General features: G+C 72.3%; 51 protein-coding genes and 3 tRNA genes (1 of these 54 only partly in view). 21 read left to right on the top strand and 33 right to left on the bottom strand.

Annotation, left to right across the window (positions count from 1 at the left end):
• Window positions 1-1,955 precede the first annotated feature (1,955 nt).
• Entirely contained in the window at window positions 1,956-3,017 is a 1,062-nt protein-coding gene (locus ADK86_RS04660) for a hypothetical protein (RefSeq protein ID WP_159393775.1), read from the bottom strand.
• 487 nt (window positions 3,018-3,504) lie between these two features.
• Complete coding sequence (locus ADK86_RS04665) at window positions 3,505-4,863, bottom strand: IS1380 family transposase (protein ID WP_053695485.1); 1,359 nt, start codon at window positions 4,861-4,863, stop codon at window positions 3,505-3,507.
• A 22-nt stretch (window positions 4,864-4,885) separates the two neighbouring features.
• Here ADK86_RS04665 and ADK86_RS04670 point away from each other — a divergent pair, with 22 nt between their 5' ends.
• Entirely contained in the window at window positions 4,886-6,220 is a 1,335-nt protein-coding gene (locus tag ADK86_RS04670; RefSeq protein WP_159393776.1) for a tyrosine-type recombinase/integrase, read from the top strand.
• 152 nt (window positions 6,221-6,372) lie between these two features.
• Here ADK86_RS04670 and ADK86_RS04675 read toward each other — a convergent pair.
• The 3 genes from ADK86_RS04675 to ADK86_RS04685 form a co-directional block, all read right to left on the bottom strand.
• Window positions 6,373-6,446 (bottom strand) — tRNA-Ile (locus ADK86_RS04675).
• A 180-nt stretch (window positions 6,447-6,626) separates the two neighbouring features.
• Window positions 6,627-6,699: transfer RNA gene (locus tag ADK86_RS04680), tRNA-Asn, on the bottom strand.
• Between the two features lie 5 nt (window positions 6,700-6,704).
• Window positions 6,705-6,777: transfer RNA gene (locus ADK86_RS04685), tRNA-Asn, on the bottom strand.
• 288 nt (window positions 6,778-7,065) lie between these two features.
• On the opposite strand from ADK86_RS04685, the gene ADK86_RS04690 reads away from it, so the two are divergent.
• Complete coding sequence (locus tag ADK86_RS04690) at window positions 7,066-7,365, top strand: hypothetical protein (RefSeq protein WP_003985195.1); 300 nt, start codon at window positions 7,066-7,068, stop codon at window positions 7,363-7,365.
• Between the two features lie 135 nt (window positions 7,366-7,500).
• Window positions 7,501-8,940: an FGGY family carbohydrate kinase gene (locus ADK86_RS04695; RefSeq protein WP_030183108.1), complete on the top strand. Its 1,440-nt coding sequence runs from the start codon at window positions 7,501-7,503 to the stop codon at window positions 8,938-8,940.
• Window positions 8,941-9,220: 280 nt separating this feature from the next.
• Here ADK86_RS04695 and ADK86_RS04700 read toward each other — a convergent pair whose 3' ends face one another.
• The 6 genes from ADK86_RS04700 to ADK86_RS04725 form a co-directional block, all read right to left on the bottom strand.
• The gene (locus ADK86_RS04700) at window positions 9,221-10,417 is read right to left on the bottom strand and encodes an RNA polymerase sigma factor (RefSeq protein ID WP_053695426.1); all 1,197 of its coding nucleotides are present in this window, start codon (window positions 10,415-10,417) and stop codon (window positions 9,221-9,223) included.
• A gap of 207 nt (window positions 10,418-10,624) precedes the next feature.
• Entirely contained in the window at window positions 10,625-12,538 is a 1,914-nt protein-coding gene (dnaG, locus tag ADK86_RS04705) for a DNA primase (protein WP_053695427.1), read from the bottom strand.
• 131 nt (window positions 12,539-12,669) lie between these two features.
• Window positions 12,670-13,632 (bottom strand): pyridoxal-phosphate dependent enzyme, encoded by a 963-nt coding sequence (locus ADK86_RS04710; protein ID WP_053695428.1) that lies wholly within the window; start codon window positions 13,630-13,632, stop codon window positions 12,670-12,672.
• A gap of 102 nt (window positions 13,633-13,734) precedes the next feature.
• A complete protein-coding gene (locus ADK86_RS04715; protein WP_053695429.1) occupies window positions 13,735-15,012 on the bottom strand; it encodes an NAD(P)/FAD-dependent oxidoreductase in 1,278 nt (425 codons plus the stop codon).
• Between the two features lie 328 nt (window positions 15,013-15,340).
• A complete protein-coding gene (locus ADK86_RS04720) occupies window positions 15,341-16,672 on the bottom strand; it encodes a deoxyguanosinetriphosphate triphosphohydrolase (protein ID WP_053695430.1) in 1,332 nt (443 codons plus the stop codon).
• Window positions 16,669-17,616, bottom strand: a complete 948-nt coding sequence (locus tag ADK86_RS04725; RefSeq protein WP_053695431.1) for a sirohydrochlorin chelatase — start codon at window positions 17,614-17,616, stop codon at window positions 16,669-16,671. Before ADK86_RS04725 ends, ADK86_RS04720 begins: the two co-directional genes overlap by 4 nt.
• Window positions 17,617-17,818: 202 nt before the next feature.
• Between ADK86_RS04725 and ADK86_RS04730 the strand changes: the two genes are divergently transcribed.
• Window positions 17,819-19,987, top strand: coding sequence for a molybdopterin oxidoreductase family protein (locus ADK86_RS04730; RefSeq protein ID WP_078951812.1), 2,169 nt, complete (start codon window positions 17,819-17,821; stop codon window positions 19,985-19,987).
• A gap of 7 nt (window positions 19,988-19,994) precedes the next feature.
• Here the strand turns inward: ADK86_RS04730 and ADK86_RS04735 are convergent, their stop codons facing one another.
• From ADK86_RS04735 to ADK86_RS04750, 4 genes are all read right to left on the bottom strand, one after another.
• Window positions 19,995-20,441, bottom strand: coding sequence for a nuclear transport factor 2 family protein (locus tag ADK86_RS04735; RefSeq protein ID WP_053695432.1), 447 nt, complete (start codon window positions 20,439-20,441; stop codon window positions 19,995-19,997).
• A gap of 117 nt (window positions 20,442-20,558) precedes the next feature.
• Window positions 20,559-21,014 (bottom strand): MarR family winged helix-turn-helix transcriptional regulator, encoded by a 456-nt coding sequence (locus tag ADK86_RS04740; RefSeq protein WP_053695433.1) that lies wholly within the window; start codon window positions 21,012-21,014, stop codon window positions 20,559-20,561.
• Between the two features lie 102 nt (window positions 21,015-21,116).
• The gene (locus tag ADK86_RS04745; protein ID WP_053695434.1) at window positions 21,117-22,127 is read right to left on the bottom strand and encodes an adenosine deaminase; all 1,011 of its coding nucleotides are present in this window, start codon (window positions 22,125-22,127) and stop codon (window positions 21,117-21,119) included.
• 103 nt (window positions 22,128-22,230) lie between these two features.
• Window positions 22,231-22,662 (bottom strand): gamma-glutamylcyclotransferase family protein, encoded by a 432-nt coding sequence (locus ADK86_RS04750; protein ID WP_053695435.1) that lies wholly within the window; start codon window positions 22,660-22,662, stop codon window positions 22,231-22,233.
• Window positions 22,663-22,793: 131 nt separating this feature from the next.
• Here ADK86_RS04750 and ADK86_RS04755 point away from each other — a divergent pair, with 131 nt between their 5' ends.
• Entirely contained in the window at window positions 22,794-23,498 is a 705-nt protein-coding gene (locus ADK86_RS04755; protein ID WP_053695436.1) for a SanA/YdcF family protein, read from the top strand.
• Between the two features lie 24 nt (window positions 23,499-23,522).
• Here the strand turns inward: ADK86_RS04755 and ADK86_RS04760 are convergent, their stop codons facing one another.
• Window positions 23,523-24,569 (bottom strand): trypsin-like serine peptidase, encoded by a 1,047-nt coding sequence (locus ADK86_RS04760; RefSeq protein WP_078951814.1) that lies wholly within the window; start codon window positions 24,567-24,569, stop codon window positions 23,523-23,525.
• Window position 24,570: 1 nt separating this feature from the next.
• The gene (gene cutA, locus ADK86_RS04765; RefSeq protein ID WP_030595887.1) at window positions 24,571-24,867 is read right to left on the bottom strand and encodes a divalent-cation tolerance protein CutA; all 297 of its coding nucleotides are present in this window, start codon (window positions 24,865-24,867) and stop codon (window positions 24,571-24,573) included.
• Between the two features lie 321 nt (window positions 24,868-25,188).
• On the opposite strand from cutA, the gene ADK86_RS04770 reads away from it, so the two are divergent.
• The gene (locus ADK86_RS04770) at window positions 25,189-25,521 is read left to right on the top strand and encodes a hypothetical protein (protein ID WP_003986557.1); all 333 of its coding nucleotides are present in this window, start codon (window positions 25,189-25,191) and stop codon (window positions 25,519-25,521) included.
• Between the two features lie 33 nt (window positions 25,522-25,554).
• On the opposite strand, the gene ADK86_RS04775 is transcribed toward ADK86_RS04770, so the two are convergent.
• From ADK86_RS04775 to fes, 3 genes are all read right to left on the bottom strand, one after another.
• Window positions 25,555-26,340 (bottom strand): sulfite exporter TauE/SafE family protein, encoded by a 786-nt coding sequence (locus tag ADK86_RS04775; protein ID WP_030374167.1) that lies wholly within the window; start codon window positions 26,338-26,340, stop codon window positions 25,555-25,557.
• A gap of 152 nt (window positions 26,341-26,492) precedes the next feature.
• Complete coding sequence (locus ADK86_RS04780; RefSeq protein ID WP_053695437.1) at window positions 26,493-26,798, bottom strand: hypothetical protein; 306 nt, start codon at window positions 26,796-26,798, stop codon at window positions 26,493-26,495.
• Window positions 26,798-28,297: an enterochelin esterase gene (gene fes / locus ADK86_RS04785; protein ID WP_234345710.1), complete on the bottom strand. Its 1,500-nt coding sequence runs from the start codon at window positions 28,295-28,297 to the stop codon at window positions 26,798-26,800. Before fes ends, ADK86_RS04780 begins: the two co-directional genes overlap by 1 nt.
• Before the next feature lie 234 nt (window positions 28,298-28,531).
• Between fes and ADK86_RS04790 the strand changes: the two genes are divergently transcribed.
• Entirely contained in the window at window positions 28,532-30,523 is a 1,992-nt protein-coding gene (locus tag ADK86_RS04790; RefSeq protein WP_053695439.1) for a glycoside hydrolase, read from the top strand.
• A gap of 184 nt (window positions 30,524-30,707) precedes the next feature.
• On the opposite strand, the gene ADK86_RS45600 is transcribed toward ADK86_RS04790, so the two are convergent.
• The 3 genes from ADK86_RS45600 to ADK86_RS04805 all read right to left on the bottom strand — a co-directional run bounded on the left by ADK86_RS45600 (window position 30,708) and on the right by ADK86_RS04805 (window position 32,985).
• On the bottom strand, window positions 30,708-31,004 hold the full coding sequence (locus tag ADK86_RS45600) for a general stress protein (protein ID WP_420718823.1): 297 nt from the start codon (window positions 31,002-31,004) through the stop codon (window positions 30,708-30,710).
• A 152-nt stretch (window positions 31,005-31,156) separates the two neighbouring features.
• Complete coding sequence (locus tag ADK86_RS04800; RefSeq protein WP_199834351.1) at window positions 31,157-31,783, bottom strand: hemerythrin domain-containing protein; 627 nt, start codon at window positions 31,781-31,783, stop codon at window positions 31,157-31,159.
• Window positions 31,780-32,985 carry a hypothetical protein gene (locus ADK86_RS04805; protein WP_053695490.1) on the bottom strand — a complete coding sequence of 402 codons (1,206 nt, stop codon included), beginning with the start codon at window positions 32,983-32,985 and terminating at the stop codon, window positions 31,780-31,782. Before ADK86_RS04805 ends, ADK86_RS04800 begins: the two co-directional genes overlap by 4 nt.
• A gap of 257 nt (window positions 32,986-33,242) precedes the next feature.
• Here ADK86_RS04805 and ADK86_RS04810 point away from each other — a divergent pair, with 257 nt between their 5' ends.
• Window positions 33,243-33,689 carry a DUF6098 family protein gene (locus ADK86_RS04810; protein WP_053695440.1) on the top strand — a complete coding sequence of 149 codons (447 nt, stop codon included), beginning with the start codon at window positions 33,243-33,245 and terminating at the stop codon, window positions 33,687-33,689.
• 27 nt (window positions 33,690-33,716) lie between these two features.
• On the opposite strand, the gene ADK86_RS04815 is transcribed toward ADK86_RS04810, so the two are convergent.
• Entirely contained in the window at window positions 33,717-34,658 is a 942-nt protein-coding gene (locus ADK86_RS04815) for a beta-ketoacyl-ACP synthase III (protein WP_053695441.1), read from the bottom strand.
• A 198-nt stretch (window positions 34,659-34,856) separates the two neighbouring features.
• Here ADK86_RS04815 and ADK86_RS04820 point away from each other — a divergent pair, with 198 nt between their 5' ends.
• Both ADK86_RS04820 and ADK86_RS04825 read left to right on the top strand, forming a co-directional pair.
• Window positions 34,857-35,522 (top strand): TetR/AcrR family transcriptional regulator, encoded by a 666-nt coding sequence (locus ADK86_RS04820; RefSeq protein WP_053695442.1) that lies wholly within the window; start codon window positions 34,857-34,859, stop codon window positions 35,520-35,522.
• Window positions 35,519-36,265, top strand: a complete 747-nt coding sequence (locus tag ADK86_RS04825; protein ID WP_053695443.1) for a GNAT family N-acetyltransferase — start codon at window positions 35,519-35,521, stop codon at window positions 36,263-36,265. The genes ADK86_RS04820 and ADK86_RS04825 overlap by 4 nt, the downstream gene beginning before the upstream one ends.
• A 32-nt stretch (window positions 36,266-36,297) precedes the next feature.
• On the opposite strand, the gene ADK86_RS04830 is transcribed toward ADK86_RS04825, so the two are convergent.
• A complete protein-coding gene (locus ADK86_RS04830) occupies window positions 36,298-36,948 on the bottom strand; it encodes a response regulator transcription factor (RefSeq protein WP_030374157.1) in 651 nt (216 codons plus the stop codon).
• 74 nt (window positions 36,949-37,022) lie between these two features.
• Complete coding sequence (locus ADK86_RS04835) at window positions 37,023-38,360, bottom strand: sensor histidine kinase (RefSeq protein ID WP_053695444.1); 1,338 nt, start codon at window positions 38,358-38,360, stop codon at window positions 37,023-37,025.
• 119 nt (window positions 38,361-38,479) lie between these two features.
• Here ADK86_RS04835 and ADK86_RS04840 point away from each other — a divergent pair, with 119 nt between their 5' ends.
• The 4 genes from ADK86_RS04840 to ADK86_RS04855 all read left to right on the top strand — a co-directional run bounded on the left by ADK86_RS04840 (window position 38,480) and on the right by ADK86_RS04855 (window position 43,801).
• Window positions 38,480-39,781, top strand: coding sequence for an NAD(P)/FAD-dependent oxidoreductase (locus tag ADK86_RS04840; RefSeq protein ID WP_199834352.1), 1,302 nt, complete (start codon window positions 38,480-38,482; stop codon window positions 39,779-39,781).
• A gap of 2 nt (window positions 39,782-39,783) precedes the next feature.
• On the top strand, window positions 39,784-42,411 hold the full coding sequence (nirB, locus tag ADK86_RS04845) for a nitrite reductase large subunit NirB (RefSeq protein WP_053695445.1): 2,628 nt from the start codon (window positions 39,784-39,786) through the stop codon (window positions 42,409-42,411).
• On the top strand, window positions 42,408-42,761 hold the full coding sequence (nirD, locus tag ADK86_RS04850; protein WP_053695446.1) for a nitrite reductase small subunit NirD: 354 nt from the start codon (window positions 42,408-42,410) through the stop codon (window positions 42,759-42,761). The genes nirB and nirD overlap by 4 nt, the downstream gene beginning before the upstream one ends.
• Before the next feature lie 95 nt (window positions 42,762-42,856).
• Window positions 42,857-43,801, top strand: coding sequence for an oxidoreductase (locus ADK86_RS04855; RefSeq protein ID WP_199834353.1), 945 nt, complete (start codon window positions 42,857-42,859; stop codon window positions 43,799-43,801).
• Between the two features lie 63 nt (window positions 43,802-43,864).
• Here ADK86_RS04855 and ADK86_RS04860 read toward each other — a convergent pair whose 3' ends face one another.
• Window positions 43,865-44,518 carry a hypothetical protein gene (locus ADK86_RS04860; protein ID WP_234345711.1) on the bottom strand — a complete coding sequence of 218 codons (654 nt, stop codon included), beginning with the start codon at window positions 44,516-44,518 and terminating at the stop codon, window positions 43,865-43,867.
• Window positions 44,519-44,934: 416 nt separating this feature from the next.
• On the opposite strand from ADK86_RS04860, the gene ADK86_RS04865 reads away from it, so the two are divergent.
• Entirely contained in the window at window positions 44,935-46,842 is a 1,908-nt protein-coding gene (locus tag ADK86_RS04865; protein WP_053695449.1) for an APC family permease, read from the top strand.
• Window positions 46,843-47,512: 670 nt separating this feature from the next.
• Here ADK86_RS04865 and ADK86_RS04870 read toward each other — a convergent pair.
• On the bottom strand, window positions 47,513-48,076 hold the full coding sequence (locus ADK86_RS04870) for an RICIN domain-containing protein (protein WP_053695450.1): 564 nt from the start codon (window positions 48,074-48,076) through the stop codon (window positions 47,513-47,515).
• Window positions 48,077-48,576: 500 nt separating this feature from the next.
• On the opposite strand from ADK86_RS04870, the gene ADK86_RS04875 reads away from it, so the two are divergent.
• Window positions 48,577-49,329, top strand: a complete 753-nt coding sequence (locus ADK86_RS04875) for a protocatechuate 3,4-dioxygenase subunit beta (protein WP_234345712.1) — start codon at window positions 48,577-48,579, stop codon at window positions 49,327-49,329.
• Here the strand turns inward: ADK86_RS04875 and ADK86_RS04880 are convergent.
• Window positions 49,271-49,738, bottom strand: coding sequence for an ATP-binding protein (locus ADK86_RS04880; protein WP_053695451.1), 468 nt, complete (start codon window positions 49,736-49,738; stop codon window positions 49,271-49,273). The two genes, ADK86_RS04875 and ADK86_RS04880, sit on opposite strands and share 59 nt — an antisense overlap.
• A gap of 196 nt (window positions 49,739-49,934) precedes the next feature.
• On the opposite strand from ADK86_RS04880, the gene ADK86_RS04885 reads away from it, so the two are divergent.
• Genes ADK86_RS04885 through ADK86_RS45375 form a run of 3 tightly spaced genes read left to right on the top strand, consistent with a single transcriptional unit; the run spans window position 49,935 to window position 51,277 of the window.
• The gene (locus ADK86_RS04885; RefSeq protein WP_053695452.1) at window positions 49,935-50,816 is read left to right on the top strand and encodes a helix-turn-helix domain-containing protein; all 882 of its coding nucleotides are present in this window, start codon (window positions 49,935-49,937) and stop codon (window positions 50,814-50,816) included.
• Window positions 50,813-50,998, top strand: coding sequence for a DUF397 domain-containing protein (locus ADK86_RS04890; protein WP_053695453.1), 186 nt, complete (start codon window positions 50,813-50,815; stop codon window positions 50,996-50,998). The genes ADK86_RS04885 and ADK86_RS04890 overlap by 4 nt, the downstream gene beginning before the upstream one ends.
• Window positions 50,999-51,001: 3 nt before the next feature.
• The gene (locus tag ADK86_RS45375) at window positions 51,002-51,277 is read left to right on the top strand and encodes a DUF397 domain-containing protein (protein WP_078951818.1); all 276 of its coding nucleotides are present in this window, start codon (window positions 51,002-51,004) and stop codon (window positions 51,275-51,277) included.
• Between the two features lie 79 nt (window positions 51,278-51,356).
• On the opposite strand, the gene ADK86_RS04895 is transcribed toward ADK86_RS45375, so the two are convergent.
• From ADK86_RS04895 to ADK86_RS04905, 3 genes are all read right to left on the bottom strand, one after another.
• Window positions 51,357-51,641: a putative quinol monooxygenase gene (locus tag ADK86_RS04895; protein ID WP_053695454.1), complete on the bottom strand. Its 285-nt coding sequence runs from the start codon at window positions 51,639-51,641 to the stop codon at window positions 51,357-51,359.
• Between the two features lie 230 nt (window positions 51,642-51,871).
• Window positions 51,872-52,990 (bottom strand): MFS transporter, encoded by a 1,119-nt coding sequence (locus ADK86_RS04900; protein ID WP_063788943.1) that lies wholly within the window; start codon window positions 52,988-52,990, stop codon window positions 51,872-51,874.
• 83 nt (window positions 52,991-53,073) lie between these two features.
• Entirely contained in the window at window positions 53,074-53,907 is an 834-nt protein-coding gene (locus ADK86_RS04905; protein WP_234345713.1) for an alpha/beta fold hydrolase, read from the bottom strand.
• 48 nt (window positions 53,908-53,955) lie between these two features.
• Here ADK86_RS04905 and ADK86_RS04910 point away from each other — a divergent pair, with 48 nt between their 5' ends.
• Window positions 53,956-54,363: a MerR family transcriptional regulator gene (locus tag ADK86_RS04910; RefSeq protein ID WP_053695457.1), complete on the top strand. Its 408-nt coding sequence runs from the start codon at window positions 53,956-53,958 to the stop codon at window positions 54,361-54,363.
• Between the two features lie 4 nt (window positions 54,364-54,367).
• Here ADK86_RS04910 and ADK86_RS04915 read toward each other — a convergent pair whose 3' ends face one another.
• On the bottom strand, window positions 54,368-55,126 hold the full coding sequence (locus ADK86_RS04915) for an SDR family NAD(P)-dependent oxidoreductase (RefSeq protein ID WP_053695458.1): 759 nt from the start codon (window positions 55,124-55,126) through the stop codon (window positions 54,368-54,370).
• A 312-nt stretch (window positions 55,127-55,438) separates the two neighbouring features.
• Between ADK86_RS04915 and ADK86_RS04920 the strand changes: the two genes are divergently transcribed.
• Window positions 55,439-56,130, top strand: partial view of an ABC transporter substrate-binding protein gene (locus tag ADK86_RS04920; protein WP_199834354.1) — the 5' portion only. 595 nt of this gene lie beyond the right edge of the window; 692 of the gene's 1,287 nt are visible here — the first part of the coding sequence; the start codon lies at window positions 55,439-55,441; the stop codon falls past the right edge of the window.

The raw sequence follows: 56,130 nt of genomic DNA on the forward strand, positions 1-56,130 counted from the left end.
TGGTTGCTCGATACGGCCAGGCAACCCGGCGACCACGAGGCCCTCGTCGCGATCGGCGGCTCACCCCCACGAACAGCGCAGGGCACGGCAAACGCCCCCGGCTCGCCCCTGCGGCTACGACGAGGAGCCGATGTGGGTGCTGTCGCTTCTCGTGAACATCGAACACGGCCCTGCCGGGGCGCTGCCCGAAGTCACGTACATGCGCTGTCGGAACTCGTGAACAGAGCCACCGACGAGCCGAGCACGACCACCGTGGGGCGAAACCGGCCCCAGACCGGCCAATTACGCAGCCCGCATGCGGAGCGGGGGCCGCACCACACCTCCAACTCGATCACCCAAGCCTCCTGCGCCCTTCAACTCCCTTTCACAAGAGACCGACGACATCGACGGCGCAGGTCCACCGCCTGCAGGTAGTAGCGTGATCAGGTCAGTAGGCTTCCACCTCAAACACCCCTTAGGTCGAAATGCCGGAGTTCTCGAAAGTGAGTAAGAACCCGCGCTCCGCCAGGTAAAACTGCTGGTCGCGAACTGTGGTCCCCGCGCGTGCGGGGGTGGTCCCGTCGCCCGCCGCGGCTCGAAGTTCATGCAGTCGTGGTCCCCGCGCGTGCGGGGGTGGTCCCTCGCCCTCCGCCGCCAGCTCCAGGAACACATCGTGGTCCCCGCGTGCAGGGCTGTTCCCGGCTTCTATTGCTCGATCCTGGCGGCTCCCGAGTGGGCTCCGCATGGGTGCGCGACTGGTCCCGGCCATCAGGTCGCCGGCAAGGGCACGCTGCAGTCCCCTCTTGTGCGGAGCTGACCCGGATGCCGCGGAGGGCGGGGCCTTCGGTACACCGCCGCCGGCGGCCGACTGATCGTCGCCGACGCGGTTGGTGGAAGCTGCCGCCACCTGCTCGCTGATCACTCGGCCTCACCCGCGCCGAAGCTACCCACCCACGTCGCACCGTCATCATGAACGGCGACTTCGACCTCTCCCGGCACTCCCAGACCGAACGCAAGCACCGCCCCGCCCCACTGTCCCGGCCCCGGAGCCGATCCCCCGATCAACGGGGCTGCGCCCCCACCGCCTGATGCCGACCTTCACCCTAGGAATCCGCGCCCAAGACCCTTCGCAACCGTCAGGCCCTTCCCTGAAGGGACAAAGAGACACAGAGGCACGTCGCATGGCCGACTCGAAGGCGTGACGGTCGCGACTGCATTCTGACCGCGAAACGGGCTCCGGGGCTGAGGCCGAGCGGAGATGGCAACGAGACGGCGCTCGGTGCGGGTGGGGGGTGCCTTCTCCAACGGCCGTGGGAGCATCAACCAGGACCCCCACTCCGGCACCGCCCCAAAACCCCAGGTCACCAGGGGTCAGGGGGCTCGACCGGGCCACACAAGCCCGCGTTTGCCTCACCACACCGAGGCAAACGCCTCACGTAAACGATCTCTCCAACCACGTTTCCGCAGCTCAGATCGATTCTTCTGGTGGGGCGGGTGGGACTCGAACCCACGGCCGACGGATTATGAGTCCTTTTCGGGTCTTCCGACCGCTGCTTGATCCTGCTTTGGATTTCCGAAACGCGCAGGCCAGAGCCCTATTTGTGTTCGTCGGCGTCCGCCCGCTTCCTTATCCTTCCGAGTCCTTCCGTCCACTACGAGTCCACTACGAGTCCATCAGTGCCCGTCTTCGGCCTACGACCGCAGGCACCGCTGAACTGTTCACGCAGATAGCCAACTTCATGGGACGGAGAATCGAACTCCGGCGCAGCGGAGTGCCTTACCGATGAGGCGAGTTCTCACCTCCTGTGCCCGGAGGTGGAGCAGCGCGGCTTTTCGCAGGTCAGCCGCCTACAAACAGGATACTCCGTCCATGCTTGAGAAGCCCCGGAAAAACGTCGCGAGCGCCGCGCGCCCGGTGGACACGGCCATTGCCCCTGAGACTCCGCGTCCCAGGGGCAGTGCCGGGCGGGGCTACTTCACTTCTCCTGGTACTTGAAGTAGGTGAGCGGGGTGCTGGACTTCGGGGACTGGACGTAGACCCGGGCGGGAATGGCGATCAGGCGCTCCTTGTCCTTTGCACTGGATGTCGGGTCCCCATGCCCGTAGGCGAGGATGTAGCCGACGTAGTACGCGCCATCACGCCGACCCTGCAGGCTGCCCTTCACGTCGCTCGGGAAGTCAGCCTCGGTCGTGTCGTCCGACTGCAGCGTGTTTCGCTTGGTCGAGGTGGAGGAGTAGCTGTAGGCGAAGTTGAACTCAGGGCCGGCCTCACCCCCTATTCCTCCCTTCTCGGGCGACGAGGTGATCTTGCCGGCGACCTTGCCGCCCACCGACCAGCCGGCAACCTCGCTCTTTTCGTCGGTGATCTGATGCGAGGTCTTGAAGGTCTTCTTGCCTCCGCCGGCGAGGGCGCCGCCGCCCCCGGTCTTGGGGTACTTGGACTCGGGTGCTGTGTCGAGCTTTCCTACGAACATGCACGGTGACACCCCGGCGGTATTCAGCGTCCCACCTCCGGGGGTCTTCCCTGCGCAGTAGTTCGGGGCAGGGTTCTTCCGGCCGTCCTTCCAGATGTCGTCGTCATGGGTGTTCTGGCGGACCTCGGGCTCGGTGATTGATGTCTTCACGAGCTGCATGGCGGCATCCTTGAGATACCCTTTGTCATTTTTCGTGTTCGGGTCATCCACGTACTTCTGCGCCGCCGCCTTGGCGTCCGCGACCGCTTCCTTGGAGTCGTACTTCGGCTGCACATCCCGCTGTTCAACGGACGTGGTGTTGCCCTTCCCGTCCTGGACGCCCTTCGGGTAGCCCATCACGCTCTCCTTGGGCTCAACGGGCGCCCACCTCTCCAGATCCGCGGTGATGTCGGCTTCCGAAGTGTAGATCTTTTTGTTGTCGATCGGCTTCTGGTCATCGGCAGCCACGGCCGGTGACGCGCTGCCCACCAAGGGCGCCGCGACCAGCAAGGCCGCGGCCAGCACTGCGGCCCTACCAGCCGTGCGGCCGGCCGCCCGGCGCGGAGCGGAAACTGAATTCATCATGGCGAGATCTCCCTTACGGCGTGCAAGGTGGAGCCATACGGCAACACCGGCAACGGACCGGCCAGAAGAGGCCCCAAAGGGGGCGATCGCTACCGCCCTGCCCGCTGGATGTTCGCCAGCAGAACCCAGCAGCGGGGAATTTTCAAGATATTCAGTAAAATTCTTCGGTCAGCCACGACTAAGCCGGGGTCTACCACGAGAACAAGAATCCGCACCGAAAGGAAAACAGTGACGCAACCACGAGATGCGACCAGGGCCAGACAAGAATCGATCTTAGTTCCTGCCTTCGAACTGGAGCCGTTGAAGTGCGTTGGCTCATTGTGTTAGCCTCGAACTTTCGTGTCGGCTCATCAGGCCAACTGGGGGGCCGTTTCGCTTTGTTGTGACGGGTGCGGGCAGGCTGACGGCCCGGCTGTCGCGTCGGGTGGGCGCCGGGTTCCACGGCTCCGGCGGGGCGGTGCTACTCGTCGGGACGGGAGTCTGCTGGTCAGCCGGGGTTCGGGAAGGCGTCGAGCCTGGCCAGGGCGCTGGTGATCACGTCGGTCCAGGGCCAGTGGCCGGCGAATCTGAGGTGTCGGCGGCGGGCGGTGGTGACGAGCTGGGCGGAGGCGGAGAAGAGGCGGAGTCGTAGTCGGCGTGGTTCCCAGAGCCGGGCCTTCCCGGTCAGCGCGAGCACGGGCATCCAGGCGAGCAAGTCGAGCGCGATCTGGATGACCTCCAGCCAGATCTGGTTCTGGGCGGCGTCGTGCAGGGGCAGGTTGCGCAGGCCGGTGGCGCGGGCGTTTCGGATGCGGTCCTCGGCGCGGGCGCGTCGGCGGTGCCGCAGCTCCAGGGCCTCGATCTTCTCGCCGGTGGTGTTGGTGGCGAAGCAGGTCAGCCGCAGCCCGTCGGCGTCGGTGAGTCGCAACTGGGCTCCCGGGTGGGGACGTTCCTTGCGGACGATCAGCCGCATGCCCTTGAGGCAGTCGCTGCCCGCGTCGAGTTCGGCGACCCAGGCGCCGTCACGGATGGCTCCGCCGGGCTCGACGGCCACCGTCCAGGCGGAGGCGGGAACCTTCAGAACAGCCTGGTGGATGGCGTCGGTGATGGTCATTCCGACCGAGTAGGACAGCCACCGGCCGCGCTTGGCGAGCCAGGCCACGAACTCATGGGTGCCACCACCGGAGTCGGTTCGGATCAGTGTCTGGCGTCCGCGCCGGTACTTCTTCGGCAGCTGAGCCAGGGCGAGGTCAGCGGTCGCAATGTGATCGGCGGCTGTGTTGGAGCCGGCGTTCCCGGGCCGCAGCAGAGCGGCGACCGGCTCACCGCTGCCGCCCGGTCCGTGATCGACGAAGCCCATCAGCGGGTGGTGTCCGAAGGTCTTCTTCCAGGTCGCGGTGGCATCCTGCTTCTCGGAGTGCGCCAGTACGAGCACCCCGTCGATGTCCACGATCACCTGCCCGCCGGCGTCCGGGCCCGCCCTTCCTGCCAACTCCCACACATGGTCGCGGACTTGTGCCCGTGCGGAGCGGATCGCCGTCAAAGCCTTCGGCCCGGCCGACGCGAGGGCACCGATCAGGCGGGAGACGGTGGGATCCGAGGCCACCGCACCGAACACGGCCGGCTCGGCCCGCAGCATGCCCACATCGGCCAGGCAGTCACCGCCGAGCGCGACCGCCAGGGCCACATCCAGCAGAATCTTCCCCGGATCGTGCACCGCCCGCGCCTTGCGCCATGGCGCCAGCGCCGCCGATATCGCTTGATCCAGCCCGGACTTACGGATCGTCTCGACCAGCAGGACACCGCCGGCCTGCGAGACTACGGCGCGGCCGCCGCCCCCGACGCGGACACGTGGGTAGGAACCGATACCCGAGGCGCACCGAGCTTGGGTGAAGGCGGCCGGGAAGAAAGAGGAGCGCCGCGCCACCCGCCGAGCGTTCCTCGACGCGAACGCGGCGCTCCGCGAGGGCAAGAAGGGGCTGCGAAAGGTCACCTCCGCTGCCACCATGCACCGCATCAACGACACCCTACGCTCGGCTCTCTCCTGGGGGATCAAGCGCGAGCAGGCGTTCGCCAGGAACTGGGCGCAGCTCGTGGAGCTTCCGGCCGCGACCCGGCCGAAGCCGCTCGTCTGGACGCCCGAGCGCATCGAGCACTGGAAGCGCACCGGTGAGAAGCCCGGCCCGGTTATGGTCTGGACACCGGAGCTGACCGGCCAGTTCCTCGACTTCGTCACGGATGACTGGCTTTACGAGCTGTGGCACACCTTTATCTTCCTCGGGCCCCGCCGTGGCGAGATGGCCGCGCTGCCGTGGACCGAGGTCAGCACCGACGCGCTCTGGATGCGCATCTCCCAGCAGATCGTGGAAGTCGCCTACAAGCTGTACGGCGAAGCCCCCAAGGCCGACAGCGTCCGCACCCTGTCTCTGAGTCTGGAGTCCGGAGACAACCTGGTCACCGTCCGCGCGAAGCAGGACCGGAAGCGCGAGGAATGGGGTGACACCTACGTAGAGACCGGCCGCGTGTGGACGCACGAGAACGGCGAGGAGCTGCACCCCGACTGGATCTCCCGGCGCTTCGCCCGCCTCGTGGAACTGTCCGGGCTACCGCCGGTCCGCCTCCACGACCTGCGCCACCTGGCCGCCACCCTGTCTCTGCTCGCCGGCCAGGACATCAAGGTGGTGCAAGAGAAGCTGGGACACTCCTCGCGCCAGATCACCTCCGACACCTACACCAGCGTGCTGCCCGAGATGATGCGGGCCGAGGCCGAGTCGGTCATGGCCGTCGTCCCCCGAGATGTCCCATTCGAGATACGCACCCCACTGGTGATCCCCGAGAGCGCCTGGCAGGGCGACATCGCGGTCTTCTTCGCCCACGGCGCCAGGCAGTCAGGGGACACCTGGGCCGTCGGAGCGCAGATCCAGCCCGACTCCGGTCTCCTCGGCATGATCACCCTGACCGGACGGGGCCAGGACGACGCCGCCAACGCGGCCGTGAAGTGGATACGCGATCACTGCACTGCGACCGACTGGGAGCTGGTCCGGGTCGAGAACTTCAACGACCGCTATCCGGAGGAGCAGCGGTCGGACTTCTCGCTCACGCGCTTCACGGTCGCCCGCTCGGAGTCTCCGGGGGTGAACGGCTGGGCTCTACCGACGGGTCTGCCACCCACACCGTCGCGGACCGCCCGCCGGGCCTCCGGAGGGCGCCCGAAGGCGGCGTAAGGGGGTCCACTGTCCACTGAACCTGTCCCGTGTCCACTACGTGTCCACTGGATCTTGGTTTGGGCGGGTGAACGGTGGTTGCCACACCGGTGCGGCAACCACCGTTCTTACGTTTCCGCAGGTCACATCGTTTCTGCACAGACGTGCAGCGGTGGGGCGGGTGGGACTCGAACCCACGGCCGACGGATTATGAGTCCGCTGCTCTAACCGGCTGAGCTACCGCCCCGAAACGGCGCGCCGCGCACATTTGTGCGCGCCGTCTGCCGCAGCATAGCCGCTCATACGATCTGCTGCGCGGGTGGGTCCTCGTTGGGCCGCCATGCTCGTCCAAGAGGACTTGGATCACCGGGCGTTCGGTTCCCTCCGCACAGGAAAAAGGCCCCCGAGGGGGCCTTCTTCCGTCCTGCTCCCCCGACTGGACTCGAACCAGTAACCCTCCGGTTAACAGCCGAATGCTCTGCCAATTGAGCTACAGGGGACCGAGCTCCCCCGACTGGACTCGAACCAGTAACCTGCCGGTTAACAGCCGGCTGCTCTGCCAATTGAGCTACAGGGGATTGCTCTGTGTGCCTCGAATGCACTCCGATCCGGGGCTCCGGACGGCGTGCGCTCGCTGCTGCACATACATTAGCGCAAGCAGGGGGGTGCTCCGCCAATCGGTATGCCTGCGGGCGGTCCCGGATGATCTTCCGGTCCGCGGGTAGGCGGGCAGCACCGACCGGCGGACCGGCGGGGAGACGTGCTGTACGGCCCGGCCGATCCACGGGCGGGCGCGCAGTACAGACCGGCGGACCGACCGCACAGCGCGCGCGAGCGAGACCGACGAGAGGGAAGGTGGAGCGACGATGCGCTACCGGCTCACGTTCATGACGGGACTGGCCATCGGGTACGTGCTCGGCACCAAAGCCGGCCGGGAGCGCTACGAGCAGCTCCGTAAGAGCGCCCGGCGGATCACGCAGAACCCGGCCGTACGGAACACCGCCGAGTCCGCGGCGCTCGGCGGCCGCGAGGTGGCCACGAAGGCGTTCGACAAGGTGTCGGAGAAGGTCGGGGACCGGATGCCGGGGCCGGTGGCCGCGCGCATCCGTTCGCTGCGCGAGCAGCGCGGCGGCGATGCGGACGACTGGGGCACCAGCAATACGTGATCGCAGGGGCCGGGCGGCCGCCGGGTTCCCACCCCGTACAGCCCGTGAATCGGCCGTCCGCGCCCGCCTCCCCCGGCCACGGGGGTGTGAACCTGACGGCCGTCGCGTCCCGCGCATGGGGCATCATCTGGGGGCATGGGGATAGTCGCCGGGCTGGACAGTTCGTCCGAAAGCACACGGATCGTGGTCTGCGACGCGGACACGGGTGCCGTCATCAGGCAGGGGTACGCGCCGCACCCCGCCGAAAAGGGACACGAGATCGACCCGCAGGCGTGGCTGATGTCACTCGGCGAGGCCGCGGGCAACGGGCTTCTGGAGGGCGTGCAGGCGATCGGGGTCTCCGCGCAGCAGCACGGGATGCTGCCGCTGGACGCCGACGGCGCGCTCGTACGGGCCGCGCTGGTCGGCAACGACAAGCGGGCGCAGAGCGCGGCGGCCGACCTGACCGACGCGCTCGGCGGGCGGGCCGCCTGGACGCAGGCCGTGGGCGCCGTCCCGCACGCCGCCCAGCCGCTGACGAAGCTGCGCTGGCTGGCCCGTAACGAACCGGCGAACGCGGCGCGCGTCGCGGAGGTCCTGCAGCCGCACGACTGGCTGGTGTGGCAGCTGCTGGGGCGGCCGGCACGGCGTACGACCGACCGGGGCGGGGCCTCCGGGACCGGCTACTGGTCGGCGGCCGCCGGCGCGTACCGGCCCGATCTGGTGGAGCTGGCGCTCGGGCACCAGGTGCGGCTGCCGGAGGTGCTGGGTCCGTCCGGCACCGCCGGGTTCACGCCGGAGGGGCTGCTGATCTCCGCCGGTACGGGCGAGACGATGGCCGCCGCCTTCGGGCTGGGCGTCGGGGCGGGCGACGCGGTGGTGTCGCTGGGCGCCTCCGGCTCGGTCTTCGGCATCCACCACGAGGCGCTGGCGGACTCCAACGGCACGATCACCTCGTTCGCCGACGCGACGGGTATGCACCTGCCGGTGGTGCACACGAGCAACGCCGTACGGGTGCTGCGCGGCACGGCGGAGATGCTGGGCACCGATCTGACGGGGCTGTCCGAGTTGGCGCTGAAGTCGACGCCCGGCTCGTACGGGCTGGTGCTGCTGCCGTATCTGGAGGGCGAGCGGACGCCGCACCTGCCGCACACGGCGGGATCGCTGCACGGGCTGCGCCGCGAGAGCATGAAGCCGGAGCATCTGGCGCGGGCGGCCTTCGAGGGCATGCTGTGCGGTCTCGCGGACGCGCTGGACGTGCTGCGCGGGCGCGGTGTCGAGGTGCGCCGGGTGTTCCTGCTGGGCGCGGCGGCCGAGCTGGGCGCCGTGCAGGCGGCGGCGCCGGGGCTGTTCGGCGCGCAGGTCGTGGTGCCGCAGCCGGCGGACTATGCGGCGCTGGGCGCGGCACGGCAGGCGGCGTGGGCGCTGGGCGCGGCGCACGGCACGCTGGCGCCGCACGAGCCGCCGCGCTGGCCCGCGGCGGCCAGCCAGGTCTTCGAGCCGGGCGAGGACCTGCCGGTCGGGCAGGCGGTGCGCCAGCAGTACATCGCGGTGCGGGAGGAGAGCTACGCCGGGGCGTTCTTGTCGAGCCAGTGACCGTCGGGGGGTCGGTTGCGTCGGGTCGGTGACCGTCGGGCCAATGACCGTCATGCCAGTGACCGTCGGGGCAGTGACCGTCGCGGCAGTGACCGTCGGGGCAGTGACCGTCGCGGCAGTGACCGTCGCGGCAGTGACCGTCGGGGCAGTGACCGTCGGGGCAGTGGCCCTCGGGCCGGTGAGCCGCACTCCAGCTGGTGGCCTGTCAGCCCGGCGGCCATCAACCGTCGGCCACCGTCCCGGCCGGGACGGCCTCGCCACCCCGCCGTCAAGCCACCGACTAGTCCAGATACCCCCTGAGCTGATCGGCGAACGCGTGATCACGCAGCTTGTTCAGCGTCTTGGACTCGATCTGGCGGATGCGTTCGCGGGTGACGCCGAAGATCCGGCCGATCTCCTCCAGCGTGCGCGGGCGGCCGTCGACGAGGCCGTACCGCAGCTGGACGACCTTGCGCTCGCGTTCGCCGAGGGTGGAGAGCACCGCTTCGAGGTGTTCGCGCAGGAGCAGGAAGGCGGCCGATTCGACGGGGGACGCGGCGTCGCCGTCCTCGATGAGGTCGCCGAGCGCGACGTCGTCCTCCTCACCCACGGGGGCGTGCAGGGAGACCGGCTCCTGGGCGAGCCGCAGCACCTCGCTGACGCGTTCCGGGGGCAGGTCGAGCTGGGCGGCGACCTCCTCGGGGGCGGGCTCGTAGCCGCGCTCCTGGAGCATCCGGCGCTGGACCCGCACCACGCGGTTGATCAGTTCGACGACGTGCACCGGGACGCGGATCGTACGGGCCTGGTCGGCCAGTGCGCGGGACATGGCCTGGCGGATCCACCACGTGGCGTACGTGGAGAACTTGTAGCCGCGGGCGTAGTCGAACTTCTCCACGGCGCGGATCAGCCCGAGGTTGCCCTCCTGGACGAGGTCGAGCATGGTCAGGCCGCGGCCGACGTAGCGCTTGGCGACGGAGACGACCAGGCGCAGGTTGGCCTCGATGAGGCGCCGCTTGGCCATCCGGCCGAGGACGACCAGCTTGTCCAGGTCGAGGGCCAGCTGGGAGTCCAGGTCGGGGGCGAGCCGCAGCTTCTCCTCGGCGAACAGGCCGGCCTCGACGCGGCGGGCCAGTTCGACCTCCTCCACGGCGGTCAGCAGCGGTATCCGGCCGATCTCCCGCAGGTACTGGCGGAACAGGTCGGAGGAGGGGCCGCCCGCCTCGGGACGCGGCGGCGGCTCCGGGGCGATCTCCTCCACGAGGATTTCGGGCGCGGGCGGCTCGGCCTGCTGCGGCACGGTGGCCGTCTGCGCGGCCGGCGCGTCGGCGAGGGTCCGGGTCTGCACGGGGGCGACCTCCAGTGTGAACGCTGCTGAGGCGGCGGAAAGGCCGGGAGCGTCTGCGGCCGAGCCGCTGTCCGTCCCGTACATCAAGAGCGGTTCCGCGGGGGATTCCGGTTCGGTACACCAGGACCCGCCGCGCTCCGAGGACTCAGGCACCGCTCCTCAGTGTGGAGTACGACACACGCCCGCCACGAGGGGCGTGCGGGCACTTTTTGGGTCCGCACGGTGACCGAGCGGCTACGGCGGGGTAAGGACGGCCGGGTGCGGGCGGCCGGGACGGGGCCGGACAGCCGGTACGGGCGCGGTCACGGCGATGCGGACGCTGTCACGCCCGGCGGGGGCGCGGAGCGCCGCCACAGCCCCCTACAGGGCCGCGTATCCCCGCTCGCGCAGCGACTGTCCGTACTGCTGGAGGACCCACAGCTCGTTCTGGACGGCGGCCAGGTGCTGGGGGTCGGCGTTCGGGCCGAGGCGCTGGAGGGCGCCGCGGATCTCCGTCACGCGGTGGTTGACGGCGGCCAGCCGGACGGCGACCAACTGGACGCCGGCATACGCCTCGTCGGGCTCGCGGCGGGTGTGCAGCGGCTCCACGGCCAGCTCGGTGACCAGGGAGCGGACGGTGTCGTCGGGGGCGGCCTCGCGGACCCGGGCGAGGTAGGTGTTGTCACCGGCGGCCGACTGGGCGCCGCCGGCGTCCTCGATGCAGCGGCGGACGGTGGCGTACGGGGGCGCGGTGAATTCGTCGGCGCCGTACGCGTCGAAGGCGGGCGAGACCAGGTCGGGGCGCTGGAGGGCGAGCTTGAGGAGTTCGCGCTCGACGCGGTGGGCGGGGCTGCGCAGGTTCAGCGCGGGGCCGCGCGGGCCGGGCGGCGGCTGGGTGGCCTCCGGAGCCTGCTGGGCGGCGCGGCGGCCCGTACGGGATGGGTCCTGGCCGTCCCGGCCGCGCTCGCGCGCCCAGCGGGCGAGCTGGCCGACCCGGCGGACCACGAACTGGGTGTCGAGGATGCCGAGCATGCCGGCCAGCTGCACGGCGGATTCGTGCTGGATGGAGCTGTTCTTGATGTTGGCGACGATGGGCGCGGCCTCGTCCAGGGCGGCGGCGCGGCCCACGGTCGTGTCCAGGTTGTGCCGGGCGACGACCTGGCGCAGCGCGAACTCGAACAGCGGTGTACGCGACTCCACCAGGTCCGCGACGGCCGCGTCGCCCTTGGCCAGGCGCAGGTCGCAGGGGTCCATGCCGCCGGGGGTGATGGCGATGGAGGTCTGGGCGGCGAACTTCTGGTCGTCCTCGAAGGCGCGCAGCGCGGCCTTCTGGCCGGCCGCGTCGCCGTCGAAGGTGAAGACGACCTCGGAGCCGGAGTTGTCCATCAGCAGCCGGCGCAGGATCTTGATGTGGCCCTCGCCGAAGCTGGTGCCGCAGGTGGCGATGGCGGTGGTGACGCCGGCGAGGTGGCAGGCCATGACGTCGGTGTAGCCCTCGACGACGACCGCGCGGTTGGTCTTGGCGATCTCCTTCTTGGCGAGGTCGATGCCGTACAGGACCTGGGACTTGCGGTAGAGCGGGGTCTCGGGGGTGTTCAGGTACTTGGGGCCGTTGTCGTCGTCGCGCAGCTTGCGGGCGCCGAAGCCGACGACATCGCCGGCGATGTCGCGGATCGGCCACATCAGGCGGCCGCGGAAGCGGTCGATGGGGCCGCGGCGGCCGTCCTGGGAGAGGCCGGAGAGGATCAGCTCCTTGTCGCTGAAGCCGCGGCCGCGCAGGAAGCGGGTGAGGTGGTCCCAGCCGGCCGGGCTGTAGCCGACGCCGAAGTGCTGGGCGGCGGCCTGGTCGAAGCCGCGGTCGGCGAGGAAGCGGCGGCCGATCTCGGCCTCGGGGCCATCGAGCTGCTCCACGTAGAACTGGGCGGCGGCCTTGTGGGCCTCGACGAGGCGGGTGCGCTCGCCCTGCTGGCGGCCGGGGGCGTAGCCGCCCTCCTCGTAGCGCAGGGTGATGCCGGCCTGGGAGGCGAGGCGCTCGATGGTCTCGGCGAAGGAGAGGTGGTCGAGCTTCATGATGAAGTCGACGACGTCGCCGCCCTCCTGGCAGCCGAAGCAGTGGTAGAGCCCCTTGGCCGGGCTGACGTGGAAGGAGGGGGACTTCTCGTCGTGGAAGGGGCACAGGCCCTTGAGGTTGCCGCCGCCCGCGCTCCGCAACTGGAGGTACTCGGACACGACGGCGTCGATCGGGACCGCGTCCCGAACCGCCTTCACGTCGTCATCGTTGATCCTGCCTGCCACGCCTGAATTCTACGGGTGGGGTACGACAGTCCCGCCCGGACCCGTGCGGCGGGCGGGGCCGCCGGTCGCCGCGGGGACGGACCGGCGTGGCGGGAGCCCCAGGTCGTCACCGGGGCGTACCGGCGCGCCGCTCACCCCATCAGCTCCAGGAACCGGTCCAGCCCGATGTTGCCGCCGGAGATCACCACGCCGACGCGGCGCGGCAGCGGCTCGACGGCCCCGGCCAGCAGGGCGGCCAGCGCGCTCGCCCCGCTCGGCTCGGTGACGATCTTCAGCCGTTCGAAGGCCAGCCGCATCGCGGCCTTGATCTCGTCGTCGCCGACCAGCACCACCGAGTCCAGCAGCCGCCGGTTGACCGCGAAGGTCAGCTCGCCGGGTTCGGTCAGCGCCTGCCCGTCGGCGATGGTGTGCGGTACGGGGATGCGGACCCGCTCGCCGGCCGCCAGCGAGCGCCGGGTGTCGTCCCCGGTCTCCGGCTCGACGCCGATCATGCGGATGCCGGGCGACAGCGCGGTGGCGGCGAGCGCCGAGCCCGCCATCAGCCCGCCCCCGCCGACCGGCGTGAGCAGGGCGTCCAGCGGACCGGTGTCCTCGATCAGCTCCAGCGCCGCGGTGCCCTGTCCGGCGATGACGTGCGGGTGGTCGTACGGCGGGATCAGGGCCAGGCCGCGGTCGGCGGCGAGCTGCGCGCCGAGCGCGGCCCGGTCGCCGGTGTAGCGGTCGTAGGTGACGATCTCGGCGCCGTACCCCTCGGTGGCGTCCCGTTTGGTGCGCGGCGCGTCCTCGGGCATGAGGATGACGGCGCTGCTGCCCAGTTCCCGGGCGGCCAGCGCGACCGCCTGGGCGTGGTTGCCGGAGGAGAACGCCGCGACGCCGCGCGCCAGCTGCTCCGGCGCCAGCCGGGAGATGGCGTGGTAGGCGCCGCGGAACTTGAACGCGCCGACGCGCTGGAAGTTCTCGCACTTGAGGTGCACCTCGGCGCCGACCAGGCGGTCGAGGGTGCGGGACCGCAGCACCGGGGTGCGGTGGACGACGCCCTTGAGGCGGGCGGCGGCTTCCTGGACGTCGTCCGGTGTGACGGTGGCTTCGGGCATGGCTGTGGCTCTCTCCCTGGCGTCGGCTGCGCTACGGGTACCCCGTGCGGCGGGCGGATACGGCCGCCCCGCCCGCCGCACGGGCGTACCGGACGCGCCGGCTCAGAGCAGCGAGTCCAGCGCCACCTCCGGGTCGGCCAGCGCGTTCGGGTCGAGGACCTGGCCCGAGCGGATGAGCTTCTGGATCGGGTCGGTGACGTCCCACACGTTGACGTTCATGCCCGCCAGCAGCCGCCCCTCGGACAGCCAGAAGGCGACGAACTCGCGCTTGCCGACGTCGCCGCGGCACACGACCTGGTCGTAGGAGCCCGGGGGCGCGTAGCCGGAGTACTCCAGCCCGACGTCGTACTGGTCGGAGAAGAAGTACGGGATGCGGTCGTAGGTGACTTCCTGGCCGAGCATGGCGCGGGCGGCGGCGGGGCCGCCGTTCAGGGCGTTGGCCCAGTGCTCGACGCGCAGGACGGCCGGCTCGCCGTCCTCGGGGGCCAGCAGGGAGTACGGGAAGGCGGCGACATCACCCGCCGCGTAGATGTTCGGGTCGGAGGTGCGCAGCGCGGCGTCCACCGCGACGCCGCCGCCGTGCGCCGGGTCGACCAGGGTCAGCCCGGCCTGTTCGGCCAGGGCGGTGCGCGGCGCGGCGCCGATCGCGGCGAGCACGTCGTGGGCCGGGTGCTCCTCGCCGTCGTCGGTGCGCGCGGCCAGCACCACGCCGTCCTGTCCGGCGATCTCGGTGAGCCGGGCGCCGAAGTGGAAGCGGACGCCGTGCTCGGAGTGCAGGTCGGTGAAGAGGCTGCCCAGTTCGGGGCCGACGACGCTGTGCAGCGGGGTCGGCTCGGGTTCGACGACGGTCACCTCGGCGCCGTACGAGCGCGCGGCGGCGGCGACCTCCAGGCCGATCCAGCCGGCGCCGGCGATGACGAGGTGGCCGTTGTCGCGGCCGAGGGAGTGCAGGACGCCGCGCAGCCGCTCGGCGTGCGCGATGCGGCGCAGGTGGTGGACGCCGACCAGGCCCGTGCCGGGGATCTCCAGGCGGCGCGGTTCGGCGCCGGTGGCGAGCAGCAGCTTGTCGTACACGATCAGGGTGCCGTCGCCGAGCCGTACGGTGCGGGCCGCGCGGTCGAGGTGGACGGCGGGCTGGCCGAGGTGCAGTTCGATGTCCGCGCCGGCGTACCAGGCGGGCTCGTGGACGAAGACGCTGTCGCGTTCCTCCTTGCCGAGCAGGTACCCCTTGGAGAGCGGGGGGCGCTCGTACGGGTGGTCGCGCTCGTCACAGATCAGTATCACCCGGCCGGTGAAGCCTTCCGCACGAAGGGTCTCGGCGGCTTTTGCCCCGGCCAGGCCACCCCCGACGATGACGAACGTCTGGTGTGCGTCGACCACTTGCTTCCTCCTCGCTGCGGCGCGGTGCGTCCGCGTCCGTGAACGCCCCCCGATCGGTGTCCCCGTTCTACCCCCCGCAGTGCCGGGCGGCGTGCTGCCGCCCGCGTGTCCCCGCCCGGTCGTCTCACGCCGGGCGGAACACCCCCCAAGGCCCTTCGGGCACTGGAGGACATACCGCGTTCCGCGGCCGTCCACCCCGTTGTGCCCCTGATTTGTTTCCCTGGTTCGAAACACTCAAGCCCGAGCGTCCCGCACCCGGCGTGCCGCGGGAAGGGGGCCGGTTACCCAGGAGTCGCACCGGCCCCGCAACGAGCGGCGCCGCCGCTGGTCAGAGCGTGCCACGCGGCCGGGTGAGCCGGGCGTGCAGGGAGCGTGCCGAGGCGTCGGTCAAGGCGGCGATCTGGTCGATCAGGGCCCGCATCCGCGCGGTGTCGTCACCGGCCGCCTCGGCCCGGTCGTACAGGGCGCGGAACTGCGGGTCGAGGCCGTCGGGGGCGCGGGCGATGAGCGCCTCGGCGAGTTCGGCGATGACCACGCGCTGGTCGGCGCGGAGCGCTTCCTGGTCGGGGCGGCGCATGACGTACCGTTCCGCCACGGCCTTCAACACGGCGCATTCCAGCCGGGTTCCGTGCGGTACGACGAGCCGGGCGCGGTGCCGGGTGAGCCGCCCGGTCCCGTACTCGGCGCGCGTGGCGCTCTCGGCTGCCAGGCAGAAGCGGCCGATGAGCTGGCTGGTGGCGTCCTTCAGGCGGGCCTGGGCGACGGCCGTGCCGTCGTAGCCGTGCGGCCACCACTCCTGGTCGAGCAGGCGGTCGAGGGCGGCGCCCAGTTCCGCGGGGCCGGCGCCGGGCGCGTAACGTTCCGCGGCGATCGCGAACACTTCGGCACGTTCGGGCTCGGCGAGCAGGCAGTTGGGGTCCAGGTAGCCGGCGTGCAGCCCGTCCTCGACGTCGTGCACCGAGTACGCCACGTCGTCGGCCCAGTCCATGACCTGCGCCTCGAAGCTGCGCGCCGCCTCGGGAGCGCCCTGCCGGAACCAGGCGAAGACCGGCAGGTCGTCCTCGTAGACCCCGAACTTGGGCGAACCGGGGTCGGTCGGGTGGCCGCCGCGCGGCCAGGGGTACTTGGTCGCGGCGTCCAGGGCGGCCCGGGTGAGGTTGAGGCCGACGCTGACGTCCGTGCCGTCCGCTTCGGGCACGAAACGTTTCGGTTCCAGGCGGGCGAGCAGCCGCAGCGACTGCGCGTTGCCCTCGAAGCCGCCGCAGGGCGCGGCGACCTCGTTCAGCGCCTGCTCGCCGTTGTGCCCGAACGGCGGGTGGCCCAGGTCGTGGGCGAGGCAGGCGGTCTCGACCAGGTCCGGGTCGCAGCCGAGGGCGGCGCCGAGTTCCCGGCCGACCTGGGCGCACTCCAGGGAGTGGGTCAGGCGGGTGCGGGGGCTGGCGTCCCACAGGTGCTCGGTGGTGCCGGGCGTGACCACCTGGGTCTTGCCGGCCAGCCGGCGCAGCGCGGCGGAGTGCAGCACCCGGGCCCGGTCGCGCTGGAAGGCGGTGCGCCCCGGGCGTTTGTCGGGCTCGGGGACCCAGCGTTCGGTGTCCGCGGGGCCGTAGCCCGTGCCGTTGTGGCCCGCTTCGCGGCCGGCCGTCGTTCGTGTGCCCGTCATACGGCGACGGTAGCCGCCCTGGTGGGGTCGTGGTCGTATGCGCTGCGCGCAGCGAGCGCCTGGTCGTAACGGTGCAGCACCAGCCGGGCCAGCGCGGGGTGGTCGCCGAGCGGCGCGGCGGCGGGCCCGGGGGCCGCGGCGGCGCACTGGGCGGCGAAGCGGCCGGGCGCGGTGAAGCAGGAGGCGACGGCCGGGCGGTGGTGGCCGCGGGCGGCGAGGGCGCGCAGCGCGGCGGGGACGGAGAGCGGGGTGCCGGGCGGGCCGCCTTCGGCAGGCGCGGAGGCGTAGGCGGGCAGGACGGGTACGCCGCCGAGCCGGTCGGACAGGAGGCGCGCCGTACGGGCCGTGTCGGCGGCCGATTCGGGGGCGCGCGATCCGGCGGCGGCGAGCACGACGGCGCTCGGCCGCCGGGCGCCGGCCTCTTCGAGGCGCGCGTGCAGGGCTTCGGCGAGCAGGGGGTGCGGGCCGAGGGGGCGGGCGAGGCAGGCCGTGAGGTGGGGCGCGTCGGCGAGCGCGGCGGGGATGTCGTGGCCGACGTGGTGGCCGCGGGCGAGCAGCAGCGGTACGGCGACGGCCGGGCCGTTCAGCCGGGCCAGCGTGTCGGGGAGCAGGGGCGCGTTCAGTTCGATGTGGCCGAGGCGGACGGTGAGGCCGGGGCGCAGGGCGCGTACCCGGTCCAGGAGGGCGGTCACGGTACGCAGGGCGCGGGGGTCGCGGCTGCCGTGCGCCACCGCGACGAGCGGGGGCGCCTCCCGGGCCGTTGCGGCGCCGGGAGCGGGGCGGGGTGCGGCCGGGCCGCGGCGGGGCAGGCCGTACAGCCTGACCCGGCCGAGCCGTTCGCCGAGCTGGGTGGTGATCTCCGTCATGATCTGCGCCGTACTGTCGAAGGGGACCGCGGGGCCGGAGGGGCCCGCGGGCGGTGGGGTCGGTGTCGACGCCGTCATGGAGGGAGCCTGGCAGCCGGTCGTTGCGGTGCCGTTGCGCGGACGTGACGGCGGGTTTCCGGTGGCTGTCGAGGTGCGCGGGCCGTACGTGAAGTACGGGCCGGGCTCCTCACCTCCTCGGCACGGCCACCGTGAGGCGCGCTTCCCCGGCCCGTAACGCCGCCCCGGACCAGCGGAAACACGCGCGCCGCAGGCTGGTCGCATGACTGCCGCCACCCCCCGCACCGCCCATGCCCCGGCGGCCCCGCCGCAGGAAGCGCACGCGAGCGCGCCCGTGGAGACGCACTGCCCGTACTGCTCCCTCCAGTGCGGCATGGGCCTGCGCCGCACCCCGGCGGACGCCGCCGGCCCCCCGGCCGAGGTCGTGGAACGCCCGGAGTTCCCGGTCAACCGGGGCGCCCTGTGCGGCAAGGGCCGCACCGCCGCCGAACTCCTCGCGCCGGGGGCCCGGCTGACCGAGCCGCTGGTACGGGACGCGGCGACCGGCCGCCTCGTACCGGCGGACTGGGAGACGGCGCTGCGCCGGGTGGCCGACGGTCTGTCCCGTACCGGCGGCGCGTACGGCAAGGACGCGGTGGGCGTCTTCGGCGGGGGCGGTCTGACCAACGAGAAGGCGTACGCGCTGGGCAAGTTCGCGCGGGTGGTGCTCGGCACCTCGCAGATCGACTACAACGGCCGGTTCTGCATGTCCTCGGCCGCCGCCGCGCACCAGCGGGCCTTCGGGCTGGACCGCGGGCTGCCGTTCCCGCTGGCGGACATCGCGCGTACCGGCTGTGTGCTCCTCGTCGGCTCGAACTTGGCCGAGACGATGCCGCCCGCGCTGCGCTATCTGACGGAGCTGAAGGAGAACGGCGGCCGGCTGATCGTCGTCGATCCGCGCCGTACCCGCACCGCCGAGCAGGCGGACCTGCATCTGGCGCCGCGCCCCGGCACCGATCTGGCGCTCGCGCTGGGGCTGCTGCATCTGGTGGTGGCGGAGGGGCGTACGGACGAGGAGTTCATCGCGGCCCGTACCAGCGGCTGGCCCGCGGCACGGGCCGCCGCGATGGCGCACTGGCCGGAACTGGTCGAGCGGATCACCGGCGTGCCGGTGCCCCAACTGCGGGCGGCGGTGCGCCTGTTCTGCGAAGCGGACGGCTCGATGGTGCTGACGGCGCGCGGCCCCGAACAGCAGGCGAAGGGGACGGACACGGTCGGCGCGTGGATCAACCTGTGCCTGGCGACCGGGCGGGCGGGCCGCGAGCGCTCCGGATACGGGTGCCTGACCGGCCAGGGCAACGGGCAGGGCGGGCGCGAACACGGCCAGAAGGCGGACCAGTTGCCCGGCTACCGCAAGCTGGCCGACCCGGCCGCGCGGGCGCATGTGGCGGGCGTGTGGGGCGTACCGCCGGACTCCCTCCCCGGACCCGGCCGCAGCGCGTACGAACTGCTGGACGCGCTGGGCCGGGACGTACGCGCCCTACTCCTCATGGGCTCCAACCCCGTCGTCTCCGCGCCCCGCGCCGCCCACGTGGAGCAGCGCATCCGGGCGCTGGACTTCCTCGCGGTGGCCGATGTCGTGCTGTCGGAGACGGCGGCGCTGGCGGACGTGGTGCTGCCGGTCGCCCAGTGGGCGGAGGAGACCGGGACCACGACGAACCTGGAGGGCCGGGTACTGCTGCGCCGCCGCGCCCTGCCCCCGCCTCCGGGCGTCCGCACCGACCTCGAAGTACTCAACGCCCTTGCTTCCCACCTCGGTTGGGAGAAGGGATTCCCCGCCGACCCGGAAGAGGTCTTCGACGAACTGCGCCGCGCCTCGGCCGGCGGCCCGGCCGACTACGCCGGCATCACCTACCGGCGCATCGCCACCGAGGACGGCGTCTTCTGGCCCTGCGCCGACGAGGACCACCCCGGCACCCCGCGCCTCTTCCTGGACCGCTTCGCGACCCCCGACGGCCGCGCCCGCTTCGTCCCGGTCACCCACCGCCCCGCCGCCGAGGAGCCGGACGAGGCGTACCCGGTGGTCCTCACCACCGGCCGGGTCCTGGCCCAGTACCAGTCGGGCGCCCAGACCCGCCGCGTCCCCGACCTGAACACCGCCGCCCCCGGCCCGTACGTGGAGATCCACCCGCGCCTCGCCCGGCAGCACGGCATCGAGGACGGCCACCCGGTGGCGGTGACCTCCCGCCGCGGCCGCTCGGTGGCCCCCGCCCGCTACAGCGAGGCGATCCGCGCCGACACGGTCTTCATGCCCTTCCACTGGCCGGGCGCCGGACGCGCCAACACGCTCACCAACCCGGCTCTCGATCCGACGTCGGGGATGCCGGAGTTCAAGGTGTGTGCGGTGCGGGTGGAGGCGGTGGCCCCCGAGGCCGCCGAGGAAGGGGCCTGACCGGACCTCACGGCCTGCACGCCTCCGCGATGGACAGGCTGTCCTCGTAGAGGTGGTGGCGGGTGATGCGGCCGTTCTCGACGGTGAGGCGGAGGGCGAAGGGGCCCTCGAAGGCCTTGCCCGTGGTGCGTACGGTTCCCGCGACGTGTCCGGTCACGACGGCGTCGGCGCCGTCGACGAGGACGGCGTCGAGTGAGGCGCGGGCGTCCTCGGGGACGGTGTGGGCGGCCAGTTCCTCCGCCTGGGCGGCGCATTCGGCGGCCGTGCGCCGGGGGCGGATCCACGGGACGGCGGGGTTCTCGGCGAGCTGCCAGTCGACCTCGTCGGCGAACAGCTCGGTGAGCCGCCCGGTGTCCCCGGCCAGCCGGGCGGCGAGGAACTGCTGCACGACGGCCCGGGTGGCCTCGGCGACCGGGGTCCGGTCCGTGGTCGTACCCGGGGTGTCGGCGGTCATGGCACTCTCCTCGCGGCTGCGGCCGGGCCCGGCGGGGGTTCCCGCCGGTGTGCCCGATGCTGCCGTGGGCGGGGAGGCCGGTCGATTACTCCAGGGGTAAGGGGGCCGACCGGCCGCTCAGTGGTGCCACATCTTGCCGTCCACGTTGTGGATCATCCGCTGGAGCACCTTGAGCGTCCGCACGTACTCCTCGTCGCTGATGCCGTCGTGGAGCGTCGCGCGCATCTCCTTCTGGAGCGCGGCGCACCGGGCGTGCAGGTCCGCACCCTCGGCGGTGATGTGCAGCCGGTCGCCGTCGGCGGCGGCGAGGCCGCGGCCGAGGAGGGCGTCGACGGCCGCGCCGATGCCGTCGGCGCCGACGTCCAGGTAGCCCTTGAGCATGTCGGTCACCTCCGCCCGGTCACGGCCGTCGGCGTGGCCCACGAGCTGGTTGAGCACCCACCACTGGGGCTGGCTCAGCCCGTGGCGGGCCAGCCCGGCGCGGATGTGCGTGACGGCTGCCGTGTGGGCGGCCCAGGCCCAGTAGCCGATGGGCTGGCCCGCGAGTTCGGCGTCGTCGTGCGAGTACTGCATGGTGTCCTCCTCCGGGAGCGCGGGCGCGGTGCCCGACGAGGAAGAACCTAGGAGCTCAACCGGACTTGAGGTCAAGGGCGGTCATGACCGGCCCCGGCCCGGTCACCGCCCGTGCGCCTCGACCTCCTTGAGGTAGGTCTCGCGGGTCGCCTCGTCCAGGAAGGACGCGCGGAAGGAGTTGCGGGCGAGGGTGCGCAGCGTCTCCTCGTCCAGGTCCAGGGCGTCGCGTACGGCGGTGAAGTTGTCGTCGGCGTAGCCGCCGAAATAGGCGGGGTCGTCCGAGTTGACGGTGACCAGCAGCCCGGCGTCCAGCATCGCGGGCAGCGGGTGGTCGGCCAGTTCGTCGATGACGCGCAGCCGGACGTTGGACAGCGGGCAGACGGTCAGCGGCACCTGGTCGGCGACCAGGCGGGCGACCAGCCGCGGGTCCTCCAGGCAGCGCACACCGTGGTCGATGCGGTCCACGCCGAGCACGTCCAGCGCCTCCCATACGTACGCGGGCGGGCCCTCCTCGCCCGCGTGCGCCACGCACTTGAGCCCGGCCTCCCGCGCCAGCGCGTAGACCTCCTTGAACTTCGACGGCGGGTGCCCGACCTCCGCCGAGTCCAGGCCGACGGCGGTGATCCGGTCCAGGTACGGGCGGGCCGCCTCGAAGGTGGCCAGCGCGGACTCGGCGCTCTCGTCGCGCAGGAAGCACATGATCAGGCGGGTGGTGATGCCGTAGCGCTCCTCGGCGGTGTCCAGCGCGCGCGTCAGGCCCCCGATGACGGTGCCGATCGGCACGCCGCGCGAGGTGTGCGCCTGCGGGTCGAAGAAGATCTCCGCGTGCCGGACGCCCTGGGCCTGCGCGCGGGCCAGGTAGGCGTGGGTGAGGTCGGCGAAGTCGTCCTCGGTGCGCAGCACGGCCATCAGCGCGTAGTAGAGGTTCAGGAACGACTGGAGGTCGCTGAAGGAATACGCGCGGCGCAGCTCGTCCTCGGTGGCGTACGGCAGGGTGACGCCGTTGCGCTCGGCCAGGGCGAAGGCCAGCCCGGGTTCCAGGGTGCCCTCGATGTGGAGGTGCAGTTCCGCCTTGGGGAACGGGGTCGCCGGGGCCGGGGTGGTGGGGGGCACGCTGGGATCACACCTGTCTGCTGCTCGGTACTGCCAGGGCTGCCGGGACCTTCAGGGCCGCCGGGGCTGCCGGGGCCTGTGTGGTTCGGGCAAGTGGTCCAGGTTAACGGGGCGGCTTCTTCCAGTCGCCGCCCGGGACCGGTGTGCCGGACGCGCGCAGCTGTCCGGCCAGCGGTTCGGCCGCCACGTACAGCCAGGCGCGGACGCTCCGGCCGTCCGCGCACTCGGCCTGCCGCGCCACCCGCTCGTAGAGGTTGCCGGGGGCGCCCGGGACGTGCCCCTCCAGCCGGTCCAGGGCCGCGCGCACGGCGTCGTACACGTCTTCCCGCGGCTGTACGAGATCACCGTGCACGACCGCCTCGGCGGGTCCGGTCACGGCGTACGGATAGCCCGGCCCCTCGTACAGTGACACGCCTCTGACCAGCGCGGATTCCTCGGCCGCCGTCCGGCCGCGCAGGCAGCGGGCGTGGTTGGCCCGGCCGGGGCGCAGCGTTCCGTAGACGAAGAACGGCAGGCGCTCGGGCTCGGTGGTCATCCGGGCGGGCTCCTTCCGGTGCGGCGCGGTGCGGAGTGCGGGGCGGGGGCCGACGGCCCGCGTTCCCGCAACCATGCCAGGCCGCGGCGCGTCGCTGCTTGCGGCAGCAACAAGAACAACGGGGGCAACGGATGACACAGCAGACACGGCGGGAAGGGCGGCTGCGGCGCATACGGAGCCGGGTGCGCCTGCCCCGGACGCGGCGCGGACAGCGGCGGGCCTTCCAGGTCACCGTGCTCGCCTGTGTGGCGGCGCTGCTGCCCGCGACCTGGCTGAACGCCACCACGGGGTCCCGGGTCCGTACGGTCGAGGACGTCCCGGCGGCGCCGGTCGCCGTGGTCTTCGGCGCGGGCCTGTGGGACGGCGAGCCCTCCCCGTACCTGGCGCACCGGCTGGACGCCGCCGCCCGCCTCTACGAGCGCGGCACGGTCCGCGCGCTCCTCGTCACCGGCGACAACAGCCGCGAGGACTACGACGAGCCGGACGCCATGCGCACCTACCTGGTCGCGCACGGCGTGCCCGGGAGCCGGATCGTCAGCGACTACGCGGGCTTCGACACCTGGGACAGCTGTACGCGCGCCCGCCGGATCTTCGGCGTGGACCGGGCCGTCCTGGTCAGCCAGGGCTTCCACATCCGGCGCGCGCTGGCGCTGTGCGGCGCGGCCGGACTGGACGCGTACGGGGTCGGCGTCGACGACCGGCACGACGTCACCTGGTACTACGGCGGGACCCGCGAGGTGTTCGCGGCGGCGAAGGCGGCGGTCGAGGCGACGGTACGGCCCGACCCGCACTTCCTCGGACCGCGGGAGGACGGGGTGACGGCGGCGCTGGGGTGACGCGCCGCCGCCGTCCCCGCGGCCTCAGCTCACGATGGCGCGGGCGTACAGCCGGAAGACCTCCGCGCCGAAGTACGGGCTGTAGGAGGTCCGGTGGCTGTCCGGACCGGAGGGACCGCCGCCGTTCAGGCCGCCGATGGTGCCGACCACGTAGCCCGTCTTCGTCCGCTCGTCGAAGCGGCTCAGCCACGGGCTGCCCGAGGTGCCGCCGTAGAACCCGCCGCACTCCATGCGCAGCTGCCGCTGACCGGTGAGCCGGGTGGTCCGCACCCCGCACCGTACGGCCTGGTCGGCGGGGTCGTTGCGGGCCGTCGGGTAGCCGATGACGGTGACGTCGGTGGTGTAACCGGGCGTGCGGGCCAGGAAGTTGCCGCCGGTCACCGACTCCAGCTTGCGGCCCTCACCGTCCGGCTTGACCGTCGCGAACGCGAAGTCGAGGTCCGATCCCGGGCCGGTGTCGGTGCGGTCCGGGTGGGTGAAGCCGCGGTCGATCGCCCAGATTCCGTACGGCTGGGTCGTGGCGCCGGAACGATACTGCGGGACAAAAGCCGCGCGCTCTCCCGGATTGCAGTGCCCGGCCGTGAGGATCAGGTTGCGCCGCGGGCTGCGGACGACGCTGGCGGTGCAGTGATGCGCTTTCGCGTCCTGGTCCACGGAGAAGAGCACGCCGACGGAGGGCACGCCCTCGAAGTGCCGCGCGGAGCCGGCGGCCCCCGGGGCGGCCGTCGTGGTCCGGGTGGTGGGCGCGGCGGCGGCCTTGCCGCCGTCCGGGCCCGAGGGGACGGCCGAGGCCATCCGCCCGGCCGTCCAGTACCGCGCCGCGGCCTCGCTCGTCCAGCCGCGGCCACCGTCGTCGCCGTCGGCGGACGCACCGTTCGCGGACGCCGTCCCGGCGGACGCGCCGTTCGCGGGCGCCATGAGGAAGCACAGCGCGAGCCCGACCCCCGCGGCGGCCGTCCCGCCCAGGACCAGTCGTCTGTGCCGGTGCTTGCGGCGGTGCCCCGGACCGCTGCCCGGCCCGCCTTCCGCCCCGCCGTCGCCGCCTCGCCGCATCACGGATCGCCGCCCCATCTCAGCTCGTCTCCTCGGCGACCCAGGCGAGGTACCCGGCCCCGCCGCGCGTGATCGGGGTCGCGATGATCTCCGGTGTGTCGTAGTCGTGCGCTTCGAGGAGGTACGCCTCCAGCGCCGCGTACCGGTCCGCCGCCGTCTTGAACAGCACCTGCCACTCCTGTGCCGTCTCGATCGCCTGCTCCCACCGGTACACGGACGTGACGGGCGCGCCGATCTGCGCGCACGCCGCCACCCGTGCCTCGATCGCGCCGCGGGCCAGCGCCTCCGCCTTCTCGGCGCTGTCGGTCGTCGTCATGACGGTCAGGAAGCCGGCCGGGCCGCCGCCGCCCGCCGCGGCTTCCTCGGGCCTTTCCCGCTCCGCCGGTTCGCCTCGCACCTGGACGTCCCCCTTCGGGCACTGGTCGTTGATCAGGTCCCTCCGCATCGTACGGACCGCCGTGATCATCCTGCCGCCGGCCACCGTTGCGCGCCGTGCGCACCGGCCATTCGGCAGCCGCGCGGCCACCCGTCAGGATGGACGCCGGCGGCGGTGCGGTTACCCGGGCCCGTACGGGTACCAGTACACCGGCACCGGTGCCGGCCGCGGCGCCGCGGACCCCGATCGAAAGGCCGCGTCATGGACGACCTCAGCTCGCTCACCCGCCGCCAGCTCGACGACGCCAGGGCCTCGGCGCACGGGCGCAGCGCCCATCTCTTCCTCCAGGACGGCCCGCTCCGGCAGACGGTGATCGCGCTCATCGAGGGCGCGGCGCTGGACGAGCACACCACGCCGCCGGCGGCCAGCCTCCAGGTGCTGCACGGCCGGGTACGGCTGACCGGGACGGGTGACGAGCGGGACCTGATCGCCGGTCAGGTCGTGCCGGTGCCGCACGAGCGGCACGGCCTGAAGGCGATGCAGGACTCCGCCGTCCTGCTGACCGCCGTCACCGCGACGAAGACCATGAACTGAAGGCGGCGGGCCGCGCCCCCGGCGGCCCGCCGCTCAGGCCACCCACTGGTCGAAGGCCAGCTTGCACAGCAGCGACACGACGACCACGACCAGCACCCCGCGCACGAACCCGGCGCCCCGCTTGAGGGCCATGCGCGCGCCGACCGTGCCGCCGACGAAGTTGAACGCCGCGAGCAGCGCGCCCAGTTGCCACAGGACCGTGCCCTGGTAGGCGAACATGGCCAGCGCGCCGACATTGGTGCACACATTGACGATCTTCGCGGTGGCCGAGGACGTGACCAGGTCCATGTGCAGGATCGCGGCCAGCGCCACGACGAGGAAGGCGCCGGTGCCGGGGCCGATCAGCCCGTCGTAGAAGCCGATGCCCAGGCCCGCGACGAGGACCGCGGCCAGGACGCGCCGCCGGGTGACGGGCCCGGAGGGCGGCGGCGCGGTGCCGAAGGCCGGGCGGAAGAGCACGAACGCCAGCACGCCCACCAGCACGGTCATGATGAGCGGGCGCAGCACCTCGCTGTTGATGCCCGCCGCGAAGAACGCCCCGCCCAGCGAGCCGCCGAGCGCGGCCAGTCCGATGCGCACGGCGGTGCGCAGGTCGACGGGGGCCTTGCGTACGTACGTGTACGCCGCGGCGGCGGTGCCGACGACGGCCGTGGACTTGTTGGTCCCCAGGACGTAGGCGGCGGGGGTGTGCGGGAGGCCGACGAGCAGCGCCGGCAGGAGTAGCAGCCCGCCGCCGCCCACGACGGCGTCGATCCAGCCGGCCGCGAGGGCGGCCACGCACAGCAGGAGGGTCGTCGTCAGCGTGATGTCTGCGGGCACCGGGCGATCTTATGGAGCCCGGCGGTGCGGGTGAGCCCCGCGTGGCGGGAGTCACAGGAGGGCCGGTGGCGGGCGGCCCGTGACCGCCACCCGCCACCGGTCCGTACAAGGGCGCCCCGCCCCGGCACTGGTGGGGCGGGGCGCCGCGTCCGTCACCCGGCGAGGGCCTTGGTACGCCGGTGAGGACGGTCGGTGGCGGACCGCTGGGGGCGGTCCGGTGCGGGGCGCTGGGGGCTGGGTCCTGACGGGGTGGGGCGGCGGTCCGCGGCGCGCCGTTGCGGACGGTCGGGAACGGGCCGACGGACCACGGAAGTCCGTTTCGGGCGTTCCGGCCGGCGCTCCTCCCCGACCGGCGCCACCGACTTGGCCGTACGGAAGCGGGGCGTCCGCAGAACGACCTGGTAGGCGCGGGACTTGAGATGGCAGTAGGTGCGGTGCAGCACAACCGGAAGCGACATCACACACCGCCCTCCCTTGTCCCGTCGTCCGCCCGCCCCAGCAGGTCCGCCAGCCCCTCCGCCAGTCCGCCCGCCCAGCAGGCGTAGTCATGACCGCCGTTGTACTCCGTGTACGCCACGGAGTGCCCGAGGCCGCGCAGCGTGTCGCGCAACTCGCCGCACCGTTTGCGCATGTCCCCTTCGTAGCGGCCGACGCGCAGGTGTGCCCGCAGCTCGCGGGGGCCGCCACCGGCGTACCGCTCCGCCAGCCAGGACGGCCCGTTCGCGGCATCGGTTCCGTCCACGGGCCCCGGCCCCCCGGGCCGCCACCACAGCGAGGGCGACTGGGCCAGCACCTTGCCGAACCGGCGCGGCGCCACGAGCCCGGCGTACAGCGCGGTGAGCCCGCCCAGACTCTCGCCCGCGACGACCGTGCGCGACGGGTCGAACGTCACCGGCAGCCGCGCCGCCGCCCAGGGCAGCAGTTCGGCGGCGAGGAAGTTCACATACGCCTGCCGGCCGCCGAACTCGCGGGCGCGGGTGGCGTTGTCCACGGCGTCCGGCGCGAGCACGACCAGGGGCGGCAGCACGCCGTCCCTGATCAGCCGGTCGAACAGCGCCTGCACCCCGAGCCGTCCGCACCACATGTCGCCGTCCAGCAGCACCAGCGTGTCCGCGCCGCCGTCCGGGAGCGGGCCCGGCGGTACGTACGTCCACACGTCGCGCCGGGCCGCGAGGGCGGCGCTGGTCAGCCGGTGCCGCTCCACCAGGCCCCGGCTCCCATCGCCGGCCCGCCGGACCGCGGGCGCCCACGGCCGCCACGGCTGCGGCGGCGCATCGGGCAGCTCGAAGACCGAACTCCCGGCGCCCTGCCAGCGGCCGGGAAGCGTACGGGGGTTGAGCGGGTCGGGACCGGCCTCGGCGAGCAGCGGCAGCAGCCGGGCCTGGAAGTCGTCCGCCGGGCCGTCTTCGGGAGCAGCCGCCGCACGGACACGCCCGCCTCCCGTGTCGGGCGCGATCGCGTACGACCCGCGGTGGTCGGACCGCAGCCGGTACGTGAGGTGCCAGACGTCGGTGCCGTGGATGCGGCGCATCAGGCTGCCCGCGAGGTGCGAGCGGTCCACGAGGCGGTTGACCAGGAGGAGCACCCGGCGGGTGTCCTCCGTGCCGCGCCACAGGAAGGTGACGGCCCGGTGCTCCGGGTCCCACGGGATCGGCTCGACGAGCGGGGTGCCCTGCGCCTCGGCCTCGGCCCAGAACTCCCGTACGGCGGCGTCCCGTCCGCCCGCCACGGAGGCGGCCAGCGCGACGATCCGCGGGCTGTCCACGGTTTCGGCCGGTGCCGGGCGCGACGTGCGCGGCGGGGCGGCGTGCACGGCGCCCGCCTCCCCCGTTCCCGCCGGCCCGCCGGAGGGAGCGCCCGGCACCGTCCCCCCTGCCGTACCCGTCGCCGTGCCCGCCGCGGCGCCCGGCGGGGTTCCCCCGACCGCGCCCGTCGACGTGCCCACCGATGTCTTCATCGACGCTCCCATCGACAACCCGCTTTCCCGCCCGGCGCGTCGCGCGGGCACAGACGACTTTCGGCCGGGCCGTACGCAACTGCACCCGACCTCGACTTAGGTAAGCCTAAGCTAACCACGCATGGCAGGGTCGGACAACATCCGACGGTCCGGACCCGCCCGGCCGTCCTCCCGTCCCCTCTTCTCCGGGCCCCTCTTAGAGAGTTCTTAAGCCCGCTCACTATTCACGTGTCCATGGATTTCAAGATCGCCTCCAGGGGCAGCCGCACCCGCACCCGGGTGCTCGCCGCCTCCCTCGCACTGACCGCCACGGCCTCCGTCGGCGCCTCCGGGTGCAGCAGCCAGGCCGTGGCCGGGCCCGCGACAGGGCGGCACGTCGACATCCCCGTCCGGGGCGGCACGGTGACCGTGGACACCGGCACGCTGGCGCTGCGCGCCCGTACCGCGGACGGCAAGGACCTGACCCTGTCGGCCCCGTCCGGCACCGCACTCGGCACACCGGGCCCGGTCGAGCGCACCGGCGAGGGTGCCCGCTGGAGCTACCCGGACAAGGGCCTGACGGTGACCGCCGCCGCGGACCACGGGCGGCTGCGGGTCAGCGTGAAGGCGGACCGGGACGGGTCGCTCACCTGGCCGGTGACCGGAACCGACCGGGCCACGTCCTCCGTGCAACTGCCGCGCGGCGAGGGCCTGGACATCCCCGTGCGCGACACGTTCTGGAATTCCGAGAAGGGCGGGCTCACGGGCGACGCGTTCGACGTGGGCGGGCTCGAACTGCCCCTGTGGGGCACCACGCTGGGCAAGGGCCACGGCGTCAGCTACCTCACCCCCACCGACCTCGGTACCTCGCTGAAGTTCCGCTCCGAGGGCGGACGGCTGAACTCGTCCACCACCCACGACTTCAACGCCGGTGACGGCACCCGCGACTACACCGTCACCTTCGCCCTCACCGACGGCAACCCCGTCGCGCCGGGCGCCGACTACCGTTCCTGGCTCGCCGAGCACGGGCAGCTCGGCAGCCTCCGCGAGAAGATCAAGCAGAACCCGGCCAACGGCAAGCTGCTCGGCGCCTTCCACGCCTACGTGTGGGGCGACGCGCGCAAGGCCGCGGGCGTCGAGGAGCTGCGCAAGCTGGGCGTGGACCGGATGTGGCTCGGTTACGACGCCGGGCCGAACCCGATGGACGCCGCCGCCGTCCGGGCCGCCAAGAAGGCGGGCTATCTGGTGGGCCCGTACGACACGTTCGCCAACGGGCAGGACCCGAAGACCGCCGACTCCCCCACCTCCAAGTGGCCCGGCACCGTCTACCCGGACTTCTGCGTGCGCGACGCCAAGGGCAAGCCGCAGTCCGGCTTCGGCAACCGCGGCTGTTACCTCAGCTCACAGGCTTTCGAGCAGTCCGCGGCGGGCCGCGGCCACCTCGCGGACCGCACCCGCGCGATGACCGCCAACGGCGCCGACAGCTACTTCCTCGACGTGGACGCGACCGGCGAGCTGTTCCGCGACCACGACGCCGCCCACCCGATGACCAAGGCCGGGGACCGGGACAACCGGCTCACCCGGATGCGGCGGCTCGCCCACGACAAGAAGCTGGTCCTCGGCTCGGAGAGCGCGCAGTCCTGGGCGAACGGGGTGCTCGCCTTCAACCACGGCGCCGCCACGCCGGTCGCCGGCGGCCTGTGGAAGCTTGAGCGCGACAGGAAGAACTGGGGCGGCTACTACCCGGAGAACGCCCCCACCACGTTCTTCAAGCCGGTACGGCTGCCGGCCGACCTGGCGAAGGCGATGTACGACCCGGCCTACCGGGTGCCGCTGTACGAGACCGCGCTGCACAGCTCGCTCGTCAACGCCGAACGCTGGGAACTGTCGTACGAGAAGCTGCCTGCGCAGAAAACCGACCGCGCGCTGCTCGCGATGCTCTACAACATCCCGCTGAACTATGTGCTGGACGGCGCGTCCCTGAAGAAGTCGGGACCCGAAATGGCCGCCCTTCAGAAGTACTTCGCGCCGCTGCACAAGGCCGCGGGCACCGAGAAGCTGACCTCGTTCCGGCGCCTGACCGACGACAACCTGGTCCAGCGCACGGAGTTCGGCAACGGCAAGCTCACCGTCACCGCCAACTTCGGCAAGACGCCCCACGCCGGCCTACCCGCCGGCTGCGTGGACGCCAAGCTGCGCGGCGACCAGCAGCCGAGGCGGCTGTGCCCGGCGAAGGCCGGGGGCTGAGCCCGGCCGGAAGCCGCGAGCCTGGTCGGGGACCGCTCCCGGCCGGGGCTGATGACGGAGTGAGGGCGGACGTCCGGTGGACGTCCGCCCTCTGCGTTCCCGGTGGGCCGGTGGACCCGCCCCCGGACGCCTGCGGCATGGCCCGGCATCCGGATCGGCGAGGGGTCACCGCCCCGTCCGGCAGCTACTCGCCCTGACGGCTTCGGCCACCCTTCTGACCGGCCTCGGAGGCACGCTGCGGGTCATTGGCGAAGTTACCGCCACTTTCGTGGCCGCCCTTCTGACCGGCCTCGGACGCACGCTCCGGGTCGTTGGCGAAGTTACCGCCGCTCTCCTGGCCGCCCTTCTGGCCGGCCTCGGACGCACGCTGCGGGTCGTTGGCGAAGTTGCCACCGCTCTCGTGCCCGCCCTGCTGGCCGGCGCGTGCGGCCTTCTCGCGGTCGTTGGCGAAGTTGCCGGGGTTGGTGGACTCAGCCATCATCACTCACCCTTACTTGGATCTTGACTGTGCCTTCCAGTCCACCGCGTAGCCGCTCTCCCGGGCACTAAACACCTCGTACGGGATGGAATCCGGCAGATCCGTTCCGGTTCCGGTTCCGGCCGGTCCCTGCCCGGGGCCGGCCGGACCGCCGCTCATCCGTTCTTGCCCAGCGCCTTGCGGACCGCGTCGCGGGTGCGGTCCACGACGGCCGCCATGGGGCCGAGCACGGCGTTCGCGGCGCCGGACTCGACACCGGGGTGCGGATGCGTGGGCGCGGTGGCCTCGGCCGCCTTGACGGCCTTGGCCATGGTGGCCAGCCGGCCGGGGTCGTCCAGCCGCCGCAGCTGCGAGAACTCGTAGCGCTCCTCCGCGCGGGCGTGCTCCATCACGTCCGTGCGCAAGGACAGCAGCCGCGGCAGGAACGCCGCGTCCTCGACATCCATGCCGTCCAGCGCGGACAGGGCCTGCTTGGCGGTCTTCTCCTCGGCCAGCCGGTCGGCGACGATGTCGTCACCGCCGTCCGCCGCCCGCTTGACGTACGGGTGGACGACCTCCTCCTCGGCCGTCTCGTGCACGGCCAGCATCCGCACCAGCCGGCGGAACGCGTCGCGCCGGGCGTCCCCCGTGCTCTGCTCGACCTCGTCGAAGAGATTGCGGATCTGCCCGTGCTGCGCCATCAGGAGGGCGACCACGTCCGTGTCCGGAGTGGGGGTGCGGTCGGCGGCCGGGTCGGTCGTCGGCGTTGCCGGGCCGTCGCCGGTCCGGGCGGGCGGCGTCATGACCGGCCTCCGCGCAGGTCGGCGACCGGGTGTTCACCCTCGGTCTGCAGCCGGTAGTCGCCGCCGATCAGCTTGTCGTGCTCGGCCAGCACCTCGTCGCTGGGCGCGGTGGCACCGCCGTTGAGGGCCTCCTGCATGGCCTCGAACCGCTCGTGGGCCTCGCGGACGTACCCCGCGCCCAGGGTGGTCAGGTCCAGCTGGTCGGCGATCAGCCGGCGCAGGTAGCCCTTGTTGGGCTCGAAGGTGAGCGCGTTGGGCAGCGCGGGCGCCAGGATCTCGGCCGGCTCACGGCCGTCGTGCCGGCGCATCAGGTCGCAGGCGAGGTGGAGGTGCTCCAGCTCCATGTTCAGGTGGAGCTCCCAGATGGCCTTCACCTTCGGGTCGCTCTCCTGCTCCATGAAGGAGTGGTAGAGGTAGCACTCGTTGTACTCGTGGTGGACCAGCTGCTCCCACCACGTCTCGCCCGGGTCCACCAGCGACTCGTAGTGGGTGACGTGCTCCTCCTCGATGAGCCCGATCTCCTGGTAGAGACGGCGGGCGATCGGCTCCATGTAGGTGGGGCCGGTGTTCATGTAGAAGTTCATCGTCTGCTGCTCGGCCGACATGATCGTCAGCGCGTGCAGCTTCGACAGCGGGTCGGTCTTCGTCCGGTCGTACGGCTCGCGCACGTTGTCCACCGGGTCGCGGTGGTGCAGCGGGGTGGGCCGGCCGGGCATGACCTCGGTGAGCCCGTCCACGACCGACTCCGCCTTGCGGTGCTCGATCATCTCGTACAGGTTCGCGTACCGGTACAGGTGGTCGAAGTCCTCCAGCACCCCGAACTGGTACGCCTGCTTCAGATACGGGTCCGGCTCCATCCGCGCCACCCACGCGGTCAGGTCGACGGCCACCTGCTCGTAGGCGATGGTCGTCTCCAGCACCGACGAGACGCCGGGCAGCAGCCAGTTGACCGCCTTCTGCTGCTGCGCCTCGATGTAGCGGGTCCGCGCGAGCTGCTGCTTGATCTCCATGTCCGGACAGTGCCGGGCCAGCTGGTGGCTGAACAGGATCGCCTCCACCTCGATCCCGTTCATCGTGATGATCCGGCACCGGGTGTAGGGGTCGCAGTGGTCCGGGTCGACCGGTGTCACGTTCAGCTCGCGCCAGTTGCGCACCTGCCGGTCCAGCGGAATGCCGCGCTGCTCCAATGGATTGAACGACATCAGGGCCTCCAGCCCGGTCGAAGACATAGGGCGCAGCACGGGTGCCCCCGCTCCGCATACCAAACAGGGACTCTCACGGGTCCGGCGCCGGACCGTCGGCGTTCGGGTGACGCGCGGGCCGCCGGCCACCCGGACGCCCCGCCGGCGGATGGTCCCGGCGTACCGGGGTACCCCTCGCCCGTACGTACCGGCGCCGCCCCCGTGGCGACGCCCGTACGCCCCGCGTACCGGAGCGTCGGCAAGGAGTGAGCACACGGTTGACCACCGCACCGGACCTGCCCGCACTGACCGCCCTGGACGAGGTGGCGGCCCTCGTCGGGCGGCACGACGATCTCTACATCCGCTGGTCGCGCGGGCCGGGCGTCGATCTGGAGGCCGCGTCCAGCCGGGACGACCTGACGGGCATCGCCCTGCCGGGCCTGTCCGCCAACGCACTGGCCGTGGCTCCGTGGTGGGACGGGCGGCCGGTCCGCCTGTGGGTGGCCCGGCGGCTGTACGACTACTCGCATCTGCCCCGGGAGAAGGGCTCCGCGGTCCGGCCCTGGCTCCTGCACGGCCGCGAGGCCGGCCGCGGCCCCGACAACGAGCCGCTGGTCACGCAGGTGGAACCGGTCGGCTGGATCGCCCCCGAGGTGATGCGGGAGGCGACCGAGGAGGTCGCCCGGCAGGCCGGTGTCTGGGGCCCCCTCCGGCGCGTCCGCTGAGCGGCGGACGCCCGGCCGCCTGCCGCCCTACGGGCAGTCCACCACCTGCCCCGCGAACGACAGCCCGCCGCCGAAGCTCAGCAGCAGGACGGGGCCGCCGGGCGGCAGGTCGCGGCGTTCGACCAGCTTGGACAGGGCGAGGGGGACGGACGCCGCGGACGTGTTCCCGGAGTCGATCACATCCCGGGCGACCACCACGTGCTCGGGCAGGTCGAGCTGCTGCACCACGGACTCGATGATGCGCAGGTTGGCCTGGTGGGTGACGACACCGGCGAGGTCGGCGAGGCCGGTGCCCGCCCGCTCGCACGCCTCGCGGGCCAGCGGGGCGAGTTCGGTGGTGACCCAGCGGAAGACCGTCTGCCCGTCCTGCGAGAAGTGCGGGTGCCAGTCGTCCAGCAGGCGGACGGCCTGGGAACGGGTCGGGTCGGAGCCCCAGACGACGGGTCCGATGTGCGCGGAATCGGCGGCGCTCACCACGGCGGCGCCCGCGCCGTCGCCGAGCAGCACGCACGTACTGCGGTCGGTCCAGTCCGTCACGTCCGACATCTTCTCCGCGCCGATGACCAGGGCGTGCCGGGCGGCGCCCGCGCGGACCGCGTGGTCGGCGGTGGCGAGCGCGGTGCAAAAGCCCGCGCAGCCGTTGTTCAGGTCGTACGCGACGGCCGACGGGATGCCCAGCACGGCCGCGACCTGGGCGGCGATCGACGGGCAGCGGTCGATGGCCGAGCAGGTCGCCACGGTGACCAGGCCGATGTCGGCGGGCTCCAGCCCGGCCGCGGCCAGGGCCTTGGCGGCGGCAGCGGCGGCCAGATCGGTGACGGACTCCTCGTCGGCGATCCGCCGGGTGACGATGCCGGTACGCCGCCGGATCCACTCGTCACTGGTGTCGACCATCCCCGCCAGGTCGTCGTTGGTCAGGACGCGCGACGGCTGGTGGTGCCCCAGCGCGGCGATACGGGTTCCCGGCACGGCTGCTCTCCTCGGGTCCTCGGCCGGGCACACGGGCGCCCGGCCGGTACGGGTGATGCGGACGGTACGAACGGTGCGGACGGCATCGGCGGCACCAGTGGCACCGCGGACGTCGGCGGCACCGGCCGGAAATATAGCAACCGATCGGTCGGAAGCTAATTCCGGGAGCCCTGGTGACGCGCTGGCTACGATGGCGGCATGAGCCCACGCAAGTCCGCCGCCGAGTCCCGCCGGACCCGGGACCGGATCATCGACCGCAGCATCGCGATCGCCTCGGTCGAAGGGCTGGACGGGCTGACCATCGGCCGCCTCGCCACCGACCTCGGCATGAGCAAGGCCGGCGTCCTCGGCCACTTCGGCACCAAGGAGGCACTTCAGCTCGCCTCCCTGGACGGCGCGTCCGCGATCTTCTCCAGGGCGGTGTGGGAACCGGCCGCCCGTACGGCCCCCGGTCTCGCCCGGCTCCGGGCCATCTGCGAGTACTGGATCACCTACCTGGAGCGCGAGCACGGCGCCTTCCCCGGCGGCTGCTTCTTCACCACGGCGGCGGTCGAGTTCGACGCGCGCGTGGGCCCTATCCGGGACGCGGTGGTGCGCCGTTCCACGCTCTGGCGCCGCCGTCTGGCCAACGAGATCCGGTACGCCGTCGAGGCCGGCGAGCTGCCCCCGGACACCGACCCCGACCAGCTCGTCTTCGAACTGATCGGCCTCTATACGGGCCTCAACCAGGCCATCCAGCTCTTCGCCGACCCGCTGGCCCAGGACCGCACCCGCCGCGCGCTCGACCGCCTGCTGGCGCCCGCGCCCCGATCGGAAGCCGCGCCGTCATCGGGGGCCGCGCCGGGACCGGGAGCCGCCCGATGAACGTCGCCGACCTGCTCAGGACCGAGATAGAGGTCATCTGGCCCACGGACGGCCGGGGCCGCTTCCGGGGCCCGCAGCACATGGTGATCTCCGTATCGGCCGACGGCCACCACCAGGTGCCGGCGGTCGCCGACCACCTCCCGGACGCGCTCGCCGCCGACCTGCTGGCGTCCGTGGCGAAGGAGCCCGCCCCCGAGAACCCGGGCTTACCGCCCCCGGCCCTCCCCCGCCTCCGGCACCTGCTGGAAGCCGTCGTCGGCCCCGTACACATCACCTCGGGCCCGAGCTACCTCATCCGCCCCGACCGCCTGCGCTTCACCCCGACCGCGCCCGTCGTCCCCTCCGACACCGAAGACTCCGCAGCCCTCGCGGCCCTGCGCCCCGCCAACCCCGGCAACTGGGACACCGACGAATGGCACGACCTGCTCGACGGCAAACTCGGCCCGTGGGCCATGGCCCTCGACCCCGCCGACCCGGCCCGGGTCGTCTCGATCTGCCACACCCCCTGCTGGACCGACCGCGGCGCGGAAGCCGGCACCTGGACCCGCCCCGGCCACCGCGGCCGGGGCCACGCCGCGACCGTCACCGCCGCCTGGTCCCGCCTCCAGGCCCCCACCGGCCGCCACCTCTTCTACAGCACCTCCGACACCAACCGCTCCTCCCGGAACGTCGCCGTCCGCCTGGGCCTGGCCCCCCTGGGCCACCTCTGGAAACTGTCACCACCGGCGAGCATCGCGCTCTAGCCGTCCCGCGCCCCGCACTGCCTGTCCCGCCCCTACCCCACCGCCTCCATGTACCGCAGCACCGCCAGCACCCGCCGGTGGTCCGTCTCCGACGGCGGCAGGTCCAGCTTGGTGAAGATATGGGCGATGTGCTTCTCGACGGCGCGTTCGGTGACGGTGCAGGCGGTGGCGATGGCCTGGTTGGTACGGCCCTGGGCCATCTGGGCGAGGACTTCGCGTTCGCGCGGCGTGAGGGTGTCCAGGGCGTCCGCGCGCCGCCCGGCGCCGAAGAACTGGGTGACGACCTCGGGGTCCAGTGCCGTACCGCCCGCCGCGACCCGCTCCAGCGCGTCCACGAACTCGCCGATGTCCACCACCCGTTCCTTGAGCAGATAGCCGACGCCGGCCGCCCCGCCGCCCAGCAACTGCGCCGCGTACTTGGTCTCCACGTACTGGGAGAAGATCAGTACGCCGGTGCCGGGGTGGTCCCGGCGGATGGCCACGGCCGCGCGCAGCCCCTCATCGGTGTGGCCGGGCGGCAGCCGGATGTCGACGACGGCGGCGTCCGGGCGGTGTTCGGCGACCGCGGCCCGCAGCGACTCGGCGTCGCCGACGGCCGCCGCCACCTCCACCCCGCGCAGGGCGAGGAGTTGGACGAGGCCGTCCCGCAGGATCGCGGAATCCTCGGCGATGACGACGCGCATGGGGTGGCCTGCTTTCGGTGCGGGAGGCGTTGTCGGGATGCGTGACCGGGACGCGTCATGCGGGATGACGGCGGTCACGCGCGGGGGACGCGGACGGTGACCACCGTAGGCCCGCCGGGCGGACTGTCGCAGGTCAGGGTGCCGTCCACGGTACGGACCCGGGCGCGCAGCCCGGTGAGCCCGCTGCCCGCGCCGATCACCGCGCCGCCGCGCCCGTCGTCCCGTACGAGCAGCCGCAGTTCGCCCCGGGGGCCCGCCGCCGCATCCGGGTCCCGGTCCGGTCCGCTGCTCAGCTCCATCGTGACGCCCGAAGCGCCGCTGTGTTTGACCGCGTTGGCGAGCAGTTCGGCGGCGCAGAAGTAGAGGAGGGATTCGACGGCCGGTGACGGGTGGCGGCGGGTCGCCGCGTCGACGGTGAGCGTGACCGGCAGGGCGCTGTCGGCGGCGAGCGTGGCGAGCGCCGCGTCCAGGCCCTGGTCCAGTACGGGCGGATGGATGCCCCGTACGAGGTGCCGCAGGTCGGCCACGGCCTGCTTCGCGTTGCCCTGCGCGGTCTCCACCACGGCCAGCAGTTGGTCCCGGTCCGCGCCCGCGCCGATCAGCTCGCGGATCATCGTCAGATGCATGCCCAGCCCGACCAGCCGGGCCTGCGTACCATCGTGCAGGTCCCGTTCGATGCGGCGGAGCGTCGCCGCGGCGTCCTCGACGGCGTGCGCACGGGTCTCCTCCAGGGTGCGGATGCGCTGCGCGGACGGGTCGGGGCCCAGCAGCGAGCGCACCAGGAAGCGGTGCGGCGCCTGCGCCCGCCGCAGCAGCCACGGCGCGGCGAGCAGCAGCACGGCCCCGGTGGCGACGACCAGCAGCCAGCGCGGCCAGGAGTCGAACTCCGCCCCGTTCACCTGGAGCGAGACATGGCGTTCGCTGCCGTCCGGGCCGCGTTGGGTGAGGTAGTTGACGTGCTTGAGGACGGGGTGGGCGAGGAAGAGCAGCCCGTACACGTACGCCACCAGGACGACCAGCAGCGGGGCGACAGCCGTGAACGGCGCGAGGAGGGCGCAGCCGACCGCCCGCCACCCGGCCTTGTCGCCGAGTACCGCGCGCCGCCACCCGAGCGGCCCGCCGCCCTCGCGTCGCGCGGGCGCTTCGACGTCCACCGCCAGCAGCCCGCGCGCCATGGCGCGCTGCGCGCCGCCGAGGGCCGCCGCTCCCCGTACGGTCAGCGCCATCAGCCACGGCCCCAGCGCGGTCCACGCGAGCACCGTGCTCACCAGCAGCCCTCCGACGACGAGCGCCATGCCGAGCAGCGCGAACGGCAGCCCGAGGACGGCGTGCAGCATCGCGGCCAGGTTCCGGGGAGTGAAGGGGGCGAGAAGGCGGGAGCGCAGGCGAGGTGCGGAGGCGGCTATGGGCATGGCCTTCAACTTACGGCCAGGCCCCTCACACCCCGTCCGCCCGCACGCTGAGGTCAGCGTTCCCCACGGGAAACAGCGCAGATGCGGACGGGTAACAGCCGGACCGCACGCTGGCGGACATGACCTCGCAACAGCGTGTGGTGGTGATCGGCGGCGGCATGGCCGCGGCCCGGCTGGCGCAGCGCCTCGGCCGGGCGTCCGCCGACGGCGGCCCGGTGCTCACCGTCATCGGTGAGGAGCCGCACGCGCCGTACAACCGTGTTCTGCTCGCCGACGTACTGGCCGGCCGGTACGCGCGGGAGGTCATCACCCTGCCCGCCCCGCACAGCGCGGTGCGGTGGCTGGGCGGGGTGCGGGCGGTACGGATCGACCGGGCGAGCCGCACGGTGCTGTGCGACGACGGGCAGGCCGTACCGTACGACCGGCTCGTCCTCGCGACCGGCTCCAACCCGGTGCTGCCGCCGCTGCGCGGCCTCTTCCCACCCGGCCGCCCCGGTCTGCCCAACGGTGACCTGCCGGACGGCGTCCACCCCTTCCGCACGCTCGACGACTGCACCGCGCTCGCCGCGGCTGCCGCCCTTCCCGGCGCACGCGCCGTGGTGATCGGCGGCGGGCTGCTCGGCGTCTCGGCGGCCCGCGCGCTGGCCGAGCGCGGCGTACCGGTTCTACTGGCGCAGCAGGGCGAGCACCTGATGGAACGCCAACTGGACGCCGGGGCCGCGGCCCTGCTGCGCGCGCACCTGGAGGCGCTGGGCGTGGAGGTCCATACGGAGTGCCGGGTGCGCGGGCTGCGCGTCGAAGGCGGCGCCGTACGCGGTGTGGAGCTTGCGGACGGTTACGCACCGGCCGCCGACCTGGTCGTCCTGGCCTGCGGAGTACGGCCGCGCGTCGGCCTCGCGCGCGCCGCCGGGCTGCCGGTCGACCGCGGCATCGTCGTGGACGACCAGCTGCGGACGGCCGATCCCCTCATTCACTCGATCGGCGACTGTGCGCAGCACGACGGCCTGGTGTACGGCCTGGCGGGCGCCGCCCTCGAACAGGCCGACCAGCTGGCGCGCATCCTCGGCGCGGAGGCCACCCGCTACCGCGGCACCCGCGCCCTCACCCGCCTCACCCTCACCGGCCCCGGCTCCGCTCCCCGATCAGCCGACACTCCCCTCGACCTGGCCGCCTTCGGCACCCCCTCCCCCCGCCCCGGCGACGACGTGATCCACCTGTCCGACGCCACCCGCAGCGCCTACCGCAAGGTCATCGTCCGCGGCGACCGGCTCGTCGGCGGCATCCTCCTCGGCGACCTGGGCGCCGTCGGCACCCTCGCGCGCACCTGGGAGGCCGACGACCCGCTCCCGCCGACGGCCCCGCTCCTGCACCTGCTCACCACCGAGACCGCCACCCCTTCCCGCACCGACGGAGGCTCCTGACCATGGCCGCAACCGCCGTTCCCACCCTCGTGCTCATCGGCCACGGCATGGTCGGCCAACGCTTCCTCGAAGCCCTCGCCGACCGCGGCGTGACCGGCCGGGCCCGGGTGGTCGTGCTGTGCGAGGAGCCGCGCCCCGCCTACGACCGGGTCCAGCTCACCTCGTACTTCTCCGGCCGCACCCCGGAGGACCTGGCGCTGGCCGACGCCGACTTCATGGCCCGGCACGGCATCGAACTGCACCTCGGCGACCCGGCCACCGCCATCGACCGCGCGGCGCGCACCGTCACCGCCCGCTCCGGCCTGACGGTCGCCTACGACACGCTCGTCCTGGCCACCGGCTCGTACCCGTTCGTGCCGCCGGTGCCGGGCGCGGACAGCGCGGGCTGCTTCGTCTACCGGACCGTCGAGGACCTGCTCGCCATCGAGGAGTACGCCAAGAACTGCCGCACCGGCACGGTCGTCGGCGGCGGCCTGCTCGGCCTGGAGGCGGCCGGTGCGCTCAAGGGGCTCGGGCTGCGGACCCACATCGTGGAGTTCCAGCCGCGGCTGATGGCCGTCCAGGTGGACGAGGGCGGCGGCAGCGCGCTGCGCCGTACCGTCGAGGAGATGGGCATCGACGTCCACACCGGCGTCGGCGGCAAGGAGATCGTCGCGGGCGCGGACGGGGCCGTACGGGCCATGGAGCTGTCCGACGGCTCGCGCGTCGACACCGACCTGGTGATCTTCTCGGCGGGGGTGCGCCCGCGCGACCAGCTCGCCCGCGACTGCGGGCTGGCGGTGGGCGAGCGCGGCGGCATCGTCGTGGACGAGCGGTGCCGTACCGGCGACCCCGCCGTGTACGCGATCGGCGAATGCGCGCTGGCCGCGGACGGCAAGGTCTACGGCCTGGTGGCGCCCGGTTACGAGATGGCGGAGACGGCGGCGGCCGCGATCGCCGGCGACCGCGAGGTCTCCGGCTTCACCGGCGCCGACACCTCCACCAAGCTCAAGCTCCTCGGCGTGGACGTGGCCTCCTTCGGCGACGCGCACGGCGCCGCCCCCGGCTGCCTCGACGTCGTCTACGCCGACTCCCGCTCCGGGGTCTACAAGAAGCTGGTCATCGGCGCGGACGGCGAACTGCTCGGCGGCGTGCTGGTCGGCGACGCCGAGTCGTACGGCCTGCTGCGCCCGCTCACCGGCACCGTGCCGCCGGTCGCCCCCGAACAGCTCGTCCTCCCCGCGGGCACCGGCGCACCCGCCGGCGCCCTCGGCCCCGCCGCGCTCCCCGACGACGCGGTGATCTGCAACTGCCACAACGTCACCAAGGGCACCATCCGGGCCGCGGTCTCCGAGCACTCCTGCACCACCGTGCCCGAGGTGAAGAAGTGCACCAAGGCGGGCACCGGCTGCGGCAGCTGCGTCAAGGCGCTGACCACCCTGGTCAACGACGAGCTGACGGCCGGCGGTGTGGTGGTCGAGAAGGGCCTGTGCGGCTGCTTCCCGCACACCCGCGCCGAGCTGTACGAGATCGTCCGCACCCGCCGGCTCACCTCGTACGCCGAACTGCTGGACGGCCACGGCCGGGAGGAGGCGCGCGGCGGCGACGGCTGCGAGACCTGCAAGCCGACGGTCGCCTCGATCATCGCCTCCCTCGCCCCCACGGTCGGCGCCGACGGCTACGTCCTGGACGGCGAGCAGTCCGCCCTCCAGGACACCAACGACCACTTCCTCGCCAACCTCCAGCGCAACGGCTCCTACTCGGTCGTCCCCCGCATCCCCGGCGGCGAGATCACCCCCGAGAAGCTCATCGTCATCGGCGAGGTGGCCCGCGACTTCGGCCTCTACACGAAGATCACCGGCGGCCAGCGCATCGACCTGTTCGGCGCCCGCGTCGACCAGCTCCCGCGCATCTGGGCGCGCCTGGTCGACGCCGGCTTCGAATCCGGCCACGCGTACGGCAAGGCCCTGCGCACCGTGAAGTCCTGCGTCGGCCAGACCTGGTGCCGCTACGGCGTCCAGGACTCCGTCCGTATGGCCATCGACCTGGAGCTGCGCTACCGGGGCCTGCGCTCCCCGCACAAGCTCAAGTCGGCCGTCTCCGGGTGCGCCCGCGAGTGCGCCGAGGCCCGCGGCAAGGACTTCGGCGTCATCGCCACCTCCAACGGCTGGAACCTCTACGTCGGCGGCAACGGCGGCGCCACCCCGCGCCACGCCGACCTCCTGGCCCAGGACCTCTCCGACGCCGAACTGATCCGCCTCATCGACCGCTTCCTGATGTTCTACATCCGCACCGCCGACCGCCTGGAGCGCACCTCCGCCTGGCTGGAACGCATCGAGGGCGGCCTCGACCACGTACGCGACGTGGTCGTCCACGACTCCCTCGGCCTCTGCGACGAACTGGAGTCCCTGATGGCCGCGCACGTCTCGGCCTACCGCGACGAATGGGCCGACACCCTCGCCGACCCCGACCGCCTCGCCCGCTTCGTCTCCTTCGTCAACGCCCCCGACGCCCCCGACCCGGCCGTCCGCTTCGTCCCCGAACGCGACCAGATCAAACCGGACCTCCCCCTCCTGTCCGGCCCCACCCTCCCCGTACGCACCCTGTCCCCCTCCGACACCCGCACCCTGGAAGGAACCGCAGCCCGATGACACTCGCCATCGAACTCCCCTCGGAACAGCACGAGACCGGGAACTGGCTCCCGATCTGCGACCCGTCCACCCTCGTCCCCGGCCGAGGCGTCGCCGCCCTCCTCCCCGACGGCACCCAGGCAGCCCTGTTCCTCGACCGCACAGGCCACCCCTACGCCATCGACAACCGCGACCCCTTCACCGGCGCCTACGTCCTCTCCCGCGGCCTGACCGGCACGGCGAACGGCCGCCCGTTCGTCGCTTCTCCCCTGCTCAAGCAGCGTTTCGATCTGGAGACGGGGGTTTGTCTGGATGATCCTGGGGTTTCGGTGGTGGTTTATCGGGTGCGGGAGGTCGGCAGCGAGGGGTGACGGGCCGGCCGTTCCGCTGCCGGCCTCCGGCTCGTCCCACCCGGCCTGGGCGTACGCTGGGGCCCCCGATGCCCCGACGAAGGAGCGCAGCAGGCGTGACGCGTTGGAACACGAGCCATATTCCCGATCAGACGGGCCGTTCGGCGGTCGTGACCGGGGCCAACAGCGGTATCGGCTATGTCACCGCCCGCGAGCTCGCCCGGCGCGGCGCGCGGGTCGTGCTGGCCTGCCGTAACGAGTCGCGTGGTCATACGGCGCTCGCCCGGCTGCGGTCCGAAGTGCCTGCCGCCGAGGCCGAGTTCCGGCAGCTGGATCTGGCCGATCTGAAGTCCGTACGAGCCTTCGCGGCCGGGCTCGACGACTTCGACGGCGACCGCCTGGACCTTCTCATCAACAACGCCGGCGTCATGGCGCTCCCGGAGCGCCGTACCGCCGACGGCTTCGAGATGCAGTTCGGGACGAACCACCTCGGTCACTTCGCGCTCACCGGCCTCCTCCTGCCCAAGCTGCTCGGCACGCCCGGCGCGCGCGTCGTCACCGTCTCCAGTGGCTTCCACGCGCTGGCCAATGTGAAGCTGAGCGATCTGAACAGCGAACGCGGGTATCACCGCTGGATCGCCTACGGCCGCTCCAAGAGCGCCAACCTGCTGTTCAGCCACGAGCTGTCGCGGCGCCTGGCGCGGGCCGGTTCGCAGGTCCTGGCGGTCGCCGCGCATCCGGGGTACGCCGACACCAACCTTCAGACGGCCGGCGTACGGATGGAGGGGCGTACGCGTACCGAGCGTGCCGTGACGCTGCTGAACCGCATCGTCGCGCAGCCCGCCGAGTCCGGCGCGCTGCCCACGCTGTGCGCCGCCACCGCCCCGCACATGAAGCCGGACGCGTTCCTCGGCCCGCGCGGCGGCCTGCGCGGCGGGCCCGCGTCGTCCTTCCGCGCCCCGTGGACCACGGACGACGCGACCGGTGAACGGCTGTGGGCGGCGTCGGAGGAGCTTACGGGTGTGACGTATGAGTTTGGTGGGGTGGAGGCGGAAGGCTGAGCCGAGAGGGCGGGCGCTCACCGCCCGCCCGTATCCTCATCCCGGGCGCCCCGGGCGCCTCGGTCACCTCAACCCGGACGCCTCGAACACCCTCCGGGCCCCGTCCCCGTCGATGCGCTCTCCCAGCGCCCGCAGCACCTCGCCGCCCGAGCGCAGCAGCCCTCGCTCGCGGGAGAGCCGGGCGCCGGTGTCCAGCAGGTGCCACAGGACCGGGTTGCCGGTGAGGGTCTTGGGGTCGAGTTCGACGCGGCTGCCTGTGACGTCGCGCAGGACCAGGCGCGGCGCCATTCCGTCACTGCGGTGTACGAGGACCAGCAGGTCGGTGCGGACGCGGTGCTCGCACAGCAGCCCGCGTACGGCGAGCCAGTCCGCGCCGGCCGTCACCCGCACCGGGAAGAGCGCCGCGAAAAGCACCACCGCGATGGCCGTCCAACAGGCCGCGCGCAGCGGGTCGAGGGTGTGTGCGGCCAGATCGACGGTGAGCATGATGGCGAGCACCGTGGCCGTACCGCAGGCCGCCGCGCGCAGTTCGGGCGCCCAGCTGCGGTCCCGGTACGCCGCCGGGCCGTACACCGGGGGTGGAAGGGCGTACCCCTCCCGCGTATACCGTCCACCGCACACCTCCCGGTCCCGCCGCGCGCCGTCGTCCGCGCCGGCGCCCCCGTCGCCTTCGCCGTGGGCCGTGGACCCGCCCCCGGGTTCGCTTCGCCGTCCCATGGCGTGAGGCTAGGACCGCGGTGGCCGCACCGCGGGGACGTTGATGCGGTGCTGATGGCGGTGCGGCGAACCTTTACGCAGCGCTGACGATGCGTATGCCCTGCGTTCGTACCGGTTGCGGCCGCGTCGCCACCCGGGGTGCCTCACCCACCCGGTGCTGGGCCCACCCATCCGCGTCGGCCCGCCCCCACCGGGCATCAAGAACCCGTGAAGATGCCCGGACCACCCGCAAAGGCCACGCCAAGAACCGGCGCGTTCGTCCGCACCAGCACTCACGCTGGGCTGGCCCTGTCATCGGGGTTCTCCACCCGGTCATCGGGGGCCTTTCCCCGGACATCGGTGGTCGCTCCCCGGTCATCGGGGTTCATTTCCCGACCAGGGTTCTCTTCCCACAGCGCACGGAGGTACGGCGAAAGATGTCGATGGTGTGGAAGGCCACGGGCCGGTCCGCAGGCCAGAAGCCCCCGGATACCGGGGCCGCCGGCCACAACACCCCCCTGGGGACGGCACCGCAAGCACCGGCCCCCGAACCGGACGCCCGGCACCGTCTGACCTCTGTTCAGGGCCTCGCCGCCCTCTCCCTCGACGCGATGGCGTCGGTCGCGTACGGGCCCGAGTCGATCGTCCTGGTCCTGGCCACCGCCGGTGCGTACGGCCTCGGCTGCACCCTCCCCGTGACCCTCGGCATCGCGGCGCTGCTCGCGGTCCTGGTCGCCTCGTACCGCCAGGTGATCGCGGCGTTCCCGAACGGCGGCGGCTCGTACGCCGTCGCCAGGACCCACCTCGGACACCGTACGGCCCTGGTCGCCGCGGCCTCCCTCATCCTCGACTACGTACTGAACGTCGCCGTGTCCGTGACGGCCGGCATCGCCGCGCTGACCTCCGCCTTCCCGGCGCTGTACGGCCAGCGGCTGTGGCTGTGCCTGGCGGTGCTCGTCCTGGTGACCGCGGTGAACCTGCGCGGCATCGTCGACTCGGCGAAGGCGTTCCTCCTGCCGACCGCCGTCTTCGTGGGCTCGATCCTCGCCGTCGTCGCGGTCGGCCTCTTCCGCGACGCACCCGCCTCCACGGCCTCGGCCGACGGCCACGCCTCCGTCCTGTCCGGCAACGCCACCTCCGTCGGCGCGCTGCTGCTCCTGAAGGCGTTCGCCTCGGGGTGCTCGGCGCTGACCGGCGTCGAGGCGGTGGCCAACGCCGTACCGTCCTTCCGCGCCCCCGCCGCCAAGCGCGCGCAGCGCACCGAGGTCGCCCTGGGCGCGCTGCTCGGCGTGATGCTGATCGGCCTGTCGGTGCTCATCGGGCGCTTCCACCTCCAGCCGGTCGAGGGCGTGACCGTCCTTGCGCAGCTCGCGGACGCCTCCCTCGGCCACAACTGGGCGTTCTACGTGGTCCAGTTCGCCACCATGGTGCTGCTCGCGCTGGCCGCCAACACCTCGTTCGGCGGGCTGCCCGTCCTGATGAGCCTGCTGGCCCGCGACAACTACCTGCCGCACGTCTTCGGCCTCAAGGCCGACCGGCAGGTGCACCGGCACGGCGTCCTCGCGCTGGCCGCCGTCGCCGCCGTGCTCCTCGTCTTCTCCGGCGGCGATGTGAACACCCTGGTGCCGCTCTTCGCCATCGGCGTGTTCGTCGGGTTCACCATCTGCCAGGTGGGCATGGTGCGGCACTGGCTGCAGGAACGTTCCAGGTCCGCCGGCTGGCGCGGCAAGGCCGTGCTGAACGGATTCGGCGCGCTGCTGACCGGCGTCTCGGCGGTCGTCGTCACGGCCACCAAGTTCACCGAGGGCGCCTGGCTGATCGTCATCGCCCTGCCCGCCCTCGTCCTCGGCTTCGGCGCGGTCCACCGGGCGTACGGCCGGATCGCGGACCGCCTCCACCTGGGCCGCATCCCCGAACCCCCGCACCGCGACCGCTCGCTGGTCGTCGTCCCCGTCTCCCACCTGTCCAAACTCACCTGCGAGGCCCTGAACGCGGCGGTCTCGCTCGGCGACGAGGTGGTGGCCGTCACCGTCACCTACGCCGCCCCCGAGGACCGCCGCGCGGCCGAGTCGCTGCGCCGCGACTGGGAACTGTGGAACCCCGGCGTCGACCTCCTCGACCTGCCCTCCGCGACCCGTACGGTGGGCCGCCCGATCGCCGCCTACGTACGCGAACTGCGCGACCGCGATCCCGGGACCCGCGTCACGGTCCTGATCCCCGAGGTCGAACCGGCCCACCTGTGGCAGCGCCTCCTCCAGAACCAGCGCGGCGCGGTCGTCGCCCATGCGGTGCGGCGGACTACGGATGCGACTATTTGCCGGTTGCGGTTCCGGTTGTCGGCGTAGGCATCAGGGCTCATTTCGGCGGTCCGGAATGTGACTTCCCTTTGTCGCGTGAAACTTCGCCCCGTCTGATTTGCCCCACACCGAAACGATCTTGACCGGGTGTTTAAGCGCCTTTGTGACCGACGCCATATGAGGTGGCCTTTTTGCCGACCAGGGTGGGACGCCCCAGACTGGTGGTCCGCCCGACGCCCCGGATCAGGTGACCACCCGCCTGGACCGGATCTGCTTCATGAGCGGCGCGGGAGCCGCCGCGAGCGGGCTCGGTGTCACTGCCGGCGTCGCAGGTGGCCCGGAAACCGGGTGAGGCGTCTTCGGCGGCCTCCTCAGGTCTTCCCACCGGGGCGTCGTCGGCGGCCAAGGTCGTTTCCGAACACTGCTTCAAGGTCTGCTGTTGTTGATTCTCGGACGGATACTCGCCGCATGCTCGCTCGTCTGCGCGCTCGTCGCGGCAGTCACCGCTGTGTGGTTCGGTGACGCATGGCATATCGGCATCGGAATTTTCGGGCTGTTCAGCTCGGCCACGTGCAACGTCGTGGTCTGGCGCGCCCGCCGGCAGGGAATGCGCCCCGGCAACCACGCCGGCAGGCGGATGTCCCGCCCTGGGCCATGCGCCCTGTCCGGCGAGGGCGTACCGGAGTAGTTCCGGGGCCCGCCCCTTGCTTCTTGCTTCCTACTTCCCGGAACCGGGGGGCTGGAGCTCCTGATTCGTGGGGTCCTCCCGCGGCGGCTGCTCCGGCGGCCGGACGAAGTCGTGCGCGCCGTTGTCCGAGGACTGCCCGCCGAAGTGGGGTGCCGGCCGGTCGCAGGCAGGAGGGGTGGGCCGGTTGCCCATCGGCATCAGCCCCAGATCGGGCGCGAGGAAGGGCACGATGGAGTAGCCGCCGTTGCACATCGGCAGCACATAGAAGCGCTGCGCCTCCATCTCCTTGGTGAGCTTGCCCTTGGGGTCCTGGGCGTCCGTGAACCGCATCCCGTCCCGCGGATTGTCAGGGTTGATCGCCAGCCGTTTGCCCTCCCTCTTGTTCTCGAAGCTGTAGACGGTGTTGTTCTTGTAGTAACCCTCCAGATGGACCACCCACAGGTGCCGCTTGTTGTCGATCTTGTCGATGGGATCGGTCTCGATCTGGAGGTCACCGTTGTGCGTGAGGTAGCCACCGGTGACCCGGTGGACGATCACCATCTCGCGCTGGTGCTTCACGGAAGCGACGAAGGTGTCCAGGGCATTGGGGTACATGGCGATGCTCCTTCCGGCTGGTGAGATGGAGAGCCGGCGGCCGTGGGGCCGGTGATCCGCTTGCCGGCCCGCGTCCGCCGTCCGGCACGAAGGCCCGCCCGTACGGCAGTACGGCGGTACGGAGGCGGCCTCACGTGGTGTGCCGCGGCCGCTTGCCGGGTCGGTGATGAATCAAGGGACGGGCGCCCGACGCCGACGGCGCTACCCGCCGTCCCGTCTGCCACGAAGCGCTACGGCCATCCACGGACGCACCGCGCCGACCAGCTCATCCATGGCATGCCCGACCGCGGCCCCCGGACACCCGCATATGCCCCTCACCCGAGGCGTCCACCCTGTACGCGCGCAGATTCAGCTGATACGAAAAGCGCTCACCGCGCGCCACGTTTCCGCAGGCGTACGCCCCGGGACCGGCGGCCGTGGCGTACCCGCGGGGCGAGCGCCACCGGGCCGGTACGGTACGCCGTCTTGCCGGGCCCGGCGTCCGATGCGACAACGTCTGCATGCCGACCGCATCCACGCCCATGCCCTCGTCCACGCCCTCGTCGCCCCCCGCAGCCGCGTCCACGTCCGCGATACCCTCGGCCGCCCCCACGCCGACGCCATACCGGGGCTTCCCCCTGCGCCACCCGACCCTCCCGCCGGTACGTCTGCCCACCGACCCGGAAAGCGCCGAACTCCACGGCCCGGTCTTCGGCCACACCGACGTGACGCCCCTCGACTGCGACCTCACCGCCCAGCACCCGGGCACCCCGATCGGCGAACGCATCACCGTGACCGGCCGCCTCCTGGACGACCGGGGGCGCCCGGTCCCCCACCAGCTCATCGAACTCTGGCAGGCGAACGCCGCCGGCCGTTACGCCCACCAGGGCGACCAGCACGACGCGCCCCTGGACCCGAACTTCACCGGTACGGGCCGCGCCCTCACCGACGCCGCCGGCCGCTACGCCTTCACCACGATCAAGCCGGGCCCGTACCCGCTCGGTACCCCCGGCGACCCCTGGCGCGCCGCGCACCTGCACTTCTCCCTCTTCGGCCGCGCCTTCACGCAACGCCTGGTCACGCAGATGTACTTCGAGGGCGACCCGCTCCTGGCCCACGACTCGGTACTGCACGCGGCCCCGACCGCCGCGGCCCGCCGCCGCCTGATCGCCACGTACGCCCCCGGGCCGCTACTACCGGGCCGCCCCTCCTCCCTCACCTACCACTGGGACATCGTGCTCGGCGGCCCGGCCCCGACGGCCGCCCCCGCCTGACGTCCAGCTCGCACCACACGGTCTTGCCGATCTCCCGGTCCCGTACGCCCCACCGCACGGCCACTTCCTGTACGAGCAGCAGCCCCCACCCGCCGACACCGTCCGCCCCCGACTCCCGCACCGAGGGCCGGACTTCCCCCTTCGCATCACTCACCGCCACCCGCAGCACCTCCTTCCCGACGGTGAGATGCACGCGCACGAGCCGCCCGGGCACCCGCCCGTGCACGATCGCGTTCGTCAGCAGCTCCGAGACCACCAACTCCGCGTCGTCGACGAGGTACCCGTACCCCCACTCCCACAGCAGCCGGGCCATCCGATACCGCGCGAGCCGCACGCTCCTGGGGAACGGCGTGTAATCGAGCAGGTCCTCGTAGAGGACGGTTTCCACGGGGTCATGCGGAGAGATCATCGACGCCACCTCCGAGTACGAGCAGCGCACACCCTTGCGCCAACTGATGCGGCCGCGCGAGCAGTTCGGTCGTTACGGACGGTAGGACGGCGCGGCATGCCGTACAAGTTCCTCTCGGAGGAAATCCTCCGAACGAGTTGCGGTGCCGCCTCGGCCGCCACCAGACTGACCCGGCACCGCTCAGGAGGAGCAATACGTGGGAACCAGCCAGCCGACGCAGGGAAACAGCACCTCAACGGTCTTGGGTCGCAGACTCGGCGGCGAACTGATGCGCCTGCGCACCGCAGCAGGTCTCCGCCAGCCCCACGCCGCCAAGGCCCTCACCGCCTCCACCACCAAGATCGCCAAGATGGAGGGTGGCTGGGTCCCGATGCGCGACCCGGACATTCGCGCGCTGTGCGAGCTGTACGGAGCCGACATCGAGACGATCGGCTACCTACTCGAACTGGCCCGCCTCGACCGCGAGCGCCGGAAAGCCAGAGGCTGGTGGGTCGACTTCCCTCTCACCGGCAACATGAAGGAGTACATCGCCCTCGAACAAGCGGCGACAACGATCAGGGTCTGGCATCCGACGTTCATCCCGGGGCTGCTCCAGACACCCGACTACATCCGCGTCCTCCGACGCGACGCCGCTGTCACACCACGAGCCGACCAGGACGAGACGTTCGTGGCCGCCCGGCTCGAACGTCAACGAAGGCTCCACGAGCCGCGACCACTCCGCCTCGAGGTCGTACTCCACGAAGCCGCCCTGCGGCATACCTTCAGCGATGCATCGATCATGTTTGACCAGCTACAACACCTGCTAGCGGTGGGCAAACTGCCCAACGTGGCTGTGCGGCTCTACCCTTTCAACGCGGGTGTCACCGCCGGCCTTGAGACGCCGTTCAACATCATCTCCTTCTCCGACGACGGCGCCATGGACGTGGTGTACGTCGAGGTGCCTCTCACCCAACTGTGGATCGAAGGGGGCGAGGGAGCTGCGAAGTATCGCGGTCTGTACGAGAAAATCGCCCAGCGCGCGCTGAGCGAGACGGACTCCCGGTCCCTGATCGCCAAGATCGCCGAGGAACTGCAGTGAACGACAGACACGAGTACCGCAAGTCCAGCTACAGCAACGCCCAGGAAGAGTGCGTCGAAGTAGCCGTCAACGTCCCCCGCACCGTGGCCATACGCGACTCCAAGCACACCGACGGCCCAACTTTGCGCGTCAGCGCCACCGCATGGGCATCCTTCCTCACCACACTGCACACGGAGTCATGACCTATGGTCGCCCCGAGATTTCGCAAGTCCAGTTACAGCAACGCCCAGGAAGAGTGCGTCGAAGTAACCACCACCCGCCACACCATCACCATCCGCGACTCCAACCACCCCACCGGTCCCACCCTCCACCTCTCCCCCACCGCCTGGGCATCCTTCCTCGCTGGGCTCAACGCGGAACCGCGCAGCCAACCGGCAGCTCCCGCGCACGAGCCCGAGACAGCAGCTCTTACAAAGCAGATGTCACCGGTCGGCGCTGGAGCGAACCTGGGCCCCCACTAGACCTCGGCACGGGCGGCCCGGGAGCCGTGCCCCATGACCCAACGGAAGTACCGCAAGTCCACGCACAGCGAAACGGCCCCTACGCCGCCTCCACCCCGGATATTCGGTACTTGCTCACCTCGGCTCCGAGGATCTCGGCCGCCTGCTCCGGCTCGGGTCCCGCGCCGCGGAACGCGGCAAGGTGGGCGTCGGACTTCCAGCGTTCGTACACGTTGATCCGGCTCGGGTCGAGGCGGTCGGGCGAGAGGGCGTAGTCCAGGCAGCCGGGGGATCTGCGGGCCTGTTCGGCCACCGCGTCACAGCCGGTCAGGTACGCGGCGCGGGCTTCGGGGGCGACGTGGAGCTTGCCGGACACGATGATCATGGACGACTCCTCGGGGACAGGCGCAGGTTGCGGCCGCAGGGCCGTAAGCCGCCGGCTTGCGGAAGCCCTGTACGAAGAGCATGCACCAGGGGTCTGACAATCGCCCTGACCTGCGCTTTCCGCCGAACGCGCCGGCTGATGCGGGCAACGGGCCGTCTCCTGCGTGGACGCGGGCGCGGACCTCGGGCAAGGGCCGGGGCCTGTGCCCGGTGCCGCCGTAGGTCCGGTACCTACCTCGGCAGTGGACGAGGGAGGGCTGCCCGTCCCGTCCGGACGAGGGCGACGGCCGGCAGCACGGCGATCAGAGCCGCCCACGGGAGCGCCGCCACTGTCGTGGCGCTCAGCAGCCCGCCCGTCAGGGCGCCGCCTCCGATGCCCAGGTTGAACGCGGCCACGTACCAGGAAGACGCCGCATCGGGGGCGGCGCTGCCCAGGCGGAGAACGCTTGCTTGCAGAGTTACCGGCAGGGCGGCGAAAGCGATGCCCCACAGGGCCACGGCGGCAACAGCGAGCGGTTGCAGGCGAATGCCCGCCCCGAGCAGGAGCAGTGCGGCCGCCATCAGCGCGATGGTGCCGAGCAGGGCCGGCTGTGGCCGGCGGTCCGCCAGGGCGCCTCCGAGCCACGTACCCAGGAAGCCGGCCAGGCCGTACAGTGCCAGCAGCATGCCGATGGCAGCCTCGCTGAAGGCGCCGACCTCGTGCAGCAGGGGCGTCACGTAGGTGTAGACCGTGAAGTGCCCCAGAACGAGCAACGCGGTTGCCGCCACCACGGGCCGCAGGCCGGGCAGCCGCAGCACGCCGGAAAGGCTGCTGGAGCGCGGGGCGCGGCGTTCGGGGATGCCCGGCAGGAGCCGCAGGGCGGCGGCGAGCGCCCCGAGACCGAGGGCCGCCACGGCGCAGAAGGCACCGCGCCACCCTACGGCGCCGCCGAGAGCGGTCCCCAAAGGTACGCCCAGGACGAGGGCCGCCGAGTTTCCCGCGAAGACGATGGATGTCGCGCGGCCCGCGTGTTCCGGCCCGGCGAGCGCGGCGGCGTACCCGGCGACGATCGACCAGAAGACTCCGTGCGCAGTACCGCAGACGAACCGGCCGATCGCCAGCATCGGGTAGTTCACCGCGAGCCCGCAAAGCACGGTCCCCAGAAAGAAGACCGCACCCACCGCGACGAAGAGGCGCTTGCGTGGCCAGCCCGCGGTCCAGGTGGTGAGCGGGGCCGCGGTCAGCCCGACGGTGAAGGCGTACACGGTGACCAGCAGTCCCACCCGTGATCGCGCGGCCCCCAGATCGTCGCTGATCAAGGTCAGCAGGCCGACCGGCAGCATCTCGGTGGTGACGACCACGAACGTCATGGTGGCGAGGACAGCCAGGCCGGCCCGGCGCCGTGCCGGAGACACTGTGGGGCGCCGGGCCGGTCGTGCGGGGGACAGAGCGGTCACACCGACACCGCGGGAAGAGCGCCGAGGAACTCGCGGACATGGCGCAGCCACGTCGCACGGTCGGCCTCGTTCAGGATGTGTGCCGCACCGGGCAGTTCGATCAGCTTGGCACCCGGGATGCCCGCCGCCAGCCGGTACGAGCTCTGGGGCAGCACCAGCCGGTCGCCGGTGGGCGCCACCACGAGGGTGGGCGCGGACAGGTTCTCCAGGTCCGGCCGGACGTCCACGCGGGACACCAGGTCGAAGTGGTCCAGCATGCCCGGGGGCATCCCGGCCAGGGTCTGGGCGACCGCCGCGTCGAGGTCGGCCGGGTCGATGCCCGCCAGATCAGACGGCGACATGCACGAGAGGCAGGCGAGCCGGGCCACGTCGTCCCACCGGCCCGCTTCCCCGAGGGACTTGATAAGCCGGGCGGCCAGGTCCAGAACGGGGTCGGCGACCGGAAAACCGGCGGTGAGGACGAGTGCCCGTACCCGCTCGGGATGCCGGGCGGCGACCCGGACGGCCACGGCGCTGCCGAGCGACTCCCCGAGCACGGCGAACGACTCCTGGCCCGCCGCGACGGCGGCGGCAACCAGCTGGTCGGCGAGGTCGTCCAGATCCAGAGGTCCGGTGGCCACGGGGGAGCTGCCCGCTCCCGGATAGTGCGGGCCTACGAGGGTGTGGTCCTGGGCGAGGTCGTCGAGGACGAGGCCGAAGTTTCCCTGGATGCCGCCACCGGCACCGTGGGCGAGCAGGAGTGCGGGGCCATTGCCCTTCACGAGGACGTCGAGGTCGGACAGGGGAAGCGAGGAATCGGTGATCATGTCGCCGACGCTAAACTCCGACATCAGTGTCAGAGTCAAGTCGCGCGTTGCGCACGGGGAGGCGCGAGCCGCATGCGCATGAAGGAAATGGTGCGTCGCACGGGAGTCCATGAGCGGCTGCTGCGCTACTACGAGCAGCAGGGACTGCTGGCACCGGAGCGGCTGCCGAGCGGCTACCGCGTCTACAGCGAGTCGGACGTCGAGGTGGTGCGCCGCATCCGCTGTCTGCTGGCAGCCGGTCTCCCGACCTCTCTGATCGCTCAGGTGCTCCCTTGCATCCGATCGGACGACGGCCGCCTTGTGCCCACCTGTCCGGATCTGGTCGCCCAGTTGCGGCAGGAGAGCGAGCGGATCACCCGCGCCATCGAGGAGTTGCAGACCTCCCGCACGATGCTCGACACCGTTATCGCCGCCGCGCCTCTTCAGAACGCCGGAGGGCCGGAGGCAGCCGAGGTCAGGTCCGGCTCGCGCAGTGGATGAGGTCTTACGACTCCACCGGCCGCGCCCCCACCAGCCCCCCGTCCACCACCAGGTCCTGCCCCGTCACATACGACGCGTCGTCCGAGGCCAGGAAGGCCACCGCGGCGGCGACCTGGTCGGCCTGGCCGACGGCCTGGAGGGGGACTTCGGCGGCGAGGCGGGCCTCGGCGTCGGGGGACGTGTTCGCGGCGCGGAACATCTCCGTATCGATGTAGCCGGGGCTCACGGAGTTGACGCGGATGCCGCGGGGGGCCAGGTCGGCGCCGAGGGTGCGGGCCAGGTTGTGGACGGCGGCCTTCGTGGCCGAGTAGGCCGAGGCCACGGACATGCCGCGGTAGAGGGTCCATGAGGCGTTCAGGACGAGGGCACCGCCGCGGTCCATGAGGCGAAGTGCCTTCTGGACGGTGAAGAAGACGCCCTTGAAGTTGACGTCGACGGTGGTGTCGAAGTCGGCCTCGGTCAGTTCGGCGCTGGGCTTGAAGATGCCGACGCCCGCGTTGGCGAAGACCGCGTCGAGGGTGCCGCGCCAGGCTTCGATGTCGCGTACGAGCGCGTCCAGGTCGGGCAGGGAGGCCGCGTCGGCGCGTACGGCCAGGAGGCGGTCCGGGGCGTCGAGGCGCGCCGCCGCCGCGTCGAGGCGGGCCCGGTCGCGGCCGGTGATGACGACGTACGCGCCCTCGTCGAGGAACCGGCGCGCGGCGGCGAATCCCATGCCGCTGGTGCCGCCGGTGATCAGGACTGTCTTGTTCGTGAAGCGGTTCATGCAAGAGATGGTGCGGGCGCGCGCCGATGCGCAGGAGTGCGTGCTGAACCTGGGTGTGGGAACACCAGGCTTCCGCGGCGGCCGGCCCGCGCGGGAACACCGGGGTGCCGTGCGGTGCTCACTCCTACGGGCGCCGCCACCGGCCGGTTTCGCGCAGGTGCAACGCGTCCTTCACGCGGGTACGGCAGAGTAGGCGCTCGCGGCGGACGATGATCGTCGATCACCTACGCGGCGGGACGGCACCGGCGGATATACGGAACGGCCAGGCAGACAGCGGGTAACGGCGCACGAGCTACGCAGGGGGCGATCGGCATGACACGCGACGGCGGCACAGGCTTCGGTATCGGCAGACGGCGGCTGCTCGCCACGGCCGGGGGCGCGGCGCTCACCGGCGTGCTGGCGGCGTGCGGCTCCAACACCGGCCGTGGCGGGAAGGGTTCGGGGCCTGCGCTCAGCCAGTGGTACCACCAGTACGGCGAGCCCGGTACCGAGGCGGCCGTGAAGCGGTATGCCGCCGCGTACGACAAGGCGCGGGTCACCGTGCAGTGGCGGCCCGGCGACTACGACCGGCAGACCGCCGCCGCGCTGCTGACGGACTCCGGCCCGGACGTCTTCGAGGTCGACGGGCCGCGGCTGGATCAGATCAAGGGCGGTCAGATCGTGGATGTGACCGAGCAGATCGAGTCCGTCAAGGACGACTTCAATCAGGCCGTGCTGAAGCCGAAGATCTGGGACGGCAAGATCTGGGCGGTGCCGCAGACGATAGACACGCAGCTGCTCTTCTACCGCAAGAGCCTGTTGCAGGCGGCGGGGGTGCAGCCGCCGCGGAGTGTGGACGAGCTGGTGGAGGCGGCGAAGACGCTGACGCGGCACCACCGGAAGGACAAGGTCAAGGGGTTGTTCCTGGGCAACGACGGCGGGGCCGCGGTGCTGGGCGGCACGCCGCTGTTCGCCGCGGGGCTCAGCCTGATCACGGAGGACGGGAAGGTCGGCTTCGATGACCC

The sequence above is a fragment of the Streptomyces sp. NRRL F-5755 genome, assembly GCF_001279365.1.
Lineage (GTDB): Bacteria > Actinomycetota > Actinomycetes > Streptomycetales > Streptomycetaceae > Streptomyces > Streptomyces rimosus.

Coding starts and splice junctions, on each gene's coding strand:
- ADK86_RS04660 (WP_159393775.1), bottom strand. CDS start 3,017: ATGATGAATTCAGTTTCCGCTCCGCGCCGGGCGGCCGGCCGCACGGCT.
- ADK86_RS04690 (WP_003985195.1), top strand. CDS start 7,066: ATGCGCTACCGGCTCACGTTCATGACGGGACTGGCCATCGGGTACGTG.
- ADK86_RS04695 (WP_030183108.1), top strand. CDS start 7,501: ATGGGGATAGTCGCCGGGCTGGACAGTTCGTCCGAAAGCACACGGATC.
- ADK86_RS04710 (WP_053695428.1), bottom strand. CDS start 13,632: ATGCCCGAAGCCACCGTCACACCGGACGACGTCCAGGAAGCCGCCGCC.
- ADK86_RS04720 (WP_053695430.1), bottom strand. CDS start 16,672: ATGACGGGCACACGAACGACGGCCGGCCGCGAAGCGGGCCACAACGGC.
- ADK86_RS04725 (WP_053695431.1), bottom strand. CDS start 17,616: ATGACGGCGTCGACACCGACCCCACCGCCCGCGGGCCCCTCCGGCCCC.
- ADK86_RS04730 (WP_078951812.1), top strand. CDS start 17,819: ATGACTGCCGCCACCCCCCGCACCGCCCATGCCCCGGCGGCCCCGCCG.
- ADK86_RS04735 (WP_053695432.1), bottom strand. CDS start 20,441: ATGACCGCCGACACCCCGGGTACGACCACGGACCGGACCCCGGTCGCC.
- ADK86_RS04740 (WP_053695433.1), bottom strand. CDS start 21,014: ATGCAGTACTCGCACGACGACGCCGAACTCGCGGGCCAGCCCATCGGC.
- ADK86_RS04750 (WP_053695435.1), bottom strand. CDS start 22,662: ATGACCACCGAGCCCGAGCGCCTGCCGTTCTTCGTCTACGGAACGCTG.
- ADK86_RS04755 (WP_053695436.1), top strand. CDS start 22,794: ATGACACAGCAGACACGGCGGGAAGGGCGGCTGCGGCGCATACGGAGC.
- ADK86_RS04760 (WP_078951814.1), bottom strand. CDS start 24,569: ATGGGGCGGCGATCCGTGATGCGGCGAGGCGGCGACGGCGGGGCGGAA.
- cutA (WP_030595887.1), bottom strand. CDS start 24,867: ATGACGACGACCGACAGCGCCGAGAAGGCGGAGGCGCTGGCCCGCGGC.
- ADK86_RS04770 (WP_003986557.1), top strand. CDS start 25,189: ATGGACGACCTCAGCTCGCTCACCCGCCGCCAGCTCGACGACGCCAGG.
- ADK86_RS04780 (WP_053695437.1), bottom strand. CDS start 26,798: ATGTCGCTTCCGGTTGTGCTGCACCGCACCTACTGCCATCTCAAGTCC.
- fes (WP_234345710.1), bottom strand. CDS start 28,297: ATGAAGACATCGGTGGGCACGTCGACGGGCGCGGTCGGGGGAACCCCG.
- ADK86_RS04790 (WP_053695439.1), top strand. CDS start 28,532: ATGGATTTCAAGATCGCCTCCAGGGGCAGCCGCACCCGCACCCGGGTG.
- ADK86_RS45600 (WP_420718823.1), bottom strand. CDS start 31,004: ATGATGGCTGAGTCCACCAACCCCGGCAACTTCGCCAACGACCGCGAG.
- ADK86_RS04800 (WP_199834351.1), bottom strand. CDS start 31,783: ATGACGCCGCCCGCCCGGACCGGCGACGGCCCGGCAACGCCGACGACC.
- ADK86_RS04805 (WP_053695490.1), bottom strand. CDS start 32,985: ATGTCGTTCAATCCATTGGAGCAGCGCGGCATTCCGCTGGACCGGCAG.
- ADK86_RS04820 (WP_053695442.1), top strand. CDS start 34,857: ATGAGCCCACGCAAGTCCGCCGCCGAGTCCCGCCGGACCCGGGACCGG.
- ADK86_RS04825 (WP_053695443.1), top strand. CDS start 35,519: ATGAACGTCGCCGACCTGCTCAGGACCGAGATAGAGGTCATCTGGCCC.
- ADK86_RS04830 (WP_030374157.1), bottom strand. CDS start 36,948: ATGCGCGTCGTCATCGCCGAGGATTCCGCGATCCTGCGGGACGGCCTC.
- ADK86_RS04835 (WP_053695444.1), bottom strand. CDS start 38,360: ATGCCCATAGCCGCCTCCGCACCTCGCCTGCGCTCCCGCCTTCTCGCC.
- ADK86_RS04840 (WP_199834352.1), top strand. CDS start 38,480: ATGACCTCGCAACAGCGTGTGGTGGTGATCGGCGGCGGCATGGCCGCG.
- nirB (WP_053695445.1), top strand. CDS start 39,784: ATGGCCGCAACCGCCGTTCCCACCCTCGTGCTCATCGGCCACGGCATG.
- nirD (WP_053695446.1), top strand. CDS start 42,408: ATGACACTCGCCATCGAACTCCCCTCGGAACAGCACGAGACCGGGAAC.
- ADK86_RS04860 (WP_234345711.1), bottom strand. CDS start 44,518: ATGGGACGGCGAAGCGAACCCGGGGGCGGGTCCACGGCCCACGGCGAA.
- ADK86_RS04865 (WP_053695449.1), top strand. CDS start 44,935: ATGTCGATGGTGTGGAAGGCCACGGGCCGGTCCGCAGGCCAGAAGCCC.
- ADK86_RS04870 (WP_053695450.1), bottom strand. CDS start 48,076: ATGTACCCCAATGCCCTGGACACCTTCGTCGCTTCCGTGAAGCACCAG.
- ADK86_RS04875 (WP_234345712.1), top strand. CDS start 48,577: ATGCCGACCGCATCCACGCCCATGCCCTCGTCCACGCCCTCGTCGCCC.
- ADK86_RS04880 (WP_053695451.1), bottom strand. CDS start 49,738: ATGATCTCTCCGCATGACCCCGTGGAAACCGTCCTCTACGAGGACCTG.
- ADK86_RS45375 (WP_078951818.1), top strand. CDS start 51,002: ATGGTCGCCCCGAGATTTCGCAAGTCCAGTTACAGCAACGCCCAGGAA.
- ADK86_RS04895 (WP_053695454.1), bottom strand. CDS start 51,641: ATGATCATCGTGTCCGGCAAGCTCCACGTCGCCCCCGAAGCCCGCGCC.
- ADK86_RS04900 (WP_063788943.1), bottom strand. CDS start 52,990: ATGACGTTCGTGGTCGTCACCACCGAGATGCTGCCGGTCGGCCTGCTG.
- ADK86_RS04905 (WP_234345713.1), bottom strand. CDS start 53,907: ATGTCGGAGTTTAGCGTCGGCGACATGATCACCGATTCCTCGCTTCCC.
- ADK86_RS04910 (WP_053695457.1), top strand. CDS start 53,956: ATGCGCATGAAGGAAATGGTGCGTCGCACGGGAGTCCATGAGCGGCTG.
- ADK86_RS04915 (WP_053695458.1), bottom strand. CDS start 55,126: ATGAACCGCTTCACGAACAAGACAGTCCTGATCACCGGCGGCACCAGC.